Here is a 57671-nt window from a genome sequence, read left to right as displayed (position 1 = left end):
ACGCCGGTCCTGGTGCGCGCCCTCCGTACCGCCGACGCCATGGGTGATGCCCTCGTCGCGCGCGGTGTCGACGATGATGACGAGTGAGCTTCTCGCCGCCCGGATAGCGCGGCATTCCGACCGTCTCGGAGTAGCCGTCGTCGACGCGTCCGGGGAGATCACCTACCGTGAATTCTGGGATCGGGTGACCTGCACTGCGACCGCAGTGGCAGGGATGCGTCGCATCGCGGTATTGCCGACGTCGGATATCGGGTCGTTGGTGGTCGTCGTTGCGGCGATGCATGCCGGGGTGAGTGTCGTTCTGCTGCATCGACATCTGTTGGCTCACGAATTCGCCGATGTCACGGCGGTGTGTGAGCCCTCGCTGATCGTCGCGCATCCGCGTCAGCACGCACGAGTGCATCGTTGGGGTGCCGACACCGTGCTGGCACCCGAGGAGCTCACCACCGGCCGTGCCGCGGCGCTCGATCCGCCCGCACCGAATTCCGAACTGCTCGTGGGCATCACCTCGGGAACCACCGGCCCGCCCAAGTTGTTCGTCCGTGATCAGGCGTCGTGGGCGGCCACGCTCGATCGCTCCGATGCACTGTTCGATCTCGGGCCGGGCGATCGGGTGTCTGCATCCGGCACCCTCGATCACACGCACTTTCTCTACGGTGCGGTGCACGGGCTTACCCGCGGTGCGACGGTGGACCTACGCCCAGCGGCGATCGCTCTCGACGACGCTCCGACGCACCTGTATTCGGTACCGACCATCGCCTGGGACATCGCGCGTTCCGGAGCTCTGGCCCCGAGTGTCCGTGAGGTGCTCTCCTCTGCGGCGCGATGGCCGCAGTCGGGTCGAGCGGCACTGGCGACGGCGCTACCGAACGCAACCATGACGCACTTCTACGGTGCGTCCGAGCTCAGTTTCGTCTCCTACGACCGCATCGAAAGCAGCGGCACAGAGGTCAGCGGACGGCTGTTCGACGGGGTCGAGGTGGAGATTAGGAACGAGCTGCTGCATGTGCGCAGCGACATGCTGTTCGACGGCTATCTGGGTCGAGAAGGCAAGCAGGAGTCGGTAACTGCGGGGCCGGACACAAGCGGGTGGATGACCGTCGGCGATCGCGGAAGTGTCCACGAGGGTCGATTGATTCTGCACGGCCGTGGCAGCGAGACGATCGTTCGAGCCGGACTCAACGTCGAGTTGGCTCCGATCGAGGCGGCACTGTTGTCGATCCCCGGCATTCTCGATGCCGGAGTGCTCGGCCTGCCCGACGATCGAGCCGGTGAGGTTCCGGCGGCCGGAGTCGTTGTTGCGCAACATGATCCGCCATCCGCATCCAGTATTCGTCACCACCTCAGGGCGCTGCTGCCGGGTCCCGCCATGCCGGTGGTGATCGCCTTCCTGGATTCCCTACCCCGCACACCCCGCGGCAAGCTCGACCGTCACGCCTTGGGCGCAATCTTGGCCACGGTGCGGACCGTCGGCTCGCCCGATGCTCCGGTGACGACGAACCAGACGGTCAACACACCGCCGTCGTAGCGGTGGCGCAGAGTGACGCGTTCCCCCGCGAGCACCGGCGTCAGGTACTCGATGACGGCGCGGTGGGGTGCCGCGGCCAACGCGGGCACATCGACCAGCAACTCCTCGATCGCGTGCCAGTAGGCCGCATTGTTGAGGTGGTTGAACGGGTCGATATCGGTTGCGCGCAAAGGGAAGTGCAGGTCGGTAGGCGATTCGGCCGGCACCGGCTCGGTCAGCCAGGCCTTCCATCGCAACCGGTGTTGATCGGTGGTTCGCGCCAGCATTTCCAGAGCCCCGTCACTGATGCGGGTCGGCATTCCGGTGTCCTTGCTGATGTTGATCCAGAAGCCCTCGGTTTCGACGCGTCCGCCCTTCGGCGTCGTCAACGCCACCCGCATGTTGGACCATCGGGTCGACATCGAGGAACACCATCGGCGCATGTGCACGCGGTCCGGGAAGTGGATGGGCTCGAAGACGTCGATGACGGTGCGTCGCACGATCCACATCGGGTCCGTCTTACCGAGCGGAGTGGCGTCGAGGTTGTCGGTACCGATGTCCTGCAGGTAGCGGGCGACCCCGTCGAACCGCAGTCGGTTGCTCGGATCGATGTCCCCGGTCCGCACCGGCCAGCTGGTCTCGAAGCCCTCACCGGGCGGCGGCTCCGGTGCCAGATCGTCGTCGAAGCCGGCCGGTTCCACGCGTGCATTGGTCACGCTCGCACTGTACGCGGACAGCTACGAGTGCACCGTCAGACGATGTGACGTGCCCGCATGCCGTCGAACACCGGAGCCACCCGCACGACGTCTCCGGTGGTGGGAGCATGCACCATCTGGCCGTTGCCCATGTAGATCGCCACGTGACCCGGTCCGGCCGGTCCGAAGTTTCCGAACAGCAGATCGCCCGGTTGCGCGAGCTCCATGGGGATCTCGGTGCCCACGTTCCACTGAGTTTCCGAGGTGCGGGGCAGGGTCACTTTTCCGCCCGAGGCCTTGTAGAGGGCGTACGACGTCAGACCCGAGCAGTCGAAACCGCCGCCGGACGGTCCGTTGATGTTTCCGCCGCCCCACACGTACGGCAGTCCCAGGTAGTCCATCGCCAACTGAACCGATCGGCCGCCGATTCCGGTGAGGTCGAGTCCGGCGAACGGGGTGAGGATGGCGGCGAACTGCGCTTCGGTCGCCCGGATGCGGGACACGTACGGCTTGGTCTGCGTCTCGTAATCGAATGTGCCCGAGGGCATTCCGCCCGATCGTAGGACCGCTCCCGCGCCCGCGTTGTACCCGGCCAGGGTCAGATCCAAGGTGTCACCGGACACCTTGCCCTCGCGCTTCCAACCGTCGACCTGCCCGTAGATATCGCACAGCAGGGTGCCCGACGCCATCACCGAATCGCCGATGCTGTTGACGTCGGTGACGCCGTTGCCGTCGTAGTCCTTGCCGTACGTCGCCCATGTGCCGGGCATGAACTGCCCCGGACCTTGCGCGCCGGTGCTCGATACCGGCGCAGTGGGCCCGTGCCGAAAGCCGTTCTCGGCGGCATAGAGTGCGGCGATCGTGGTGGCCTTGACGCCGCCGCAGATGTTGCCTGCCTTCTGCAGCCACGGCACGAACGCGGTGATGGCTCCTACCGCACCCAGACCGATCGGGCCCACATTGATGCCGGTGAACGTGACCGGTAGACCGGGAAACAACGCACGCCGAATGGCCTCGGCCGACGCCATGAACGCCGTCTGGGTGGCGATATCGGCGGCGGTGTATGTCCGGCCGGCGAATTGGACGGCACCGGCGCCGAGTGCGGCTGCGGTGGTGGCCACAGCAGTGGACGCGAGAGCACTCGGCGAGAACACACTGAACGGCAGAGGGGCAGAGAGAGAACTGGCAGAAGCCACAGCTGCGGCGGGCAAGGCGGCCGCAGCCGGGTCGGTCGACAATGCAGCAATACCGGCTGCCGCGGCGTCGGCTGGATCTGCGTCGGCTGCATCTGGGTCGACCAGCGCTGGGTCGGCTGCCTCGATGTCTTCCACCGTCGGCAGGTCGGGAAGCATCGGTTCGGCGGCGGTGTGCAGGCCTTCGGCGGCGTCGGAGAGGGTGCGGTCGGCGATGTCGGCGGCCGGTTCGGGCATGGTGCCCAGGAGTTCTGTCCACTGATCGCTCATCGTCTTCGCCTGATCCTCGGCGGTGGCGGCAATCTCTGCCGCCTGATCCTGCACCGCCTGATCCGGAATCGGGGCCGGGGCGTCGGTTCCGGCGACTACGCCGGCGGCCGACACGATGACGGCAACGATGACTGCGAAGGGATCGCCTGCCATGTATCGACTCCTGTTACTCGAACGATCTTCCCCGAGCCAGGAGCTGTGATCAGTCTCACTCGGGTGCTGCATCCATCATGCACGGTGCAGACGTTCGACTCATGAGTTTTGCGAAACTGTCAGAGCAGGGACATTCAGAGCAGGGACATTCAGAGCAGGGACATTCAGAGAAAGGTTGCCCAGTAGTCCGAGAACCGGATTCCGATGAGCGCGACGACGATTGCGTACCACACGGCCAGCAGCGTCCAGCGCCATTCCAGGAAGAGGCGGCCGAGTGTGCCGGTGTTGCTCGGGTCGGTGTTGTTCGGGCCGGTGTTGTTCGAGCCGGTACTGATCAGTCGGCTCAGAGCCAGCACGAACAACGGCATCGTCACCGCCCACACGACCATGCAGTACGGGCACAACGCACCGATCTCGTAGAGGCTTTCGAAGATCAGCCAGTGTACGAACACTTCACCGAGCAGTAGGCCCGCGCTCAGCCCGAGCCAGAACCAATGTGGCAGTTCGACGCGGCCGAGTGCGAGGACTCCGGCGACGAGGGCGACGGAGAACGCGACGATGCCGAGGATGGGGTTCGGAAAACCGAACAGCGCAGCTTGTTTCGTCACCATGACCGACCCGCACGAGAGCACCGGATTCAGGCTGCACGACGGGACGTACGACGCGTCCTCGAGCAGTTTGAATCGCTCGATCGTCAGCGTGAGCGCGGCGAGCAACCCGAGAGCACTGAGGACGGTGAAGGCGGCTGGGCCGACAACTGTAGCACCTGCACGGATTCTCATGGATCGGTACCGGTGGCTGCTCAGTTACCGGCTGCTGCGGCGGCGGCGAGAATGTTCTCGGGCGTTGGGTTGGAGATGTCGGTGCCGTTGACGCGCACGTTCGGCGTTCCGTTGATGCCTTCGCCGATGACCGATTGCGTCTGAGTGGTGACCCAGTCGGTGTAGCTGCCGTCGGTGATGCACGACGCGGTGGCGGGGGAGTCGGCCCCTGCCGACGTGGCGATCTCGACGAGCTCGTCGTCGGTCAGCCCGGTGCCGTTCTCGGCGGGCTGCTGCGCGAACATCGCGGTATGCCAGTTCATCCAGCTGTCGCGATCGTTCTCGGCGACGCAGATCGCTGCGCTCGCCGAGCGGGTCGAGTACATGGTTCCGTTCGAGAACCGATCGAGAATGGAGATGGGACGGTAGTCGACGGCGACATTGCCTGCGTCTGCCAGTTGCTGCAGCGTCGATCCGCTGAGGGCTTCGAAGTTCTTGCACGCCGGGCACTGGAAGTCCTCGACGACGCTGATCACCGTGGAGGCGTCGGGGTTGCCGAAGCGGATCGCACCGTTTTCGGTGAGCGAGGTGGGGGTGAGCTGCGGTCCGGACGACGCACCGGAGTCGGCGGCAGATGCCGCATCGTCCGAGGAGGAATCCCGGTTGACGATGAACAGAGCGATCGCCGCCACGAGCGCGATCAGAACGACTGCCACGACTATCTGAACGAGAGTTCGACGATTCTTGTCGCCGTTTTGCATGGCCTTGATGTCTTTCGAGACGTTCTTGCTCGTGTTCACGCGGCCAGTCTAGGCAAGCAATCCTGAGCGTCCGATGAGAGCTGTATCAGACGAGAGTTGTATCAGACGAGAGAAGCGAGTCGTTCGATGGCGAACTTGTAGCCGTCGATCCCGAGTCCGGCGATCACCCCGCTGGCGATAGGGGAGACGTAGGAGTGGTGCCGAAACTCCTCGCGGGCGTGCACGTTGGAGATGTGCACCTCGATGATCGGAACCTCGGGGATGACGAGGGCGTCGCGCAGTGCCACGGAGGTATGGGTCAACCCGCCCGGGTTGATGACGATGCCCGACGCCACCCCGCGGGCCTCGTGGATCCAGTCGATGAGCTGTCCCTCGTGGTTGGACTGCTCGGCGCGGACGGTGAGTCCGTGGTCGGCGGCGGTCTTCTCGCACAGGGCGACGACGTCGGCGAGGGTGGCGTGGCCGTACACCTCGGGCTGCCTGGTTCCGAGCATGTTCAGATTCGGACCGTTGAGCACCAACAGCTGCTTGGCCACGACATCACTCCTTGTCCTGCTTCGACTACTGCCTGCTTCGGGTACTACCGAGTCCGATCATTTCACAGCGGGTTGACACAATCGTCCGGTGAAGGCAGTGACCGAGTGAGAACCGTGACCGAGTGAGAACAGTGTGGGTGGTGTGGGGCGTCGGCGTCTTCGCCTACATCGTCGGGGTGCTGCATCGAACGTCGTTCGGTGTTGCGGGCCTCGGTGCGGCCGATCGGTTCTCCGTATCGCCGTCCCTGCTGTCGTCGTTCGTGGTGCTGCAGGTGATCGTCTACGCGGGGATGCAGATCCCGGCCGGTGTGCTCCTGGACCGAATCGGTTCACGGAAGATGATCGCCGCGGGCGCGCTGATCATGGCGTCGGCGCAGATCACGTTGGCGCTCACCGAGTCGCTGCCGGTCGCGGTGGCGGCGCGCGCGTTCGTCGGGGTGGGCGACGCGCTCACCTTCATCTCGGTGCTGCGCCTGGTGCCGGTGTGGTTCACGCCGCGGCGGGTGCCGATCGTCTCGCAGCTGACGGGACTGCTCGGCCAGCTCGGCCAGGTGCTCTCGGCGGTCCCTTTCCTGATCCTGCTGAATGGACCCGGCTGGACGTTCGCGTTCGGTAGCGCTGCAGCGTTGGGGCTCCTCGCGCTCGTGTTGGTCGTGGCTCTGGTGCGCGATCGCCCCGACGCCGGAGCTGCCCCCGTGTTCGAACCCACGTCGCTGCGGCAGACCCTCGCCTCCATCGCGCAGGTGTGGCGACGCCCCGGTACCCGGCTGGGCTTCTTCTCGCACATGGGCACCCAGTTCTCGATCACGGTGTTCGCCTTGCTGTGGGGTGTGCCGTATCTGACGTCGGCGCAGGGCCTGTCGGCGTCGACGGCCGGAGCGTTGCTGACGATGTCGGTGCTGGCCGCGGTGGCGTCGGGCATCGTGCTCGGTCTGCTCACCGGGCGATATCCGATGCGACGGTCGTGGCTGGTGCTGGCCATCATGATCAGCAACGCGACGATGTGGGCGATCGTCCTGGCATTGCCGGGGCCTGCGCCGCTGTGGTTGCTGGTGCTGCTCGTGGTGGTGATCTCGATGGGTGGCCCGGGGTCGGTGATCGGTTTCGACCTCGCCCGTACGTTCAATCCGAGTGCCAATCTGGGGACGGCGCAGGGCATGGTCAACATCGGCGGGTTCCTCGCGTCGTTGTTGGTGATCGCGGCGATCGGGTGGATTCTCGACGCGATGGGTGGTTACACGTTCGACGGTTTCCGGGTGGCGTTGCTCGTGCAATTTCCCGTGTGGATCGTCGCGATCATCGGTGTCCTGTCGACGCGTCGCAAGACTCGCAAGGTCCTGGCGGCCGAGGGCATTCACCCGCACACGATGCGTGAGGTGCGCGACCGGATTCGCCGCAAATAAACCTTTGCTCGAACGGCTTTGTGAGCGCATGCTGGTGTCCCGAATATCGTTGCAGGACACAAGCAAACGCTACGTAAAGGTGCAGTCAAGAGATGGTAACCGAGCCTGAAGTGAAGCCCGCGACCGGCGAGTATTCGCATCGCGAGATCATGACCATCCTGTCCGGTCTGATGATGGGCATGTTCCTCGCTGCCCTCGACCAGACCATCGTCTCGACGTCCGTCCGCACCATCGCCGACGACCTCAACGGGTTCTCGGTTCTGGCCTGGGTGACGACCGCCTACCTCATCACCTCGACGGTCTCGACCCCGTTGTACGGCAAGCTGTCCGACCTGTACGGGCGCAAGCCGTTCTTCATGACGGCCATCTCGATCTTCGTCGTCGGATCGATGCTGTGCGGGATCGCGACGTCGATGTACGAGCTCGCCGCGTTCCGCGCCGTTCAAGGTCTCGGTGCAGGCGGTCTGATGTCGATGGCATTGGCGATCATCGGCGATATCGTCCCGCCGCGTGAACGAGCCAAGTATCAGGGCTACTTCTTGGCCGTCTTCGGTACGTCCAGTGTGCTCGGGCCGGTCATCGGTGGCCTGCTCGCCGGGCAGTCGACGATTCTCGGAATCACCGGCTGGCGTTGGGTCTTCTACATCAACGTTCCGCTCGGCATGATCGCGCTCGTGGTGGTGTGGCGAGTGCTGAACCTGCCGGTGTACCGCCGCGAGGCACGCGTCGACTGGTGGGGCGCAGTGCTTCTCAGTGTCGGCCTCGTGCCGCTGCTCATCATCGCCGAGCAGGGTCGGGTGTGGGGCTGGAGCTCGCCGCGGGCGCTGCTGTGCTTCGGAATCGGCATCGTCGGCGTCATCGCGTTCGTGCTGGCCGAGATCAAGATGGGCGACGACGCCCTGATCCCCATGCGATTCTTCCGAAACCCGTTGTTCTCGTTGTGTATTGCCGTCAGTGTCATCGCCGGCGCGGCCATGTTCGGTGGCATCTCGCTGCTGCCGCAGTACTTGCAGGTGGTCAAAGGCTCCTCGCCGACGCTGGCCGGCTATCAGACTCTGCCTCTCGTCGGAGCCCTGATGATCGCGTCGATCGTCTCGGGTCGGATGATCTCGAAGACGGGGCGCTACAAGATCTTTCCGATCGTCGGTACCGCACTGATGGCGATTGCGATGTTCGTCTTCCACTACGTGCACGCCGATACCCCGCTGTGGCAGACGATGGTCGTCATGGGCGTGTTCGGCCTCGGTCTCGGTTCGATGATGCAGCCGTTGACCCTGGCCATCCAGAACGCGATGCCGCCCAAGGACATGGGTGTATCGACCTCTGCCGCAACGTTCTTCCGGCAGATCGGTGCGACGGTGGGTGTGGCCGTGTTCCTGTCGATGCTGTTCACCCAGCTGACTCCGAAGACGGGCGACGCGTTGGTCGCCGCGAGTTCGACGCCTGCCTTCCAGCAGGCAGTGCAGAGCGCCGCTACCAGTTCCGACCCTCTGCAATCCGGCTTCGCCCAGGCCATCGCCTCGGGAGACGCCTCCGTGGCAGGCAGTGCGTTGCAGGACAGCTCGTTCATTCAGAAGCTCGAACCCGCACTGGCCGAGCCGTTCCGCGTCGGCTTCTCCGACGCCATGGATTACGTGTTCCTGGCCGTGTCGATTCTGATGCTCATCGGGTTCGTGCTGGTGCTGTTCCTGAAGGAGGTTCCGCTGCGGACCATGTCGGGCTTGGCTGCTGCGCAGCAGGAGCGCGACGAAGAACGAGCGAAGGAGTCGGGTACGGGTCTAGTTTGATGCTGTGAACACCGATGCTGTGAACACCGATGCTGTGAACACCGATGCTGTGGACACTGATGCTGTGGACACTGATGCCGTGAACACTGGAAACTGGGTCCAGCTGGGGCCGGTGCAAACTTGGTACGCCGAGTTCGGCGACGGCGATCCGGTGGTGTTTCTGCATCCCGGGGGTGTCGATGCGCGGGCGTTGGAGCCCACTGTCGCGGGACTGGCGTCGACGCTGCGGGTGTACACGCCCGAGCGTCGAGGTCACGGCCGCACGCCCGATGTCGAGGGGCCCGGGTTGTCCCCGGAGTTGACGTTCGCAGCCCTGACTTTTGCCGCCATGGCCGCCGATACCATCGCGTTCATCGAGCAGGTCGTCGGCGGACCGACGAGGCTGGCGGGGTGCAGTGACGGCGGAGTGGTGGCCCTGATGGTCGCGCTGCAGAGACCGGATCTGGTGGAACGTCTCGCCTGCGTTGCGAGCGTGTTCCACCGTGACGGCTGGGGCGGCGGGATGTCGGGCCAGACCGAGCGATCCGACTTCGTGCGCAGGCTCGATGATATGCACAGCGCAGATCCGGCACTGACGCCTGCGGATCTGGCCGAGCTGTCGGTACGCACGCTGGTGATGATCGGCGACGACGACGAGGTGAGCATCGAGCACGCCACCGAGTTCTATCGCAGCGTTCCGGTTGCCGAACTGGCCGTCGTGCCGGGAACGTCGCACGGGCTACTGGTCGAGAAGCCGGCGCTCTGCAATGCACTTCTGCTTGATTTCTTCACTCGAGACGCCGTCCAGACTTTTGCGCCCATTCGACGCGTCTGAGCTGGGATCTCGCGGGCCGAACTCAGGTGCTCGGGACGTGGCGCAGGCCGTCGAACAGGACGTCCAATCCGCGATCGAGTTCGTGGGCACCGTCGTATTCCGTGATGAGCGGGGGGATGACCGACATGATGGGGAACTCGTCGATCGGCAATCTCCGCAGCGCGAGGCTCAATCTGTCCACCGTCTCGTCCGGATGCTCTGTTGTCTCCTGGGTCTCGCTGAGCACGTGTCCACGTAGTAGGGACATCAGTAACCGGTAGGCCGAAAGTGCTTCGGGCACGGTGAAACCGGCAGTGGCCAGAAGGCTCAGGATGCCCTCGAGCGATACCAGCGACCTTGTGGTGCCCAGCCCCAGTGGCGTCGCCCGGGGGCGCGTCGCCAGCAGGACAGCCGCTCGTGGGTGTGCCAAGGCGAGTTCGCGGTAGTGCCGGCCGAAGATCGTGAGCTGACGTCTCCAGTTCGTGTCCGACCCGTCGACCGCTACGAGGTCTCCCAGGATCGAATCGGCTATTGCGTCGAGCAGGGCTTCCTTCGTCGGAACGTACCGGTACACCGTCATCGGATCTCGATCGATCGATGTTGCCAGGCTGCGAATCGTCAAACTGTCGAGTCCGGTGTTGTCGACGATGGACAGGGCCGCGGACACGACGTACTCGCGGTCGATCTTGTCGCGTGGAAGTTGATTGAAACGGTCCGAGGGCGTCATGAATGCGTCACCATTTTCGGTACAACACGGTAAGCGTCACGCCGATCGGCTTTCGCTCTTCAAACAAACTTGTTGTTCGTCAACGTTTTTCGCTTGACCCTTGACCTTACACATGGTCAGCTGTAGCTCTACACCGTAGAGATACGGGGAAACTCTTTCTTGCGAAGTGGGCACGAGCCTTCGCTGGTCTTCCACTCCTTTCGCTCGGTTGCAGACAGTCGGCCGGCGATCCACCGATCTACGGACTCTGCGAGACCTCGACGCCCCTGGTGAATTCCAGTGACAATCGTCGACCGTCGCGGAATTTCGCAATTGACTCTCGTCGGGGGATTCGATACCCATATTCGTTGTGCGACTGCATGTCTCACGCGAAACTCCTCCATGAGATCGGCACCCAACATGCACGCTCCGCAACACCGTCCTGCGCCGTCCACATCCCGACGGAAGGGCTCGGCGTTCGTTCCTCTCGTCGGCACTGTCGCGCTCGCAACCAGTGCGCTCATGCTGGTCAACGTCTCGACAGCCGACGCTCAACCTCAAGCTCCAGCCCCAGCCGTCGTGGTTCCCGAAGTCCTGCTCGGTGCCGCAGACCCTTACGCGATACTTGCCGGCTCCACCGTCACCGACGCGGGCACCTCCGTCATCTCCGGCTCTGTGGGTGTGAGCCCGGGAAATGGAGAGCCTTCCAGTGTCACCGGCCTGCTCCCGGAACAAATTACCAACGGTGTGATCGACGACAAGAACGAACGGGCTTTGAACGCGAAAGGCGCTCTGCAGACTGCATACACCGATGCTGCCGGCAGGTCGGGACCGGAACTGGTCCCAGTCGAGTTGGGGGGCACAACACGGAATGCCGGTTTGTACAGAGGTGGCACTCTCGGACTGACCGGAGACCTGCCTCTGGTACTCGACGCGCAAGGAAATGCAGATGCGGTCTTCATTTTCCAAGCAGGATCGACTCTCGTCACGGGCTCGGGCAGCAGTGTGTCGCTGATCAACGGTGCCAGCCCGTGCAACGTGTTCTGGCAGATCGGAAGTTCGGCCACTCTCGGCACCGACACCGATTTCGTCGGCACGGTCATGGCGCAGGCGTCGATCACCGCTGCGACGGGTGCCGATGTGCGGGGTCGCCTACTGGCTCTGACCGGCGCAGTCACCCTCGACTCCAACACGATCAGCAATGCTGAATGTGGGATCACGCCGCCGGATGACGACGGCGACACCCCGGGTGACGGTGGTGGCGGTACCCCGGGTGATGGTGGTACGCCGGGTACGCCGGGTGATGGTGGTACGCCGGGTACGCCGGGTGATGGTGGTGGAACGCCGGGTACGCCGGGTACGCCCGGTGATGGTGGCGGTACCCCGCCGATAGTCATCGAACTACCCCCGATCCCGGGTGTGCCTCCGGTGATCACCATCCCGCCGATCCCGGGCGTCCCGACGCCTGAACTGCCGAACACCCCGGGTGTCCCGAATGTGCCGGAGCAGCCGAACACACCGAATCAGCCGAACACACCTAATACCCCCAACACACCGAACCAGCCGAACACACCGAACACCCCCAACACACCGAACACCCCCAACACCCCTGATCAGCCCAATACTCCGGACCAGCCGCGCACTCCGAACCAGCCGAACACACCGAGCGGCCCGAATCAACCGGGTACGTACAACCCGGGTGGGCAGATCACGCAGATCCCGAACGGTGGCGTCGATACCGGTGACGGCAGTACCGTAAACCGTTCGAGTGGAGCGTCGTTCGTTCCGGTGTGGACGTTGCTGGCCGTGCTCGCGGTCGGTGCGGTCTCAGCCTTGACTCTGACTCGTCGTCGGAACTGATCGGTGAGATCTACCGTCGAGGTATCAGTACCTCTGGCTCGATTCGCTCGGACCACGACCCGTAATCGGGTCGTGGTCCGGGCGGTGGCGGCGGCGTTCCTGTTGCTGTTGTCGCTGGTTGCTGGGTGCGCAACACCCTCGGATCCCGGACCGCCGCAAAACGATTCGATGTCCTCGACTTCTTCTGCTCCTGCCTCCGTCGCCCCGTCGGGTGAGGTTGCAGAGCAGTCATCGTCGGCCCCCGGGTCACCGCCTGCGCGACTCGAGATCGGTGCGATCGGCGTCGAATCCGACGTGATGGGTCTGGGTCTGCAGCCGGACGGCTCGATGGAGGTTCCCCCGGGAGGATTCCCCGCCGGTTGGTATACCGGATCGCCGACTCCCGGGCAACTGGGACCGTCGATCGTTGCAGGACATGTGGATTGGGATGGTAGCCCCGGCGTTTTCTACCGGCTCCGTGAACTCGAACAGGGCGACGATGTCACCGTCGTCAGACAGGACGGCAACACCGTCCGCTTTGTGGTCAGCGCGGTGGAGCAATACCCGAAGGAGCCGTTCCCCACCGACAAAGTCTACGGAGACATCGACCATCCCGGCCTACGTTTGATCACTTGTGGCGGCCAATTCGACTCGGACATCTCGAGTTACGACGACAACATCGTCGTGTACGCCGATCGGGTCTGACGCCCGAACGCTCTCCCCTGAACTCGGTCAGAAGGGCGGTGGCTCGTCCTCGGGTGCCGAGGCGGGCATCGGGGTCGGTTGTGGTTTCGCCGTCTTCGGGGTCGGCGAATCACACCCAATTGCTGTCCCTTTCGGCTTCGGACCGACTTTCGGCAGGTGGTCGAAGTCTGCGAGTTGCGTTGTGCCGGGAACAGTGACTGCGCTGGTGCCGGCATCGGAGATCCAGAACTCGACATCATCGGCGAGCATGACAGGAGTCCACAGCCTCATGGTTTTGAGGCCGTGGTGATAGCGGCACAGGCAGTGCAGGTTGGTGTCGATGGTCCAGCCTCCCGTCGAGGGGTTGCGATGGAAATACGGGACGATGTGGTCGATCTCGCATTGCTGGGCCGGGACGTCGCAGCCCGGATGCCGACAGGTGCGATCGCGGTAGCGAATACGCTCCGCCAGTGCAGTAGTCGGCCGATAGGTGAGGGCTCCGGGTGGCGGCAGCAGAAGGCCGCCATGCCCGTCCGGATGCAGCGCGAGCCCGAGAGCGGGATCCGCTGCGATGGCCGCTTCGAGCTCGGCAACGAAGGTGTACGTGCCGCGATACGGCGTGGCGACACAACTGTTCCGCGGTGGACGCGGGGCATTCTGCGAGCGCGGCGCTCGAGGAACAGAACCGCCGACACGACGACGACCGCGTCCCAGTGGATGAAACACCACATGCGACCTGCTGCCCTCGGACCGGCTGTTCCTCGTGTTGCGTACTTTCGATCCTCTGGGCGTCTGTGGGCCACCTTTCGATCCGCTGTGGTTCGTCCTGCTGCCGCTGTCGGACCTGCCTTCGGCACCCGTGTCGTCAGTGTCGTCAGTGTCTGCGCCGTTCTCGGTGTCGGTGCTGAGGTCGAGGTCCATGAGCGATTCCAGGTCTTCGCCGTGGCCGAGTGACTCGGCGAGGTTGCGTGCCTCGGTGAGGAGGATCTGCCAGTGAGCGTTGTCGGCGAGTTCCCGGGCGTACTCGGCATCGATGGTGCCGTGCCCGGACAGGTGCGCAGGATTGGACAGCAGACCGGCGAGCGTGGCGAGGTCGACCGTGATCACCGTCAGCGGCGCGCGCCGGTCCGGGCGTGAGGTATCGGCCGTGCACGGGTTGTCGTCGGTGGGTTCGCACATGCAGGCCATCGACGACTCCTGATGCAGCAGAGCAACATACGCCGCCGCTCGCTTCTGCCCCCGGGTACGTGGATCTCGTCGACAGACGGTGGCGGCCATCTCGTTGATGAGTTGCCAGGCAGCGGCGGCGTCGGCTGCGGTGAGGTCGGCCTTCAGCGTCGACAGCACATCTTTGTCGGTGTACGTGACGTTGGTGTGCCGTTTCAAGTCCTTGCGTAAGGCGGCAGCTTCCTCGGGCGCGATGCGATACATGATCGACCAGATTTCCGTCGCCAGCGGACCCGGTGACAAGCGTCGGGCAGCGTGCAGAACCTCGCCCTGGACGGCCGTCGCTGCGCCCTGCGTCAGATTGTGGGTGCAGCGGTATATCGCGCGGACGCGAGGTAGATCGAGTTCGCCGGCCTCGAACGCGGCGGCGACGGCCGGAAGCCGAAGTCGAAGGTCCATTCCGACCTCGGCGTATGTGTTCGCAACGGTCTTGGAGCAACCCAGAACGTGCGCAATTTCGGAAGCCGCATAGTTGCCCGCGTCCTGAATGACATCACCGACGAGCACGTTCTGATGAATGCACGTGTCCCAGATGGCAGCGGCCAGAGCGACCTTGCGAGCGCACGCCTGATTCTCAAGGATCGCGACGTCACGGATCTCGCCCAGCACTGCGTTGTCGATGTACGGCTTCGATTGCGGCCCGAGATAGGCCGCGAACCTACTGCGCGTCGATCCAGATGTAGTCATCTCGAGTCGCCCCCCGGCGCTTGTTCAAGAAGAAGTAGAACGTGTGTTCGATGGTACCGAGGTGTGGGGCATTCGTCAACATCAATAGTGTTGCAGCAGAGCAGGATCGACGAGCAAGTGCCTATACACCTACCCACCGACACGATGTGTCGACCCCGGCCCCGACCCCGACGCCGTGTCAGGGCACGCGGTCACACGAGTGTGAACCGCTCCAGAACCACCTGGGTGTCGTCGTTCACGCTGAAGTGTGGATCGCCCAGTTCTTCGCGAACCTCGGCCGACTGCCAGAACCTCTCGTGCCCGGCGCGCCAGTGCGCGACATCGACGTATCCTTCACCCTCGTCGAGGGCGTGCTGGAGCGAAACATCGCACAGCGCAACGATTTCAACGCCCGTGGTCTCGATGACTGCGACCACGTCACCCGCCGAATCCACCACCGCGCCACGATTGCCGACTCTCGGCAGCTCCTCGTCGACGTACTGCACCAACAGGCTTGCTGTACTGGTCTTCTCGCCGATGAGAACGGCTGCAACCAGCATGTCCCGTAGTGGTCCGGGGAACGCGAATTCGACAATCGGAAGATCGGTCACCGACCCCACCGAATCCCCGTCGACCGGATCGCTGTTCTGATCACCCAGCATCACGAACGAGGCACCCTGTTCCAACCCGCCGCGCACGCCCTTGTCGTCGTAGAGGTAGTCCGCACCCGAGATGTAATCGGCACTCATCCGAATCTCGTCGTGATTGCGTTTGCCGTTGCGGTCCTCGGGACCATCGAAAGACGGGGGAGTGGGGTGCGACGCCAACACGTGCAGCGTCTTGCCGTTCACGTCGATCGGCACGTCCCAATGGGACTTGCTGGAGAGCCGCAGTGCGTCCGACACGTCGCCGTAGTAGTCGCGTGGCAGCAGCGAATCCGGCATGTCCTTCCACAGAAAATTCTGGAACGTACGTACCGATTCGGTCGCGATGGGAAACTTCGAGTACACGACCATCCCGTACTGACCTGGAAACTGTCCGAACCCCCAGGCGTCACCGGGCCCGCCGAGCGCGCCGTCCTTGTCCAGGTCCAATCCCGAATCGACGCCCGTGTTCACCGGCGCAGTGAAAGAATGCCGATACTGCCCATCGAGATAGTTGTCGTTGAACAACCTAACCGCATCGTCACCCGAGTAATCGAACTCGTTGACCAACAACACATCCGGTGAGTTCGCCGCGATCACATCGGCCACCGCGCGGGCCTGTGTGTTCTCGCCCTGCAGGTCGGTCACCAACTGCCCGGGGGCGGGCCGGTTCAGGCTGGCATTGAACGTCGCCACCCGGATGCTCGACGGTTCGTCGGGGGCCGGGTCCGCTGCGGTTGGATTCACAGAGGAGCAACCGGCAGCCATGAAGGTCAGGGTAACGGCGGCGGCCGCAAGTCTCGATATTCTCACGTTCGACACCGTAGAGACGGCAAGCGAACGCGAGGTAACGAATTAACAAGCAGGCGTGCTTGCTTTTTTCGCGCCCCTTTGTGAAGCTGAGCGCATGGCAGACCTCGACACACTCGTCGACGACCTCCGCGCCGAGGGCGACGACCTCGATGCCCTGGTGGCCGAGCTGACCCCGGAACGGTGGTCGGCACCGACGCCGGCCGAGGGTTGGACCGTCGCGCATCAGATCGGGCATCTCTCCTGGACCGATCACGTCGCGGAGCGAACCACGTCCGGCGCATCCGGCGATATCGAGGCCAAGGAGGAGTTCGCGCTCACTCTGAAGAAAGCGTGGGAGAACCCCGGCGGTTTCGTCGACGAAGCCGCCGAGGAGGAGTCGCGGGATCCCGACCTGCTGAGCATCTGGCGTACCCGTCGCCACGCCATGACCGATGCTCTCGTACGGGTTCCGCCCGGGACCAAGATCGACTGGTTCGGCCCCCCGATGAGTGCGGCGTCCATGGCCACAGCGCGATTGATGGAAACGTGGGCCCACGGTCAAGATGTCGCCGACGCACTGGGCGTCACCCGCGTCGCCACCGACAGAATCCGCGGCGTCGCGCACATCGGCGTGCGGACGCGGGATTTCGCCTACATGGTCAACCAGCAGACCCCTCCCACCGAACCGTTCCGAGTAGAGCTCATGGCACCGTCGGGTGAAGTGTGGACATGGGGACCCGAGGACGCCGCCCAACGCGTGAGCGGACCGGCTCTCGACTTCTGCCTTCTCGTCACCCAGCGCGCTCATCGCGACAACCTCGACATCCATGCCGAGGGACCCGACGCCGCGCACTGGCTCACCATCGCCCAAGCCTTCGCAGGCCCTCCGGGGGTCGGACGTACACAGTCAGGACTCGAGAAAGCATGACCGTACGTATCGGCAACTGCTCAGGCTTCTACGGAGACCGCCTCTCCGCCATGCGCGAGATGCTGGAGGGCGGCGAACTCGATTACCTCACGGGTGACTACCTCGCCGAGCTGACGATGCTCATCCTCGGCCGCGATCGGATGAAGGACGCGACCCGTGGGTACGCCAAAACCTTTCTGCGCCAAGCCGAGGACTGCCTTGGTCTGGCACTCGACAAGGGTGTCAAGATCGTCGCCAACGCCGGTGGTCTGAACCCACGTGGCTTGGCCGAAGCGCTGGAGAAGCTCGACTCCGGTGCGAAAATAGCGTACGTCGACGGCGACGACCTTCTCGGCAGAGCGGCCGAACTCGGCCTCGGTAACCCGCTGACCGCAAATGCTTACCTCGGCGCGTGGGGCATCGTGGAATGCCTGAACTCCGGTGCCGACGTCGTGGTCACCGGGCGCGTCACCGACGCCAGTGTGATCGTCGGTCCTGCGGCGGCCCACTTCGGTTGGACACCTACCGATTACGACGCTCTGGCCGGGGCCGTGGTCGCAGGGCACGTCATCGAATGCGGAACGCAGGCGACGGGTGGCAACTACTCCTTCTTCACCGAGATTGCCGATATGTCGCGCCCGGGCTTCCCGATCGCAGAGATTCACAACGACGGGTCGAGCGTCATTACCAAGCACGAGGGAACCGGGGGTGCCGTCAGCGTCGGTACCGTCACTGCTCAGTTGCTGTACGAAATCACCGGCGGGCGTTATGCGAATCCCGATGTGACAGCACGGATCGATTCAGCGATCCTGACGCAGGAATCCAGCGATCGAGTTTCCATCAGCGGCGTGACCGGCGAAGCTCCGCCGCCCACCTACAAGGTCTCGCTCAATGCACTCGGCGGCTTCCGCAACGAATTCACGATGGTGCTCACCGGCCTCGATATCGAGGCGAAAGCAGCACTGGCGCAACGTCAATTCGAGTCTTGGCTCCCCTCGCGACCCGCCGAGTTGAAGTGGACTCTCGTGCGTACCGACAAGCCGGACGCCGAGACGGAGGAGACGGCCAGCGCCTTGCTGCGCTGCGTGGCTCGCGACAGCAACCCCGACGCCGTCGGACGTCAGTTCTCGGCCGTGGCAGTCGAACTCGCACTGGCCAGCTACCCAGGATTCTCGGTGACTGCACCCCCGGGCAACGGCGCGCCGTACGGAGTGTTCACGGCAGGATTCGTCGACGCGGCCGAGGTGCCGCACCTTGCGCATCTCGCGGACGGCACCGAAAGCGCCATCGCACCGTCGACGGACACGCGGGCGTTGGAACCCCTCGATCAACCGACGCTCCCGCCACCGAGAGCAGACGAAGCGACCATCCGGCTACCACTGGGAACCATCGCCGCGGCCCGAAGCGGCGACAAGGGCGGCAATGCCAACGTCGGGGTGTGGGTACGTACCGATGACGAATTCGCCTGGCTGGTGCACGCATTGACGGTCGAGACCCTGAAGAAGATGCTGCCCGAGGCCGACAAACTCACTGTCACTCGGCATGTACTTCCCAACCTGCGGGCGGTGAACTTCGTCATCGAGGGCATCCTCGGCCAGGGCGTTGCATCGCAGGCCAGATTCGATCCACAGGCCAAGGGGCTCGGTGAGTGGCTGCGGTCGCGTCACATCGACATCCCCGAAACACTTGCCTACAAGGGAGCACTCGTATGAACATCTGGACGACGCCGGAGCGTCAGCAGCTGCGCAAGACCGTTCGCAGTTTCGTGGAGCAGGACATCGCGCCGCATATGAACCAGTGGGAAGCCGACGGCGAGATTCCGCGTGAGCTGCACAAGAAGGCGGCCGCTCTCGGCTTGCTCGGCGCGGGCTTCCCCGAGGAGGTCGGTGGCAGCGGCGGTGATCTGGCCGACGCCGTCGTGATCTGCGAGGAGATGCACCAGGCCGGCGCGTCGGGTGGACTGTTCGCATCTCTGTTCACCAGCGGAATTTCATTGCCGCACTTGATTGCCGCCCGAGACCCGCAGCAGATCGAGAAGTGGGTCGAGCCCACGCTCGCGGGGGAGAAGATCGGCTCGCTCGCCATCACCGAGCCGGGTGGCGGCTCCGACGTCGGCCACCTCAGGACGAAAGCCGTCAAAGATGGCGAGCACTACGTCGTCAACGGATCCAAGACGTACATCACCTCCGGATGCCGAGCCGATTTCATCGTCACCGCGGTCCGCACCGGCGGCGAGGGGGCTGCAGGCGTCTCCCTGCTCGTCATCGAGAAGGGCACACCCGGGTTCGAGGTCACCAGCAAGCTCGACAAGATGGGTTGGCGCGCATCCGATACCGCGGAGCTCTCGTTCGTCGACGCCCGAGTGCCGGTGAGCAACCTGATCGGTGCCGAGAACAGTGGCTTCGCACAGATCGCGCAGGCGTTCCTCACCGAGCGCATCGCCCTCGCCGCGCAGGCCTATGCCAGCGCACAGCGGTGCCTCGATCTCACGTTGCAGTGGGTCCGTGATCGCGAAACATTCGGAAAGCCGCTCATCGCACGGCAATCCGTACAGAACACCGTCACCGAGATGGCGCGCAAGATCGACATCGCCCGCGTCTACACCCGTTCGCTCGTCGAGCGGTCCATGCAGGAGAACCAAGACTTCATCGCCGAGGTCTGCTTCGCGAAGAACACGGCCGTCGAGTCCGGAGAGTGGGTCGCCAATCAGGCTGTCCAACTCTTCGGGGGACTCGGCTACATGCGCGAGAGCGAGGTCGAGCGGCAGTACCGCGACATGCGCATCCTCGGTATCGGCGGCGGCACCACCGAAATCCTCACCGGACTGGCAGCAAAACGATTGGGGTACCAGGCATGAGCGTGCTCAAGTCCACCCTCGACACGGCATCGGAGCAGTACGCCGGAAGCGTCGAAGCCATGAACACCAAGCTGAGCGAGATCGACGCCGAGCACTCGAAGGCTCTGCTCGGCGGAGGTCAGAAATACGTCGAGCGGCACAAGAAGCGCGGCAAGCTCCTGGCCCGCGAACGCATCGAGTTGCTGATCGACGAGGATTCCGCGTTTCTCGAGCTGTGCCCACTCGCGGCCTGGGGTAGCGACTTTCCCGTCGGAGCCAGCACCGTCATGGGTATCGGCGTCGTGTGCGGCGTCGAATGCCTCATCGTGGCCAACGACCCGACGGTCCGCGGCGGAGCGAGCAATCCGTGGACTCTGAAGAAGGGGTTCCGCGGCAACGACATCGCCACGCAGAACCGGCTTCCGGTGATCTCACTGGTCGAATCCGGTGGAGCCGATCTGCCGACGCAGAAGGAGGTGTTCATCCCCGGCGGTCGCATGTTCCGTGATCTGACGCAGCTCTCGGCGGCGGGCATCCCCACCATCGCCCTGGTGTTCGGCAACTCCACCGCCGGCGGCGCATACATCCCCGGTATGTCCGATCACGTCGTGATGGTCAAGGAACGATCCAAGGTCTTCCTCGCAGGGCCGCCACTCGTCAAGATGGCCACCGGTGAGGACTCCGACGACGAGTCGCTCGGTGGGGCCGAGATGCACGCTCGAAAGTCCGGCCTCGCAGACTATTTCGCCGTCGACGAGCAGGACGCCATCCGCATCGGACGCAGCATCGTCTCCCGGCTCAACTGGAAGAAGAAGGGCCCCGAGCCTCGCGTCGAGGTCATCGAGCCGCTCGCCGACCCCGAGGACTTGCTCGGCATCGTCCCCACCGATCTGAAGATCCCGTTCGATCCCCGCGAGGTCATCGCCCGCATCGTCGACGGCTCCGATTTCGACGAGTTCAAGCCGATGTACGGCGGATCGCTCGTCACCGGCTGGGCCGAGCTGCACGGCTATCCGATCGGCATTCTCGCCAATGCCCGCGGTGTGCTGTTCAGCGAGGAATCGCAGAAGGCGACGCAGTTCATCCAGCTCGCCAACCGGTCGAACACTCCACTTCTGTTCCTGCACAACACCACCGGCTACATGGTGGGTAAGGAATACGAAGAGGGCGGCATGATCAAACACGGTTCGATGATGATCAACGCCGTCTCCAACTCCACCGTCCCGCACATCTCGATTCTGCTCGGCGCCTCGTACGGAGCCGGCCACTACGGCATGTGCGGTCGCGCCTTCGATCCGCGTTTCCTGTTCGCCTGGCCGTCCAGCAAGTCCGCCGTCATGGGTGGCGCGCAGCTCGCCGGTGTCATCTCCATCGTCGGACGCGCCGCCGCCGAAGCTCGTGGACAAGCCTTCGACGCCGAAGCAGATGCCGGCATGCGCGCGATGATCGAAGGCCAGATCGAGGCCGAGTCGATGCCGATGTTCCTCTCCGGACGCCTCTACGACGACGGCGTCATCGACCCCCGTGATACCCGCACGGTGGTGGGAATGTGCCTGTCGGCCATCGCCACCGCCCCGATCGAAGGCACCGCCAACTTCGGTGTCTTCCGGATGTGAAGCCATGACCGTAACGTCCGTCCTCGTAGCCAACCGCGGCGAAATTGCCCGCCGCGTCTTCACTACCTGCCGCGCCGAAGGCATCGACACCGTCGCGGTCTTCTCCGACGCCGACGCGAACTCTCCGCACGTGCGTGAGGCCGATGCGGCAGTGCGGCTACCCGGAAACAGTTCGGCCGAGACGTACCTGCGCGGCGAGCTCGTCATCGCGGCAGCCGCGGCGGCCGGAGCCGACGCCGTGCATCCGGGATACGGATTCCTGTCCGAGAACGCCGATTTTGCGCAGCAGGTGCAGAACGCCGGCCTGACGTGGATCGGGCCGCCCGTCAAGGCCATCGAATTGATGGGCTCGAAGGTCGAGTCCAAGAAGATGATGGCCGACGCCGGAGTGCCGGTGCTGACCCAGCTCGATCCCGAGTCGGTCACCGAGAACGAACTTCCGGTGTTGATCAAGGCGTCCGCAGGCGGCGGCGGGCGCGGCATGCGTATCGTGCGCAACCTGGAGAACCTGGATTCGGAGCTGGAAGCGGCCGGGCGCGAGGCACTCTCGGCATTCGGCGACGGAACGGTGTTCGTCGAGCGGTACATCGAGACCGGCCGGCACATCGAAGTGCAGGTGATGGCAGACAGATTCGGCACCGTGTGGACGGTGGGCGAGCGTGAATGCTCTATTCAGCGTCGTCACCAGAAGGTCGTCGAGGAGGCTCCGTCGCCGCTCGTCGAACGCATCGACGGCATGCGCGAGAAGCTCTTCCATGCGGCGACACTGGCCACCGAGGCGATCGGCTACGAGGGTGCAGGCACGGTCGAATTCCTCGCCGACGAGAAGGGGAATTTCTTCTTCCTCGAGATGAACACCCGGCTGCAGGTGGAACACCCGGTCACCGAATGCACGACGGGACTCGATCTGGTAGCACTGCAGATTCGGGTGGCAGCGGGGGAGCGGTTGCCCGCCGAGCAGCCGGCAACTCGCGGACACTCCATCGAAGTTCGCCTCTACGCCGAGGATCCGGCCCAGGACTGGCAGCCACAGAGCGGTGCCGTGCACCGATTCGAGATTCCCGGTGCGCAGTTCGAGGTGTCGGACAAAGCTGGATACATCAGAGTGGACTCCGGCGTCGAGACCGGCAGTGTGGTGGGAACTCACTACGACCCGATGCTGGCGAAGGTCATCTCCTTCGCGCCGACGCGGGATCAGGCAGCGAACCTACTGGCCAAAGCGTTGCAGAAGGCCACCGTTCACGGCCTGAAGACCAACCGCGATCTGCTGGTCAACATTCTGCGGCACCCGGCGTTCGTGGCGGGGGATACCGATACGGCATTCTTCGACACGCACGGCCTCGACGTCCTGGCTCAGCCGATCGCGCACGGCCGAGGCGAGGAACTGTCCGCTCTCGCAGCTGCTCTGGCCGACGCGGCGAGCAACCTCCAACGAGCACGCGTGAATCGGGGACTGCCCGGCGGTTGGCGAAACCTGCGGTCGCAGCCGCAGCGCAAGACCTACAACGACATCACCGTCGAATATTCGATCGGACGCAGCGGGCTCACCTCCTCGGTGGAGGGTGTCGAACTGGTGGAGCACACGCCGACCTCGGTGACGTTGGACGACAACGGTATTCGACGTATCTTCACGGTCGGCAGCTACGGTTCGGCTGTCTTCGTGGATTCGGCGCTCGGTCCGGTTCGGTTGATCAGGGCCCCGCGGTTCACCGACCCCACCGACCAGGTCGCGGCTGGTTCACTTCTCGCTCCGATGCCGGGCAGCGTCATCAGAATCGCTGCCGCGCAGGGCGATACCGTCACCGCCGGTCAGCCCATCCTGTGGCTGGAGGCGATGAAGATGGAACACACGGTGACCGCACCTGCAGACGGTGTGCTCACGGAACTGAACGTTCAGCAGGGTCAACAAGTCGAGGTCGGTGCAGTTCTGGCCGTGGTATCAGAAGGAGCAGAGCAAGCATGAGTTTCATCGAAACCGAAGAGCAGAAGGGACTGCGCAACGCAGTCTCGTCACTGGGCAAGCGCTACAACTACATCGACTACGTGTTGCCCAAGGCGCGCAAGGGTGAGCCGCTGACCGAGCTGTGGAACGAGGCGGGCAAGCTCGGCTTCCTCGGCGTCAATCTGCCCGAGGAGTACGGCGGCGGCGGCGCAGGCATCTACGAACTCGCTCTCGTGCAGGAGGAGTTGGCTGCGCACGGTGCCGGTCTGCTGCTCGTGGTCGTCAGCCCTGCCATCTGCGGCACCATCATCGGCAAGTACGGCACGGGCGATCAGAAGCAGGAGTGGCTCACCGCCCTCGCCGACGGATCCAAGATCATGGTCTTCGGCATCACCGAGCCCGACGCCGGATCCAATTCGCATCAGATCACCACCACTGCGCGCCGTGACGGCGACGAGTGGGTCCTCAAGGGCAACAAGATCTACATCTCCGGTGTCGATCAGGCCGACGCTGTCTTGATCGTCGCGCGCACCGAGGACTCCAAGACCGGCAAGCTCAAGCCTGCCCTGTTCATCGTGCCCACGGACGCTCCGGGTCTGCAGAAGACGCAGATGGAGATGGACATCGTCGAACCCGATCACCAGTTCGTGCTGTTCCTCGACGACGTCCGGTTGCCCGCCGAGGCACTCGTCGGTGAGGCCGACGCTGCCCTGATGCAGCTGTTCGCGGGACTGAACCCCGAGCGCATCCTCGGTGCCGCGATGGCCATCGGAATGGGCCGGTACGCCATCGATGCCGCAGTGAAGTACGCCAAGGAGCGCACCGTCTGGAAGACGCCGATCGGGGCCCACCAAGGCTTGGCGCACCCGTTGGCGCAGTGCAAGATCGAGCTGGAGTTGGCGAAATTGATGATGCAGAAGGCTGCGGTGCTCTACGACTCCGGCGACGACTTCGGCGCTGCCGAGGCTGCGAACATGGCCAAATACGCTGCGGCCGAGGCCAGCATCAAGGCGCTCGATCAGGCGATCCAAACCCACGGTGGTGCCGGGTTGAGCAGTGAGTACGGCTTGGCTGCAATGCTCGGAGCGGCTCGTATCGCGCGCGTCGCACCGGTGAGTCGGGAGATGATTCTGAACTTCGTGAGCCAGCACTCGCTCGGACTGCCGAGAAGCTACTGATGGCCGTTCTCGCCGAGAACTCCACGAGCACGGCGTATTTGACGTTGGATTCGCCGGAGAACCGAAATGCGTTGTCCTCGGTGTTGGTCGAGGAACTGACGGCGGGCCTGATCGCTGCGGCGCACGACGACGACGTCAGAACGATCGTGCTCGGTCACACCGGCACGACGTTCTGCGCCGGTGCCGACCTCCGAGAGGCCGGTGCGTCCCCGGAGTTACGCACCCGGCAGATGCTCGATCTGATGCGGCTGATCATCGACACCCCGAAACCCGTCATCTGTCACATCGACGGACATGTGCGGGCCGGCGGCATGGGCCTGGTTGCGGCGTGTGACATCGCGATCGCCGGACCCGAGAGTTCGTTCGCACTGACCGAGGTGCGGCTCGGGCTCGCGGCATCGGTCATCTCGGTGGCCGTGCTGCCGCGGCTGACGTCCCGCGCGGCGAGTCACTACTTCCTCACCGGGGAGACGTTCGACGGGGCGACGGCCGAGGCGATCGGCCTGGTCACCGCGGCCGACGCCGTTCCCGCGGCCGCGGTGGCCGACTACATGATCATGTTTCGGAAGTGCTCGCCGCAGGGCCTGGCCGAGTCGAAACAGCTCACCACGGCAGCGATCCGACGCGAGATCGACGAACGCGGAACGGCCGTCGCCGAGCAATCGGCCAGGTTGTTTGCATCGGACGAGGCCCGAGAGGGGATGATGTCTTTTCTGGAGAAGAGGCCGCCGTCCTGGGTGGTCGAAAAGTAGGTCGGCAGAGCGTCGGTAGCAGTAGGGAGTATGGCGATGGTGATGGCGCGCGAACCCAAGCAGGACCGCAGCAGGGTCACGCGTCAGCGACTGCTCGAGGCGACGATCGATTCACTCGCCGAGCAGGGGTGGAGCGCCACGACCGTGGGCGTCGTCGCCGAACGCGCCGGCGTCTCTCGCGGCGCGACCCAGCACCATTTCCCGACGCGTGAGGACCTGATCACCGGAGCCCTCGAGTACATGTTCGACACTCGAATGGACCACGCACGCCGCGAGGCCCAGGAGATCCCGCCGGGTCCCGGCCGGACGAAACTCGTGGTCGAGCGGCTCGTCGAGTACTACACCGGCCCGATGTTCAAAGCCGCACTGCAGGTCTGGACGGCAGCGTCGGCCGACCCCGAGTTGCGCGATCGCATCGTGCCGCTCGAGGAACGGTTCGGCCGTCGTGCCCACCAGATGGCCGTCGAGAACCTCGGTGTCGACGACAACGATCCCGTCACCCACCGTCTGGTGCAGGCAACCCTCGACCTCGCTAGAGGACTGGGTCTCGCCGATGTGCTCACCGACGATGCGCGACGCCGTGCCGAGGTCGTCAGATCGTGGGCCGAGGTACTGGATACATCGTTGAACTCGCGGCTGTCCGCAGCGTCGGTGGGAGCTCGCTAGAACCCACACGGTCTGCAGCGCCGACCGACCTGTGCTTGAGTCTGGCGGGTGACTTCCGATACCGCACGCGTGCACCGCGGCCACATCTTTCACGTCGCCGGATCGCCCACGGTGCTCGACGCTGCCGCGTCGTTGGTGTCGATTCCCGACGGTGCGCTGGTGGTGTCCGGCGAGGGCACGATCGAGTTCTGTGGCGAGTTCGATTCTCTGCCAACGCACTACGCGCACCGGGAGATCGCTGATCATCGTCCCGGGTTTCTGCTGCCGGGATTCGTGGACACCCACATTCACTTTCCGCAGACCTATGCGGGTGATTCCTACGGCGGCGGGCAACTACTCGAATGGCTGAACACGTGCATCTTCCCGTCCGAGTCTCGCTTCGCCGATCCCGAGTTCGCCGCCGCGGCGGCCAGAGATTTCTGCGCCGCGCGAATCCGGGCCGGAACGACGCAGGCGATGGTGTTCGGATCGGCGTTCCCGCACGCGCAGGATTCGCTGTTCGCCGAGACGCTGGAGCACGGGCTGCGCATCGTCAGTGGACGCGGAGTTCAGACCACCGGCCCGGCGTCGGCGCAGGCGTTGATCACCGGTGAGGACGAGGCCATCCGACTGGTGTCCGAGGAGATCGAGAAGTGGCACGCGGCAGATACCGGCGACGTCGACACGGCGATGTTGCATGTGGCCGTCGTACCGCGGTTCTCGCTCTCGGTGACAACCGAGACGCTGAAGAATCTCGGCGAGCTCTACGATTCCGTCCGCGCCCGAGGTGTCTACTTCCACACGCACCTGAACGAGAACAACCGGCCGGGTACCGGCGAGATCGACGCCACCAAGAACGCCTACGGGGTGGACACCTACCTCGACACCTACGACGGCAAGTTTCTGCCGGGATCGCAGGTGGGCGGCAAGAGCTTCCTGGGTCGGCGCACCATCCTGGCCCACGCGGTGCACTGCCAGGACATCGAACTCGAGCGGTTGGCCGAAACCGGCACCTCCATTGCGCACTGTCCTACCTCGCAGCAGTTCCTGGGCTCGGGCACCATGCCGTGGAAGCGAACCGTCGCCGCGGGGGTGAACATCGCCATCGGTTCGGACTTCGGCGGAGGTGACGAATGGCTGCTGCCGCAGGTCCTCGCCGATGCGTTCAAGGTGCACATCTCCGAGGCCGGCGACGCCGGACTGTCGCTGCACCCGGCGGAGTTGCTGTTCACCGGAACCCTCGCGGGGGCCCGCGCGCTGGACATGGAGAGCCGAATCGGCAACTTCGACGCAGGCAAAGAAGCCGACTTCGTCGTCGTCGATCCGTCCGCGTGGCCGCAGCTCGCGACGGCGATCGACCACGGCGTCCGCGCCGACGATCCCGAACTCGCCCGCGACCAGACCCTGTTCGCGCTACTGATGGCGATGCGCGAGCCGGCCATCGTCGGCGTCTATGTCCGGGGACGCGCACTGCACGGCACATGACTGAGGTGCCGTCCGATTGATAGGTTCAGTGCGACGTCGAACTGCAGCATCGAACAGGCGAAGGACGGCATGAAGCGAGTGGCACTGGTGATCGCCGCGGTCGCCGCGCTGGTTGCGGGTTGCGCCGGTGCCGAGGACGCTGCCGGCTCAGAGGAGGCGTCGACGACAGCCACCTCCGCATACGAGCCCGGCCCCTTCTTCGGCGAATGCGGATCGATCACCGACGCCGAGGTGCAATCCGCGTTCGGGGCGGGCCCGTTCGGGCAGATCACCCGCAACTCCGTCGGCTGCCAGTGGGAGACGGTCGGCTTCGGCGGACCCGGCGTCAGCTTCTCCTGGTACCGCGGTAGCCCGATCGGCCGGGAACGGGCCGGTTCGGAGTTGATCGGCCGTCCGGCGAAGGACATCGAGATCGACGGCAACCCCGGCTTCGAGGCCGAGCGGGGCACACTGTGCGAGATCGGCGTTCAGTTCGGCGACGACTTCTTCCACTGGTCCATCACGTACTCCGACCAACCTGCGGCGCGCCCACCCTGTGATGTCGGAAACGAACTCGCACAGCTGACCGTGGAGCGCAAGCAATGACAACGCAAGCAATGAGAACGAGACGCGTCCTCGCCGCCACAGCGACCCTGCTACTCGCCGCCGGCTGCTCCCAGACCGTCGAGGGGACCGCGCGACCGGCGAGCTTCGGTGGCTCGGGTGGCGAAGAATTCACCGACTTGTTGACCGAGTGCGACGCCGTGTCCGACGACCAGATCACCGACACTGTCGGTGCCGACCTCATCGCTCAGGGTTTCCTCGGGGCCATCTGTCGGTGGGATCTCGTCGGCTCCGCGGGCACGGTGAAGGTGACGTTCAACTGGTTCGAGTCCGGCACTCTCGCAGCTGAGCGGGCCGCCAACGAGAAGTTGATGTACACCGTCACCGACACAACGGTCCAGGGACGCAAGGCAATCCAGGCCCAGCGCCCGAACGACCCCGACTCGTGCGGGGTCTCCGCCGGTGCGGATCGGGCGGGCATTTTCGGGTGGTGGGTGCAGTACCAGCCGGACGTCGCGCATCCCGATCCCTGTCAGGCCGCCGCCAAGCTCGCCGACCTCACGCTGAACCTCAGTCGATAGCCCGCGAACCCACACGAGGGGTGTTTTGACCCGAGGCGACGCTGCCGGGTATCGTTATGGGTCGTGTCCGGCCTGGCCGGACCGTTTGTGTGCCTATGCGAGGTACAGCCGTGCGCACGTTCGCTCGAAGAGCGCGCAACCGGCTGGACGTGTGGGGGTATGCGACACACCCGACCGCGGGGTGCAAGAGACCCGCGATAGCAGTACTGGAGCAGCAGCAGTACCGGGTGAGGAGCAGTGTTCTCTTGCTCCAACTGCTAGATCCCTGTTTATCGACACGAAGAAAGCCGGTTTATGCCAACGATCAACCAGCTGGTCCGCAAGGGTCGCACCGACAAGGTCGCGAAACTGAAGACCGCTGCCCTCAAGGGCAGTCCACAGCGCCGTGGCGTGTGCACTCGCGTGTACACCACCACCCCCAAGAAGCCGAACTCCGCTCTCCGTAAGGTCGCGCGTGTTCGCCTGACCTCCTCGGTCGAGGTCACCGCATACATCCCCGGTGAGGGTCACAACCTGCAGGAGCACTCGATGGTGCTCGTTCGCGGTGGTCGTGTGAAGGACCTCCCGGGTGTGCGTTACAAGATCATCCGCGGCTCGCTCGACACCCAGGGTGTCAAGAACCGCAAGCAGGCTCGTAGCCGCTACGGAGCCAAGAAGGAGAAGAGCTGATATGCCACGCAAGGGCCCAGCACCCAAGCGGCCGCTGATCAACGACCCGGTCTACGGATCGCCGTTGGTCACGCAGCTCGTCAACAAGATCCTTCTCGACGGTAAGAAGTCGACCGCAGAGCGCATCGTCTACCAGGCGCTCGAGCAGGCTCGCGAGAAGACCGGCACCGACCCCGTCGTCACGCTCAAGCGTGCACTCGACAACGTCAAGCCGGCCCTCGAGGTTCGCAGCCGTCGCGTCGGTGGTGCCACCTACCAGGTGCCCGTCGAGGTTCGTCCCGGCCGCTCCACCACGCTGGCACTGCGCTGGCTGGTCACCTTCTCGCGCGCTCGTCGTGAGAAGACCATGGTCGAGCGTCTGGCGAACGAGTTGCTCGACGCCAGCAACGGCCTCGGTGCCGCTGTGAAGCGTCGCGAGGACACTCACAAGATGGCCGAAGCCAACAAGGCGTTCGCCCACTACCGCTGGTGATCTCCTCGCTCGGGCGGTATTCGGAACTATCCGATGCCGCCGGAGCGTTGATCAGCTCAGGCAATACCTCTTCCAACACCAAGGCGGGTTAACTCGTGGCACAGGACGTGCTGACCGACCTACTCAAGGTCCGCAACATCGGCATCATGGCTCACATCGATGCCGGCAAGACCACCACTACCGAACGCATCCTCTTCTACACCGGTATCTCCTACAAGATCGGTGAAGTTCACGATGGCGCAGCCACGATGGACTGGATGGAGCAGGAGCAGGAACGTGGCATCACGATCACCTCTGCTGCCACGACGTGCTTCTGGAACGAAAACCAGATCAACATCATCGACACCCCCGGGCACGTCGACTTTACCGTCGAGGTGGAGCGTTCGCTCCGCGTGCTCGACGGCGCTGTCGCAGTGTTCGACGGCAAAGAAGGTGTCGAGCCGCAGTCCGAGCAGGTGTGGCGCCAGGCCGACAAGTACGACGTGCCGCGTATCTGCTTCGTCAACAAGATGGACAAGCTCGGTGCGGATTTCTACTACACCGTGCAGACCATCATCGATCGCCTCGGTGCCAAGCCGCTGGTCATCCAGCTGCCGATCGGCTCCGAGAGTGACTTCGAAGGCATCGTCGACCTCGTCGAGATGAACGCGAAGATCTGGCGCGGCGAAACCAAGCTGGGCGAGACCTACGAAACCATCGAGATCCCCGAAGATCTCAAGGAGCGCGCAGCCGAGTACCGCGAAATGCTGCTCGAGACCGTGGCCGAGTCCGACGAGGCGCTTCTGGAGAAGCACTTCAGCGGCGAAGAGCTCACGATCGACGAGATCAAGGCTGCCATCCGCAAGATGACGGTCAACAGCGAGCTGTACCCGATCCTGTGTGGATCCGCGTTCAAGAACAAGGGCGTTCAGCCCATGCTCGACGCGGTCATCGACTACCTCCCGTCTCCCCTCGACGTTGCCGAGACCATCGGACACGCCGTCGGCGACGAGGAGAAGGAGATCACTCGCAAGCCGTCCGCAGACGAGCCGTTCGCAGCTCTCGCGTTCAAGATCGCTACGCACCCCTTCTTCGGCAAGCTGACCTACGTCCGGGTGTACTCGGGCAAGGTCGACTCCGGCGCTCAGGTCGTCAACTCGACCAAGGGCAAGAAGGAGCGTCTGGGCAAGCTCTTCCAGATGCACTCCAACAAGGAGAACGCGATCGCGACCGCATCTGCCGGTCACATCTACGCGGTCATCGGCCTCAAGGACACCACGACGGGTGACACGCTCTGCGATCCGCAGAACCAGATCATCCTCGAGTCCATGAGCTTCCCGGACCCGGTCATCCAGGTCTCGATCGAGCCGAAGACCAAGTCCGACCAGGAGAAGCTGGGAACAGCCATCCAGAAGCTCGCCGAAGAGGATCCCACCTTCTCGGTGAAGCTGGACGAGGACACCGGCCAGACCGTCATCGGCGGCATGGGCGAGCTGCACCTCGACATCCTCGTCGACCGTATGCGTCGCGAGTTCAAGGTCGAGGCCAACGTCGGCAAGCCGCAGGTCGCGTACCGCGAGACCATCCGCAAGACGGTCGACAAGCACGACTACACGCACAAGAAGCAGACCGGTGGCTCCGGCCAGTTCGCGAAGGTCATCATCAAGCTCGAGCCTTTCGAGGGCGAAGACGGCGCGACCTACGAGTTCGAGAACAAGGTCAGCGGTGGTCGTGTGCCGAGGGAGTACATCCCCTCGGTCGACGCAGGTGCTCAGGACGCCATGCAGTACGGTGTTCTCGCCGGATACCCCCTGGTCAACGTCAAGGTCACACTGCTCGACGGTGCGTACCACGACGTCGACTCGTCGGAAATGGCCTTCAAGGTCGCCGGCTCACAAGCGTTCAAGGAAGCCGCTCGCAAGGCCAGCCCCGTCATTCTCGAACCCGTCATGGCCGTCGAGGTCATCACGCCCGAGGATTACATGGGTGAGGTCATCGGCGACCTGAACTCCCGCCGTGGTCAGATCCAGGCCATGGAGGAACGCAGCGGTGCCCGTATCGTCAAGGCACTGGTTCCGCTGTCGGAGATGTTCGGCTACATCGGAGACCTTCGGTCGAAGACGCAGGGCCGCGCAAACTACTCCATGGTCTTCGATTCGTACGCAGAAGTTCCCGCGAACGTAGCGAAGGAAATCATTGCGAAGGTGAATGGAGAGTAATTCTCTTCGTTTGCTGGACCACGCTCGACCTGTAATAAGAAACAACACATACGCGTGCTTGCCCCGCAGGGGCTCGCACAGATCAGTCCAGGAGGACACACAGTGGCGAAGGCGAAGTTCGATCGGACGAAGCCGCACGTCAACATCGGCACCATCGGTCACGTTGACCACGGTAAGACGACGCTGACGGCTGCAATCACCAAGGTTCTGCACGACAAGTTCCCGGACCTGAACGAGGCCTCGGCTTTCGATCAGATCGACAAGGCTCCGGAGGAGAAGGCTCGTGGTATCACGATCAACATCTCCCACGTCGAGTACCAGACCGAGAAGCGCCACTACGCGCACGTCGATGCACCGGGTCACGCCGACTACATCAAGAACATGATCACCGGCGCGGCTCAGATGGACGGCGCAATCCTGGTCGTGGCAGCAACCGACGGCCCGATGCCGCAGACCCGCGAGCACGTGCTGCTCGCCCGCCAGGTCGGTGTTCCGTACATCCTGGTCGCACTGAACAAGGCCGACATGGTCGACGACGACGAGATCATCGAGCTCGTCGAGATGGAGGTCCGCGAGCTCCTCGCATCGCAGGAGTTCGACGAGGACGCACCGGTCATCAAGGTCTCCGCACTCAAGGCACTCGAGGGTGACGAGAAGTGGGGCGAGTCGGTCATGGAGCTCATGCAGGCCGTCGACGATTCGGTTCCGGACCCCGTCCGTGAGACCGACAAGCCGTTCCTCATGCCCGTCGAGGACGTCTTCACCATCACCGGCCGTGGCACCGTGGTCACCGGACGTATCGAGCGCGGCTCGGTCAACGTCAACGAAGAGGTCGAGATCGTCGGCATCCGCCCCGGCTCGACCAAGACCACCGTCACCGGAATCGAAATGTTCCGCAAGCTGCTCGACTCGGGTCAGGCAGGCGACAACGTCGGCCTCCTCGTTCGTGGCATCAAGCGCGAAGACGTCGAGCGTGGACAGGTCATCATCAAGCCGGGCACCACGACTCCCCACACGGAGTTCGAGGGCAACGCATACATCCTGTCCAAGGACGAGGGCGGCCGCCACACGCCGTTCTTCAACAACTACCGCCCGCAGTTCTACTTCCGTACCACGGACGTTACGGGCGTTGTGACCCTTCCCGAGGGCACCGAGATGGTCATGCCCGGTGACAACACCGAGATGTCCGTCACGCTGATCCAGCCGGTCGCCATGGATGTCGGCCTCCGTTTCGCCATCCGTGAGGGCGGTCGTACCGTCGGAGCCGGTCGCGTCACGAAGATCGTCAAGTGATCTAGTTTCACCCTGCTCTACGAAAGCGGCACTCACCTTCGGGTGGGTGCCGCTTTTGCGTGCGGTCGGCTCCGCCGCCCGCGTCAATGGACCCTTGCACCGCTCAGACGTATGCAACGGTCCATTCACGCGGTCCGGAGATGGCCACCCACAGGTGGGTGAATGGACCCTTGCACCGCCCAGACGTATGCAGTGGTCCATTCACGCGGCCGATTTGAGCGCGGGCACCCCAAAAAATGGGACGCATCGGGCTCGGCTGTCCCGTAACGTCGCTGCGGTGCTACTGACCGTGACTGCAAATGCCACAACCGATTTCCCGGACGCCTCGGACATCGGGTATCTGTTGCACAAGCACCCCGATCGTGTGCAGAGCTGGAACCTGCCGATGGGTGCCACCACGGTGCTGTATCCCGAGGTCTCGGCTGAGTGCACCACCGTCGCTGTTCTCGCCGATGCCGACGCCGCGTCCGCATTGGCGGTAGCGCTGTCGCGACTGTTCAAGCAAACGCTGGCCGGTGTGTGCACCGGAAAGCCTGAATTGGCCTCTGCAGCACTCGATCTGACCATGTCGATGCCTGCCGCGCCGTCGCGGGGCGGAACCGATCTCGCGGATCGGCTCTTCGGTCCCCTCGGATGGACGGTAGACGCGACACCCATTGCCCTCGATCCGACGCAGCCGGAATGGGGCGACTCCGAATACGTCGATCTCGTTCTCACCGGCACGTTCACGCTGTCGGCTGCGCTGCGGCACCTGTACGTTCTTCTCCCGGTTCTCGACGACGCCAAGCACTATTGGGTGGGCGAGGACGAGGCCGACAAACTGGTTCGCGCAGCAGGGGATTGGCTGGGAGATCACCCGGAGTCAGCGCTCATCGCATCCCGCTACCTGGCGCACCGTCGCGAACTCGTGGCGTCGGCGCTGGACCGACTCGTGCCCGACGCCCCGCAGGACGACGTTGCCCCGCGGGATCCGACGTTGGCCGAGCAGCGGGTACGCGCCGTACTGGCGGCGCTGACAGGCGTCGGCGCGAAGTCGGTGATCGACCTGGGCTGCGGTGAGGGTCGTCTACTGCGAGAGTTGCTCGCGGACAACTCTTTCGACCGTATTCTCGGCGCCGATGTGAGTGATCGTGCACTCGTGAAGGCACACCGCCGGTTGCGTCTGGACGACCTGTCCGATCGGCAGAGAACTCGGATCGAACTGGTCCAGTCCTCGGCCACCTACCGCGACGTTCGGTTGCAGGGATTCGATGCGATGGTGCTCATGGAGGTGATCGAGCACGTCGACCTCGATCGACTGCCGGCATTGGTGCGCTCGGTCTTCGGCGAGGCGCGTCCGCGAACGGTTCTCGTCACCACACCCAACTCCGAGTACAACGTGCTGTATCCCGGCCTCGAACCAGGAACCTTCCGTCACGTCGATCACCGATTCGAGTTCACCCGCGCCGAATTCGAGCAGTGGGCATCATCGGTGGCCGACGGTCACGCCTACTCGGTTCGTTTCGACCGCATCGGCCCGGTCGACGACGTGCACGGAACCCCGACCCAGATGGCCGTCTTCACCCGAGAGGAGCAGTCCCAGTGAGTACGTTCGACATTCCGGATCTGTCCCTCGTCGTCCTGATCGGTATCAGTGGGTCCGGCAAGTCGTCGTTCGCGGCGCAGCACTTCGGCCCGTACGAGACCGTGTCCAGCGATGCCTGCCGAGGGATGGTGAGCAACGACCCCAATCTGCAGAGCGCAACCAAGGACGCGTTCGCGCTGCTGGAGTTCCTCGTCGCGACCAGGCTGCGGGCCGGTCTGCTCACCGTCGTCGACGCCACCAATGTGCAACCGGCGGCGCGCAAGGCGCTGATCGCGCTGGCTCGTGAACACGATGTGCTCCCGGTCGCCGTCGTACTCGATGTGCCGGAATCGGTGTGCGCACAGCGCAACGCAGAACGGACCGACAGAGCGTTCGGCCGAGACGTACTGCGCCGCCAGCAGTCTCAGATGCAGCGTTCGATGCGTGGTCTGTCCAAGGAAGGATTTCGCTCGGTCCATGTACTCGACGGTGTCGAGGCGGTGGCGTCGGCGCAGTTCGTTCGGACGCCGCTGCGCAGCGATCGCCGTGGGCTGACGGGGCCGTTCGACGTCATCGGGGACATCCACGGCTGCCTCAACGAACTCCAAAGCCTGCTCGAAGCACTGGGTTACACGATCGAGCGCGACGAGGTCGGCCGTGCGGTCGGCGCGACGCCACCGCCCGGTCGTACCGCGGTGTTCGTCGGCGACTACGTCGATCGCGGGCCGGAGTCGGTCGGCGTGCTGCGGCTGGTGATGGGGATGGTCGGTGCAGGCGCGGCATTGGCAGTGCCGGGCAACCACGAGAACAAGCTCGTCAAGGCGCTGCGGGGGCGGAAGGTGACTACCTCGCACGGCCTTGCCGAGACTCTCGAGCAGCTCGACGCCGAATCTCCAGACTTCCGCAGGGAGGTCCTCGAATTCTGCGACGGACTCGTCGCGCACCTCGTGCTCGACGGCGGAAAGCTCGTCGTTGCGCACGCCGGTCTGATCGAGAAGTACCACAACAGGGCGTCGGGCAGGGTTCGAAGCTTTGCCCTGTACGGTGACACCACGGGTGAGACCGACGAATTCGGGCTGCCGGTGCGGTACCCGTGGGCGCAGGACTATCGCGGTTCGGCGACGGTGCTCTACGGGCACACGCCGGTGCCGGAAGTGCAGTGGGAGAACAACACTGCGTGTCTCGACACGGGGTGTGTCTTCGGTGGGAAGCTCACGGCATTGCGCTATCCGGAGCGTGAGATCGTCCCGGTTCCGGCCGAGAAGGTCTGGTACGAGCCGGCGCGTCCGATGGGCGCGTTCACCCGTGATGCCGCGTCTCTCGATCTGTCCGATGTGATCGGGCCGACGGGCGTCGAGACGTCGCTGCGTGGTCGCGTGTCGATACGGTCCGAGAATGCCGCGGGCGCTTTGGAAGTGATGAGTCGGTTCGCATTGGCTCCGCAGTGGTTGCACTATCTTCCGCCGACCATGGCACCGAGCCGAACCTCGGACCGGGAGGGCTATCTCGAGTATCCGACAGAGGCGTTCGACGGGTATCGGGCGGTCGGTGCGTCGACGGTGATCTGCGAGGAGAAGCACATGGGCTCGCGGGTGGTCGTGGTGGTGTGTCGAGATGCAGCTACCGCTCGGAAGAAGTTCGATGCGCCGGAGGGAGTGCTCGGCACCGCGTACACGCGGACGGGTCGTCCGGTGTTCGACGAGTCGCTCACCGGCGAGCTGATCTCCGGGGTGTCCGACGCGATCGAGAAGGCCGGTGTGTGGGACGAATTGGCCTCGAGCTGGCTGATTCTCGACTGCGAACTGATGCCGTGGTCTGCCAAGGCGGAGGGCCTGATCAAGACCGAGTACGCCGCGGTCGCTGCGGTGTCTCGGGCGAACATCGAGGCCGAGGCGGCGGTGTTGGCATCGGCCGGATCGCGCGGTCTGAATGTGCAGGAGTTGCAGGAACGGAACACCGTTCGGCAGGGCAACCTGGGTGAGTTCACCGCCGCGTATCGGCGGTACGTCTGGCCGACGGACGGGCTCGACGGAGTTCGGATCGCGCCGTTCCAGGTGCTGGCGTCGAATGTCGAGACGTATGCGGATCGACCGCACACGTGGCACCTCGACGTCGCCGACCGGCTGGTGGCAGCTGCTCCCGAGGTGTTCGCCACCACCCGTCGAATCGAGGTCGATCTGTCGTCCGCGGATTCGGTTGCTGCAGGGGAGAAGTGGTGGGAGGAGTTGACGGCACAGGGCGGTGAGGGCATGGTGGTCAAGCCTGCGGCGAACGCTCCACGCGGGAAGATGCAGCCCGGCATGAAAGTTCGCGGCCGGGAGTACCTGCGGCTGATCTACGGTGCCGACTACACCGATCCGGATCGACTGACTGCACTGCGTAATCGAAACGTGGGACACAAGCAGTCGATGGCCCTACGCGAGTACGCACTGGGAATGGAAGCGCTGGATCGTTCGGTGCGCGGTGCGCCGCTCTTTTCGATCCACCAGGCCGTGTTCGCCGTCCTGGCACTGGAATCCGAGCCGGTGGACCCGCGACTGTAGGTGCCGTGGGCAGTGGTGTGATCATGTGCCCCGGGTGGCACATGAGCACACCACTGCCGCAGGCACTAGAACGGACTGATGCCGGCGCTGATCGGAGCCGCGATTGCCGCAGCCACCGCGATCGATGCCCAGAACACCGGCGAGTCCAGCATCAGGCCGCCCGCGAGACCACACACGGCGACGACGCCGCCGCAGCCCACCAGCAGTGCGGATCCGACTGCGGCGTGAGCGAGGTGGTCTCGTGTCGTGTCACGTCGGGCTTTGAGCCACAACACCGTTCCCGAGGTGACGAAAGCCAGAGGAGCGAAGAAGAAGAGCGAGCTGCCACCGAGCTCGGACGAGACGATGGCAATCACCAGCACCACTCCGAATGCCACCGGGACCGCGAGAGGCATCCCACCGGACCATCGCTCGAACCTACTGCGCGTCGATGCAACCATGGCCCTACCGTACCGCCCGGACTGTTACCGCCGCTTGTCGACGTGCAGCTGAATACGGGTAGCGACGTGCGAACCGGCGAGTGATTCGGCTACGAAAGCGGCTCGTGATTCGGCCTGGGCGGTGAAGGCGACGACGTCGAAATCGGCTGCAGCATAGACCGACACGGCGACGGTCGGCATTCCTCGATCGTCGATCGCAGTACCGCGGGCGCGTCGAACACCAGGGAACTCGGCCAACTCCGCCGCCACGCCCGATGCGATGGAGCTCAGGTCCACATGCGCCGAGAAATGCGGCTCCTCGATGACACTTGCCGTTCCGGTCGTGCGCGGCGAGATGTTGCCGATCAACAGGAGTAGTGCCATGACCACCGCGCTGCACCCGACCACTGCCAACGTCGGCACCCACCAGCCCTGTTCGGGCAGTTCGGCGATCCGCACACGATCGAAGCGAGAGAGCATCTCTCGCGCCCATGGGGCGTCGTGGTGCCAGGCAAGAGCGAAGCCACCACCGGCGAGGAGCACAAGCCCGGCGACAACGGCGAGAAGCCGGTCCACCCCGGCGACGAACGTCTTCATCACGTGACCCTCGTCGGCGGCGCAGACGTGTGTTTCACCGTCGATCGCCGCCCATCCGCGGCAACCGACAGCACCGGAGCGAGCGCTTCGCGGACCGCAGAGTCGATGCCGTCGACCTCGAAACCAGGATCGCGCTCCACCCGCACGTCGATCTTCCTGCGCGTGACGACGGTGTGCGCGTCCACGACCCCGCGGGTGGACTGTGCTGCAGCACTGCACAATCGAGCGATGTCGGTGGGCGTGGCCCAGACGGTCGACGCCGACCCACCGAGACCGGAATGTGTCTTCGTTCGCGGCTTGACGCCGATGAGCACGAGGAGCAATCCGACGACGGCGCTGCCGATCGCGGCGGCGATCATCCAACCCTGCCAGTGCAATCCGGCGACCCAGCCGATCGCGTCGGCGATCCACGGACTGCCGCCGATGGTTCCTTGCGCGATCAGGAACTCCCGGCCGGCGACGAAGGCCACGCCCAGGAGAACGAACCCGAACAGCAGGGCCACCGGCATCGCGGCCGGGCTTGCGGTGGGAGGTCGGGGGGAAACAGTCTGCGAAGCATCGGGATTCGACACAGGTGCTGGACCGCTGGCGAGGGTGGTGTCGGATACCAGCACGTTCACCCGATGCACGTGCAGACCCGTCATCGTCGCCAGCGCGTCTTCGACCTCCGCGTGCACCGCCTCGGTGACCTCGGTGATCTGCGACGGCCATGTCACGCCGATGTAGAGGTTGACGGCGATCGTGTCCTCGCCCAGGGTGACGTCGGCGCGGGGGAGTTCTCGACCGGTCAGCCGCGACATTCCGCCGGTGGTTCGGGTGACCCGGGGGTCCTTCAAGGCCGCCGTGATGGCAGTTCGGGAGATCGCCCGATTCTTGATCTCGAGGCTGCCACGCATCTCGAGATCGTCGCTGACCTCGTCGGATCCAGCATGCGTCATCACCGAGAATCCTTTGCACCTGTCGCGGCTCGCTGTGGTGCGGCACGCGCTCCACAACTGTAGTGACGACCGGTGGTGGATGACGTCGCGAGAGTAATTGTTCCTGGCATACTGCGACCGTGTCGGAAATTGTGCGGGTGACCGCGTCGGATATCTCCTCGGCCGAGGAGCTGCTGGAGCCGGTCATGCGCCGGACGCCGGTGGTAGCCTCGCGAATTCTGTCGGACCTCACCGGCCACGAGGTGCGTCTCAAGTGCGAGAACCTGCAGCGCACCGGATCGTTCAAGCCCCGCGGAGCGTACAACCGCATCGCCAGGCTCGACGCCGAGCAGCGCGCACGCGGGGTCGTCGCGGCCAGCGCAGGCAATCATGCTCAAGGTGTCGCCTGGGCGGCGTCGCAGGTGGGGATCGCCTCCACGGTGTTCATGCCGGTAGGGGCGTCGCTGCCGAAGCTGGTGGCCACCAAGGCATACGGAGCGACGGTCCATCTGGTGGGCAACACCGTCGACGAGGCGCTGAAGTCGGCCAGAGAATTCGCCGAACGCACCGGTGCCACCCTCATCCATCCGTTCGACCACCTCGACATCGTCGCGGGGCAGGCGACACTCGGGACCGAGCTGCTTCAGCAGATGCCGGACGTCGGCACCATCGTGATTCCCACCGGCGGCGGGGGACTGTTGGCCGGTGTCGCCGCGGCGGTCAAGCTGACCAAGCCCGATATCAGGGTCGTCGGCGTCCAGGCCGAGGGCGCCGCCGCGTGGCCGGCGTCGCTGAAGGCGGGGCATCCGATCGCGTTGACATCGATGTCGACGATGGCCGACGGCATCGCGGTCGGTCTGCCCGGATCGGTGCCGTTCGATCACGTGCAGGGCTGGGTCGACGACGTCGTCACCGTCAGTGAAGACGCGCTGTCGAGGGCTCTGGTGCTGTGCATCGAGCGCGCCAAACTCATCGTCGAACCAGCGGGTGCCGCTGCCGTGGCGGCGCTGATGATGCACTCGGCCGAGGAGCTCGGATTGACCGGCTCGGTGTGTGCCGTTCTCTCCGGCGGGAACATCGACCCACTACTGCTCACGCACGTCATCACCCACGGTCTCCGTGCCGGTGGACGCTATCTTGCTGTACGCGTGACGATTTCGGACAAGCCGGGCGGACTCACCGGCGTGCTCGGTGTGGTTCGCGACGCCGGGGCCAGTGTGGTCGACGTCGTCCACTCCCGTACCGGCGGACGCCTGGGCCTCGAGGAGGTCGACGTGATGTTGACCGTCGAGACTCGCGGACCCGACCATCGCGGTTCGGTACTCGATGCCTTGGGTGCGGCCGGGTATGCGGTGCACGTGGAGAACTGATCTCCCGGGCCGCACAGGTGGCACTGGTACTTTGAGCAGCGACTTGAACCAGGACATCGGTGGGAGATATTTGCATGGCTCGGCTCGTCGCGATCGTCTCCGCTGTCCTGGGAATTCTGCTGACGATCGCGATACCGCTGTTGCCGATCGAGCAGCAGCAGTCCTCCCTGACGTGGCCACAGTCGGACACGATCGGCAATGTCGAGGCTCCACTCGTCGGCTACACCCCGATCAGCGTCGACGCGACGGTCCCGTGTGTCGCCGCGAACAGGCTCCCCGACGGCGGGCTGCTGCTGTCGACCTCGCCCGAAGGATCGCCCGACGCCTATCGATACGGCCTGGTCGCAGAAGTGACGGGCAGTGGAGTGACGGGCGCAGAGGCGTCGCAGTTGAAGGTGACGCTGCGTGATTCGGTTCTCCTCGAGAAGCCGGTCACGGAACTGAGCCCATCGACTGCGGGTGATTGCTCGTTGACGATCACCTCGAACGGCACCACGACCACTGTCGGACTGGCCGGTGAAGACACCGTGACGCGCGAGGGGGACCTTCGGCCACAGCTGGTCGGAGTGTTCAGCGATCTTCAGGGCAACATTCCCGGTCTGCAGCTGCAGGCCGAGCTGGACAGTAGGTTCTCGTCGACCCCGAGCGCGCTGAAGTGGTTCGCGATGATCGTCGGCGTACTCGCCACGGGCATCTCTCTGGTGGCACTGCACCGCCTCGACCTGTCCGACGGCCGACGTGCCCGACGCTTCCTCCCGCGTCGATGGTGGACCTTCGGCGCTGCCGATGCCGTGGTGATCGGGACGCTGCTGGTGTGGCATCTCATCGGCGCGAACACCTCCGACGACGGTTACCAATTGGGCATGGCGCGCACGGCGGACAGCGCCGGGTACATGGCCAACTACTTCCGCTATTTCGGTGTGCCCGAGACACCGTTCGGCACACCGCTCTACGACATGTTCGGACTCATGGCGCACGTCTCGACGGCCAGTGTCTGGATGCGCCTACCGACGCTGATCTGCGCGGTCGTCGCGTGGCTCGTCATCAGTCGCGAGGTGATACCTCGGTTCGGTGCCGCCGCTCGCGCTTCGAAAACCGCGCTGTGGACGGGCGGGCTGGTGCTGCTCGCGTTCTGGCTGCCGTACAACAACGGCCTGCGCCCGGAACCGTTCGTGGCCCTCGGAGTGTTGCTGACGTGGTGCTCGGTGGAGCGATCCATCGCAACGCGCAGGTTGCTGCCTGCGGCCGCGGCGATTCTCATCGCGGCGTTGACGGTCACCCACGGACCCTCCGGTTTCATCTGCTTCGCTCCGCTCATAGCTGGAGCCAGGCCGGTGCTGCAGATCGTCGTCGCCCGCGCTCGCGAGTTCGGCAGTACAACACTGGGCGCGGCGACGCTGCTCGCCCCGTTGGTGGCGTCGGGCACGGTGGTGCTGGTGTTCGCGTTCGGCAACCAGACCGTGGCCGGCATGCTCGAGATGCAGCGGGTGCACACCGCGGTCGGGCCGAGCCAGGCCTGGTTCGACGAGTATCTGCGCTACCAGTGGCTGATGAACATGGACATCGACGGCTCGCTCGCGCGCCGCTTCGGAGTGTTCGTGATGATCGTCTCGCTGATCGCGGTGGTCGTCGCCATGCTGCGCAAGGGCGGCAAGATTCCCGGCACCGCAACGGGTCCGGGACGGCGCATCGTCGGCATCACCGTCGGGGCGATGGCCTTGATGATGATCACCCCGACCAAGTGGACACATCATTTCGGCGTATTCGCCGGCCTCGCGGCATCGGTGGCGGTACTGGCAGCCGTGGCGACCGGCGCGGCAGTGCTGCGATCACGGCGCAATCGACTGTTGTTCGCCGCCGCCGTGTCGTTCCTGATGGCCGTCGCGTTCACCGGGACCAACGGATACTGGTACGTCTCGGCGTGGGGAGTTCCGTTCTGGGACAAGCCGATCCTCGTTGCCGGTCTCGGTATCTCGACCATGTTCCTCGGCCTGACCCTGCTGCTGTTGCTCGCAGCCGTCTGGTTCCATCTGCGCGCGCCGTACGTGCGCACCGACAAGCCCTTGGCGCGCTGGTGGTCGGTACCGCCTGTCGCTGTCGCGGCCGCTCTGATGGTGCTGGTGGCCGTCGCGTCGATGGCCAAGGGTGCTGTGGCGCAATGGCCGTCGTACTCGGTCGCCAAATCGAACCTGTCGGCGCTGGCCGGCAACACGTGCGGTCTGGCGAACGACGTGTTGCTCGAGACGAACCCCAATGCCGATGTGCTGCAACCGGTCAGCGGGGACGCCTTCGCCGCCCTGGGTGCCGACAACGACGGGTTCACCCCCGATGGCGTGGCGGGCGACCTCACCGCGGACAAGGAGTCCTCGGCGTCGGGCACCTCGAACACCGTCGATACCGACGAACAACAGCAGCCGACGTCGACCACCGGAGCCGGAACCGGCGGCAGCGCACTGCCGTACGGCCTCGATCCCGCAGCCGTTCCGGTGCTCGGCTCGTTCGGATCCGACACCCCCGCCACGCTGACGACCGGCTGGTACGCGCTGCCGTCCGATCCGGGCGACCTGATCTCCATCGCCGCCGCCGGACGCATCCGCTCGGTCGACTCCGACGGTATCGTCACCTACGGGCAGAGCCTCGAACTCGAGTACGGAGTCGACGGCCGGGCGCAGGGTCGCGTGACACCCATCGATATCGGCCCGACGCCGTCGTGGCGCAACCTGCGCGTGCCCATGGATCGGATTCCGTCCGGCATCAACACTGTTCGGCTCGTGCTCACCGACGACCATCGTGATCCCGACCAGTGGTTGGCGGTCACCCCGCCGCGGGTTCCGCGCACCCAGACGTTGAACGAAGTCGTCGGCCGTGACGCTCCGGTGCTGCTGGACTGGGAGGTCGGTTTCAATTTCCCGTGCCAGCGTCCGTTCGAGCACCGCCTCGGGGTCGCCGAAGTTCCGCAGTATCGGGTGTTGCCGGATCGCAGCGGTGCCGTCATCACCAACGCGTGGCAGGACCATTTCGGCGGTGGTCCACTCGGGTGGATCGACATCGTGGCCTCAGCCCGCACCATCCCGTCGTATCTGTCCGGCGACTGGGACCGCGACTGGGGGTCGATCGAGCAGTACAGCCCGTACGACGAGTCGGCGCAAGCGGCACAGATCACAGCGGAAGAGATCCAGCGTTCGGGTCTGTGGACGCCCGGTCCGATCAAGACCGGTTAATCTCTACGCGTTCGGAAGTCCTTACACCGACCAGGAGAGAAACGGGGACAGGGCAATGGCGAACGCTATAGAAGTAGAGGATCTCGTACTTCGGTACGGAAAGAACGTCGCGCTCGACGGGATCGATTTCACCGTTCCCGAGGGCACGGTGTTGGGTGTGCTCGGCCCCAACGGTGCAGGAAAGACCACAGCAGTCCGGATTCTCGCCACCCTGTTGCAGGCGACATCGGGCTCGGCCAAAATCTTCGGGCTCGACGTCGCGACTCAGGCCAACGAGGTGCGCAGCACGATCGGACTGACCGGCCAGTTCGCGGCCGTGGACGAGTATCTGACCGGATACGAGAATCTCGAGATGGTCGGCAGGCTGTTCGGACTGCGCAAAGCGGAGGCCAAGAAGCGAGCAGGGGAACTGCTCGAGCGATTCGATCTGGAATACGCACGCGATCGCACGGCCAAGCAGTACTCGGGCGGTATGCGTCGGCGACTCGACATCGCGGCCAGCCTGATCGGTCGGCCGCGGGTGGTGTTCCTGGACGAACCCACCACGGGACTCGATCCGCGCAGTCGAATCACCATGTGGGAGTTCATCGCAGACCTCGTGCGCGACGGCACGACCATCCTGTTGACCACCCAGTACCTCGAGGAGGCCGACCGGTTGGCCGATTCGATCATCGTGCTCAACAAGGGCAAGATCATCGCCCGCGGTACGGCGGACGAGCTCAAGGCTCAAACCGGCGGTGAGCGAGTCGAATTCGTGCTCACCGATCGATCTCAGGTAGATCGAGCGATGCAGATCCTGGCCCCGATCGGCGTCGAGCCACCCACTTTCGACGAACAGGTGGGCCGGATCGTCATGCCGGTCAACGGAGGCTCGAAAGACCTGTCCACTGCCCTGGCTCAACTCGACGCGGCGGGCATCGGCGTGGTCGACGTCGGACTGCGACGGCCCAACCTCGACGATGTGTTCCTGAGCTTGACCGGTCAGACCACCGGCGAGCCCGAGACGGCGGAGGAAGAGAAATGAGCAACGTTTTCCTGGACTCCGCGATCATCACCAAGCGAAACCTGATCAAGCTCAAGCGAGTTCCCGATCTGCTGTTCTTCGCGATGCTGTCACCGATCATGTTCGTGCTGCTCTTCGCCTACGTCTTCGGCAGTGCCATCGACGTACCCGGCATCGACTACAAGAGCTTCCTGATGGGCGGCATCTTCGTGCAGACGATGATCTTCGGGGCCTCCCTCACCGGGTCGTCACTGGCCGAGGATCTGCAGAAGGGCGTCATGGACCGGTTCCGGTCGCTGCCGATGGCGCGGTCGGCCGTCGTCATCGGGCGCACCGCGGCCGATGTGGGCAACAACCTCGTCACCATCACGATCATGTCGATCACCGGACTCATCGTGGGCTGGCGCATCACGTCCTCGTTCTTCGACGCATTGCTCGGCTACGTGTTGCTCCTGCTGTTCGCGTACTCGATCTCGTGGGTGATGGCGCTGGTGGGACTCACGGTGCGTTCCCCGGAGATCTTCAACAACGCGTCGTTCATCGTGATCTTCCCGTTGACGTTCATCGCCAACACCTTCGTCCCGATCGACAATTTTCCGAGCGTGCTCAAGACCATCGCGGAATGGAACCCGATCTCGTCGGTGACGTTGGCGGTGCGCGAGCAGTTCGGCAACACCAACCCGATGGCACCGCCGCCGGAGGTGTGGCCACTGCAGAACCCTGTGCTCTACACGCTGATCTGGGTCGTGTTGATGCTCGTGGTGTTCGTGCCGCTCTCGGTACGCAAGTACCAGAAGACGATGACCGCCTGACAGCATTCGGACAGAAGAGCACCCCCGGTCGCTCGGCGGCCGGGGGTGCTTTTGCGTCCTCTGTGCGAAGGCTTACGTGTGGTACGGCTCCGCACTGACGAGCGTGACCTTCATGGTCTTGCCGTTGGGCAGCGTGTACTCGCGGGTGTCGCCGACCTTGGCGTCGATGAGCGATCCGCCCAGCGGTGACGCGGGGGAGTACACCTCGAGCTTGTTGTCGCGGGCACCCTCTTCGCGGGTGGCGATCAGGAACGTCTCGGTGTCGGACTCGTCGCCGTCGTAGTAGACCTTGACGACGGACCCGGGCAGGGCGACGCCGGACTGAGTGGGTGCCTCGCCGACCTTCGCATTGTTGAGCAGCTCCTGCAGCTGGCGGATACGTGCTTCCTGCTGGCCCTGCTCCTCGCGCGCCGCGTGGTAGCCGCCGTTCTCCTTCAGATCGCCCTCTTCGCGACGCTCGTTGATCTCGGCGGCGATGACGGGGCGATTGGAAATGAGCTGGTCGAGTTCGCTCTTGAGCCTGTCGTGTGATTCCTGGGTAAGCCAGGTCACCTGGGTCTCGGTCATCTCGATCACTCCCTCGTAGTCGGAATCTCGAGTTCGGATTCCGGTCTCTGAGCAGGTAGGGCACGCAACGAACAGGGGACTCCAATGGTTGGATCCCCTTGGTCGGCCCACATCCTGGAGCCGTCGTCATCGTTCGCAGGTGAACCCTGCCCGCAATGCAGCAATACACGGCACCTACTGCGGTGGCCGTGTATGACCTGACCTTACCACGAACAGGCAGTTCGCCTATCGGGCTCGTAAATATTCGGGAACATCGAGGCTGCAGCCGTAGACGTCGCCGACGGCAGGGGCAGCCGACGTCGTCACCTCGGTGGTCAGCTCCACGGTGGTGGACCTGGGCTCCGGTGGGATGTACAGCTCACGCCTGCCGGTCTCGGAGCCGTCGCGTGAGCGAACACGGACGATGCACACGGCCGGTTGTTCGGGGTCCTGTCGGGTGACGCTGAAACGGATCGACATCGTGGAGTCGTCGACGATGTCGAACGAAAGTTGACTGCCCTCGATCGGTTTGACCGAGAACTTGCTGTACGCGTAGTAGGCCACGCCCACCCCGACCAGCAGGACCAAGGCCACCAATGCGATCTTCGTCGCACGTTTCGGGGCCTGCCGAATACCGCTGGGGCCGGAACCCGACGGGTATCTACCTGCGGGAAGTGCGTTGGTCATGGCCGCTCTCGGGATCGATTCGGGGGTGCCGCTGGGGGCCTGTCGGCGTCAGGTGGAACTATAGGGGCAGGCAAGAATCAGGCGAATCCGAGGTGAGGAAGAACGTGTCCGGACTGCGGCTCATGGCAGTACATGCCCATCCCGACGACGAATCCAGCAAAGGCGCTGCGACAACGGCTCGCTACGCGGCCGAAGGACACGATGTTCTGGTCGTGACCCTCACCGGTGGCGAGCGGGGAGACATCCTCAATCCGGCGATGGACATTCCCGGCGTGCACGAGCGCATCCGGGATGTTCGACGCGAGGAAATGGCCGAGGCTGCCCGCATCCTCGGCGTGCAGCAGACCTGGCTCGGCTTCGAGGACTCCGGATTGCCCGAGGGCGACCCGATGCCACCGCTACCCGACGGCTGCTTCGCCTTGGTTCCGTTGGAGGTCTCGACCGAGGCCCTGGTGAAGGTCGTTCGCGAGTTCAAGCCCCACGTCATCACCACCTACGACGAGCGCGGCGGTTACCCCCACCCCGACCACATTCGGTGCCACGAGGTCTCGATGGCGGCGTGGGAAGCAGCAGGAGACGCCGAGCGTTTCCCCGATGCGGGTGCGCCCTGGACTCCGCTCAAGCTCTACTACTCGCACGGGTTCATCCGTAAGCGCATGCAGCTCTTCCACGATTGGTTCATCGACCGCGGTGAAGAAAGCCCGTTCGTCGACTGGCTGAAGCGGTGGGACGGTCAGCGCGACGAGATCATGGGTCGTATCACGACGCAGGTCACCGTCGGTGATCACTTCGATCAGCGCGACGATGCCCTGCGGGCGCATGCAACGCAGATCGATCCCAACGGATCCTTCTTCGCCGTGCCGCTGGACGTGCAGCGCAAGTTGTGGCCCACCGAGGAGTTCGAACTGGCACGCACTCGGGTCACGACGTCGCTGCCCGAGACGGACCTGTTCGCCGGAATAGAAGAGACCGACAAATGATCGTTTCGATCCTCGCCCAGCAGCCCACCGGCCCCGAGTTCGGCAAGTCCTCGCCGATCGGTCTGGTGATACTGGTGGCACTGCTGGTCGGAACGGCACTGTTGATCTGGTCGATGAACAAGAAGATCAAGCGTCTGCCTGCCACGTTCGAGCAGGAGGATCCGACGCTGGATCAGGCTCTCGACGAGGGCACCGATCGTGGCGGTATAGCGGATGCGGCCCCATCGGAACGGAATCGACCCAAACCCGCCGTCCCCGACGAGACCTGATGCTCGACGCCAATGCCCTGGGTGAGTCCACCAGCCCGTATCTGCGGCAGCACGCGGACAACCCGGTGCACTGGCAGCAGTGGGGCCCGCAGGCTCTGCAGTCCGCCCGCGATCGCGATGTTCCGATTCTGCTGTCGATCGGATACTCGGCGTGTCATTGGTGCCACGTCATGGCACACGAATCGTTCGAGGACGAGGCAACCGCGGCGCTGATGAACGAGCACTTCGTGTGCATCAAGGTCGATCGTGAGGAAAGACCGGACCTCGACTCGGTGTACATGAACGCCACCGTCGCGATGACCGGTCAGGGTGGGTGGCCGATGACGTGCTTCCTCACCCCCGACACCGAACCGTTCTACTGCGGTACGTACTGTCCGCCTGCCCCGCGGCAGGGAATGCCGTCGTTTCAGCAGTTGCTCACCGCGATCGCCGACACCTGGGCGACGCGGCGACAGGAGGTGTTCGACGCCTCCGCCGACATCGTGACCGAACTGCGCAAGCACAGCACAGGCGTGCCCGCCGGCGGACGACCGATCGACGCCGACGCATTGGCGGCCTCGGTCTCTGCGATCTGCGCCGACGAGGACACCACCTACGGCGGCTTCGGCCGGGCACCGAAGTTCCCACCCGGCGCGTTGCTCGAGGGTCTGCTCCGGCACTACGAGCGCACCGGCGACGACGAGGTACTCGGCGTCGTTCGTCGCACCGCGTCGGCCATGGCGCGCGGGGGCATCTACGACCAGCTCGGCGGTGGATTCGCGCGCTACTCCGTCGACGCGGAATGGGTCGTCCCGCATTTCGAGAAGATGCTCTACGACAACGCTTTGCTGCTGCGGTTCTACGCCCACGCAGCTCGGGTCGACGACGATCCGCTCGCCCGGCGGGTGGCGTCGGACACTGCGGAGTTCATGCTCCGCGAACTACGCACGGCCGACGGCTGTTTCGCATCGGCACTCGATGCCGACACCGAAGGTATCGAGGGTCTGACCTACGCGTGGACTCCGGCGCAGCTGATCGAGACCCTCGGCTTCGAGGACGGCGTCTGGGCCGCCGGCTTGTTCGCGGTGAATTCCGCAGGCACGTTCGAGGCCGGCATGTCGGTTCTGCAGCTGCCTGCCGAACCCGAGGACTACGACCGGTTCGCCCGGGTGCGCAGCACGCTGTCGGCCGCCCGCGCAACGCGGCCGCAACCGGGCCGGGACGACAAGGTGGTCACCGCGTGGAACGGCTTGGCGATCACTGCACTGGTCGAGGCAGGCACCGGGCTGGGGCACCCGAGGTGGGTCGACGCGGCGGTCGAATGCGGCGAGCAACTCTTCGCCCGTCACGTCGAGGCGGGTCGGATTCGTCGGGCTTCACTCGGCAGCGCAGTCGGCGAGGCCACCGGCGTGCTCGAGGACTACGCGTGTCTCGCGGTCGCCGCGGCAGCGCTGTTCCAGGCCACCGGAGACGCAGTGTGGATCGAGCGCATGACGTCGGTCATCGATGCTGCGATCGAGCACTTCGCGGACCCCGACGATGCCGGCGGGTGGTTCGACACCGCCGACGACGCCGAGACCCTCGTGACCAGGCCGCGTGACCCGATCGACGGGGCCACGCCGTCGGGTGCTTCCACGATGGCCGAGGCGCTGCTCACTGCAGCTGCGTTGGTCGATCACACGTCCTCGGCGCGCTACGGCGAGCTGGCGGGTGCGTCGCTGGCACGATCGGCGTCGATTCTCGAACGCGCGCCCAGGTCCGGCGGACACTGGCTGGCCGTCGCCGAAGCATCCGTTCGCGGTCCGATTCAGGTTGCGGTGTCCACGGCACCGGGCGGGGACCTGCTTTCCGCCGTCCGGGCATCGGTTCCGGGTGGTTCCGTGGTGGTCGCCGGGGTGACGAACTCGTCCGTGTTGTTGATGGATCGTCCGCCCGTCGACGGCCTGGAAACGGCGTACGTGTGTCGGGGCTTCGTGTGCGACCGTCCCGTGACCTCAGCCGAGGATGTGTCGTTCGCGCTGCAGAGATGACCGCGCTCGTCGATGTACCGAGACGAGGCGTACAGAACCAGCTGATGGGTGCCTAGAACAGCACGAGCCACACGGCGACCAGATGGCAGATCGCCGCCAAGACCGTTGCCGCGTGGAAGAACTCGTGATGGCCGAATGTCGTCGGCCACGGGTTGGGCCACTTGGTGGCATACAGCACCGCCCCGACGCTGTAGAAGATCCCACCCACGAGCAGCAGGAGAAACGGTGCGTACCCGACCTGCTCGATGAGCGTCGGAGCCACCGGGACGATGGCCCAGCCCAGAATCAGGTACAGCGGTACCCCGACCCATCGGGGAGCGGTGGGCCACAACATCTTCAGAGCCACCCCGGCCAGGGCTCCGACCCATACGACGATCAGGAGCGTGCGTCCGGTCGAGGCGGGCAGACCCAGCACGGCGAACGGGGTGTAGCTACCAGCGATGAACAGGAAGATCATCGAATGATCGGCGCGTTTCATCCAGATCTGCGACGCCGTGGTCTTCCAGTGCACACGGTGATAGGTGGCACTGACCCCGAACACGCCGCAGACGGTGATGGAATACACGCTCACGGCCACACCCGCACTGACCGAGACCATGCTGAACGCGAGCGTGACGAGAGTGATCGCGCACACCACTGCCACGCCGAACGCGTACAGGTGAATCCAGCCGCGCATGCGAGGTTTGACCGGTATCTCGTCCAGTCCGAACATCGTCATGAAAGATTGCCTCCCGTGCCGTCCGCTGAACCTACGCAACCGTAGGTTCCGACGCTACTGTACCGGCGACCGGCTCGCAGACGTCGGCGTAAGGTGATCCTTCGTGGTGATGAGAGCAGCGGTGACGAAGCAGTGGTGATCATTCCGCAGAAGGTCCGCGGCGTTCTCTACAACGTGTACGAGCGGCGTCTGCTGAGCCAGCTCGAAGGAGTTCAGCACCCGCGTCACGTAGCAGTGATGTGCGACGGCAATCGCCGCTGGGCGCGGGAGAACGGGTTCACCGACGTCGCGCACGGGCACCGCATGGGGGCCCTGAAGATCGCCGAGATGCTCGGCTGGTGCGACGCCGCCGGGATCGAGATGGCCACCATCTACCTGCTCTCCACCGAGAATCTCCGCCGCGACGCCGACGAATTGGATTCGTTGCTCGACATCATCACCGACGTCGTAGAGGAGATCTGCGGGCCCGAGATGAACTGGGGCGTCAAACTCGTCGGCACCCTCGATCTGCTGCCCGCGTCGACCTCGCGGCGACTCAAGGAAGCAGCTGCGCTCACCGAGGGTCGGTCGGGAACGCACGTCAACGTCGCCGTCGGATACGGCGGTCGGCAGGAAATCGCCGACGCCGTGCAGTCACTGGTGAGCGAGAAGATCGCCGAGGGCGTCAGCGGCGAGGAGCTGGTGGCCTCCATCAACGTCGACGAAATCGGCAGCCACCTCTACACCTCCGGCCAACCCGATCCGGATCTCGTCATCCGCACCTCGGGCGAGCAGCGACTCTCCGGCTTCCTGCTGTGGCAGAGCGCGTACTCGGAAATCTGGTTCACCGAGGCCTACTGGCCCGAATTCCGTCGCGTCGACTTCTTGCGCGCACTGCGCGACTTCGCCGCCAGACACCGACGCTTCGGCATCTGACGTGCACGGCTGGACTGTCTGGTCATTCCGCAGGCTGCACTCCAGCTCGTAGCCTGCTACGAATTTCCGCTCACGACCTGGATCTACAACTTTCGAAGCCGCAGCCGGTTGATCGCGTGGTCGGTGTCCTTGCGCAGCACCATCGTCGCCCGCGGTCGCGTCGGCAGGATGTTCTCCACGAGGTTGGGCAGGTTGATCGAATGCCACAGATCCTCGGCCGCGATCTGCGCGTGATCGTCGGATAGGCCGGCGTAGTGATGGAAGTGCGAGGACGGATCGGTGAACGACGTCTTGCGTAGCGCCAGGAAGCGTTTGACGTACCAACTCTCGATGTCCTCGATCCGAGCGTCGACGTAGATCGAGAAGTCGAACAGATCCGAGACCATCAACCGCGGTCCGGTCTGTAATACGTTGAGCCCCTCCACGATCAGGATGTCGGGCTGCCGGACCATGTGATACTGACCCTTGACGATGTCGTACGAGACGTGCGAGTAGACGGGAGCGCCCACCTCTTCGGCCCCGGACTTGACCTCGGTGACGAATCTGAGCAGCTTGCGCCTGTCGTAACTCTCGGGAAATCCCTTGCGATGCAGGATGCCTCGACGCATGAGCTCGGCCGTCGGATACAGGAATCCGTCGGTGGTGACCAGATCGACCCGCGGATGATGGTCCCACCGAGCCAGGAGTGCCTGCAGCACACGGGCCGTCGTCGACTTTCCGACGGCGACGCTCCCCGCGACACCGATGACGAACGGGACCTGACGGTCGGGATGCTTCTCGCCGAGGAACGTCGCGGTCGCGGCGAACAGTCGTTGCCGGGCGGCGACCTGGAGGTGGATCAATCGTGCGAGCGGCAGGTAGACCTCGGCCACCTCGTCCAGATCGATTTGTTCACCGAGACCGCGCAGGCCGACGAGTTCTTCCTCGGTCAGCACCAGGGGCGTCGATTGGCGCAGCGTGCGCCACTGCACACGGTCGAACTCGACGTACGGACTGGACTCGCTCACGCACGGCTCCAACTGGTCGGAGCTGCAGAGGAATCGGCTGAGCTCCTGTCGAGCGCGAGTCGCATGGTTCCCGATTGTGCTCGGTGCCGGTCCGTCACGCACGGGCGGGGTCGTTCGCCGTACTAGGGTTCGGATATGGATGCTGCTTCCCTCGTTCGTGAATACCTGCTGCTGGGCCTGAGTTTCGACCGGCTCGAAGACGGATTCGTCGACGCGTACACCGGCGATCCCGAGTTGCGTCGCACCACCGAGAACGCCCCCGCGCCCGAGCCGCGTGAGCTGATCCGTCGAGCACAGACACTGCGCGCCGAGCTCGGCAACGTCGACCTGACACCCGAGCGCACGACGTTCCTCGATGTTCACCTGCGCGCTCTCGAATGCTCGGCGCGCAAGTTCGCAGGCGAGGACATCGGCTTCGTCGACGAGGTGTACTCCTACTTCGACGTCCGCATCGCTCCGGGCGATCAGGACCAGTACCTGCAGGCTCATCGCAAGATGGACGAGGTCCTCGCCGGTCCCGGTTCGCTCGGTGAACGGTTGATCGCGCATCGCCGCGCCGACGTGATTCCGGCCGACCGACTGCAGGACTGCGTCGAGGCGTTCTCGTCCGCATTGCGCGACCGCGTCCGCGCCGAATACTCGTTGCCCGAGAACGAGAAGGTGACGTATGAGGTAGTCGGCGACAAGCCGTGGTCCGGCTTCAACTACTACCTCGGCAACTTCCAGTCCACCGTCGCGATCAACTCCGACATCGAACAGCAGATGGCCAACCTGCCCCACCTGATCGCGCACGAGTCCTATCCCGGACACCACACCGAGCACTGCCGCAAGGAGACCGGGTTGGTCGGCGCAGGCCAACTCGAGCAGACGCTGTTCCTGGTCAACACCCCGCAGTGTCTGATGGCCGAGGGGCTGGCCGATCACGCGCTCGGAGCCGTCGTCGGCGAAGGCTGGGGACTGTGGGCGCAGGAGATCTACGCCGATCTGGGGCTGCGATTCGACGGCGAGAAGGCCGAGCGTCTCGCGGCCGCGTCGAGCCAGCTGTTGGGGGTTCGGCAGGATGCCGCGCTGCTGCTGCACGATCAGCACAAGAGCGAGGACGACGTGGCTGCGTACCTCGAGAGATGGTCACTGGCATCACCCCAGCGGGCCCGGCACAGCCTGCGGTTTCTGTCCTCCCCGCTCTGGCGCGCCTACATCAGCACCTACGTCGAGGGCTACAAGCTGCTCGCCGGCTGGCTCGACCGTGGTGAGACGGCCAGTGCGCGCGCGCAACTGTTCGGCAGGCTGCTCGACGAGCCACTGACACCCGGTGCACTGCGCGTCTCGTAAACTGGCATAGCCCCTTACTCTGCTGTCCCTTGGAGACTCCTGTTATGACTGACGTCAACAACCTGTCACTGGCCGAACTCGATCCCGAGGTCGCCGAGGCGATGGCCGGTGAACTGGGACGTCAGCGCGACACTCTCGAGATGATCGCGTCGGAGAACTTCGTCCCCCGCGCGGTGCTACAGGCCCAGGGCAGCGTCCTGACCAACAAGTACGCCGAGGGCTACCCCGGCCGCCGCTACTACGGCGGTTGCGAACACGTCGACATCGTCGAGGATCTCGCGCGCAACCGCGCCAACAAACTCTTCGGTGCCGAGTTCGCCAACGTGCAACCGCACGCAGGCGCACAGGCCAACGCGGCCGTGCTGATGGCGCTGATCAACCCGGGCGACAAGATCATGGGCCTCGACCTGGCACACGGCGGCCACCTCACCCACGGCATGAAGCTCAACTTCTCGGGCAAGCTCTACGAGGTCGAGTCCTACGGCGTCAGCAAAGAAGACCACCGCATCGACATGGACGAGGTGCGCAAGCAGGCCATCGCCGCCAAGCCGCAGGTGCTCATCGCCGGATGGTCGGCCTACCCGCGCCACCAGGACTTCGCTGCGTTCCGCTCTATCGCCGACGAAGTGGGCGCCCTGCTGTGGGTCGACATGGCGCACTTCGCCGGACTCGTCGCCGCAGGCGTGCACCCCTCGCCCGTGCCGTACGCAGACGTCGTCTCCTCCACCGTGCACAAGACCCTCGGCGGACCCCGCTCCGGCATCATCCTGGCCAAGAAGGAATGGGCCAAGAAGCTCAACTCGGCAGTGTTCCCCGGCCAGCAGGGCGGGCCGTTGATGCACGCCATCGCAGCCAAGGCCGTCGCCTTCAAGATCGCCGCGACGCCCGAGTTCAAGGAACGTCAGGAGCGCACCCTCCTCGGTGCCTCGCTGCTCGCCGAGCGCCTCACCGCATCCGACGTCGCCGACAAGGGCGTCTCGGTCCTCACCGGCGGCACCGACGTGCACCTCGCTCTCGTCGACCTGCGCAACTCGGAGATGAACGGGCAGCAGGCCGAGGACCTCCTGCACGAGGTCGGCATCACCGTCAACCGCAACGCAGTGCCCTTCGACCCGCGCCCGCCGATGGTCACCTCCGGCCTGCGCATCGGCACCGGTGCACTGGCCACCCGCGGATTCGGCGAGGCCGAGTTCACCGAGGTCGCCGACATCATCGGTACGGCCCTGGCCACCGGCGAGGCCAGCGATTCCCTGAAGGATCGCGTCGTGAAACTGGCACAGAGCACGCCGCTGTACGAGGGCCTCGAAGACTGGGGATTGCTGGGCTGACCCTGGCTCTCGCCCACCCTCACCCGCCCCGGTTCGCGTCAAGGGACCACTGCAGCGCTCAGACGTATGTAGTGGTCCATTCACCCAGCACGCTGGTCTGCGTCAATGGACCGTTGCAGCGCTCAGACGTATGCAGTGGTCCATTGACGCGTCCGGGGAGGGCGCGTTCGGCACCGGTTGGCTGCCGACCTGGGGCGATGTCGACGTAACGCGTTGTTCACCGACACGCCAGACTTCCAGCGAGCCCCCACGCGATTTCGGCGGTACCGTCGGCAGTAACAGGCAGCGGGGAAGCTACCTGTGCGGGAGGTTCTGATACGTGACTGAGCTAGTGAGCGCGAGAGGGCCGGTACCCGGTCCTCGTGTCACCTGACACATCGGACCCGACCGGCCGAGCGACAGAGTTTGCGCGGTACCGCGCAGACGTAGGAGCCCCACGTGACCACTTCACGCTCCGTTTCCGCCCCTCTTCGGACATTCGTGCTCGATACCTCGGTCCTGCTCTCGGATCCCTGGGCAGTTATTCGGTTCGCCGAGCACAATGTGGTACTTCCGTTGATCGTGATCAGCGAGTTGGAGGGCAAACGCCACCATCACGAATTGGGATGGTTCGCGCGGGAATCCTTGCGCATGCTCGACGACCTTCGCGTCGAGTTCGGTCGACTCGACCAGCCGGTTCCCATCGGAACGTCCGGTGGCACACTGCAAGTCGAGCTCAACCACACCGATCCCTCGGTTCTTCCCGTCGGATTCCGGACCGACTCCAACGACTCCAGAATCCTCGCGTGCGCCCTGAATCTGGCGGCCGAGGGCAAAGATGTGGTGTTGGTCAGCAAGGACATCCCGCTGCGCGTCAAGGCCGGTGCTGTCGGGCTTCCCGCCGACGAGTACCACGCACACGACGTCGTCCCGTCCGGGTGGACGGGCATGACCGAGCTCGACGTGCAGCCCGACGCCGTGGACACACTGTTCAACGACGGTGTCATCGACCTGGCCGAGGCGCGAGACCTGCCGTGCCACACCGGAGTTCGACTGCTTGCCGGACGGCAGAGTGCGCTGGGTCGCGTCACGCCCGACAAGCAGATTCAGCTCGTGCGCGGTGAGCGTGAGGCATTCGGCCTGCACGGTCGATCGGCAGAACAGCGAGTGGCGCTGGATCTTTTGCTCGACGAGAGCATCGGCATCGTCTCGCTCGGTGGAAAAGCCGGTACAGGCAAGTCCGCTCTGGCGCTGACTGCCGGGCTGGAGGCCGTCCTCGAACGTCGCTCACATCGGAAAGTCGTTGTCTTCCGGCCTCTTTACGCCGTCGGCGGCCAGGAGCTCGGCTATCTCCCCGGTAGCGAGAGCGAGAAGATGGGTCCGTGGGGTCAGGCGGTCTTCGACACCCTCGAAGGGCTCGCGAGCCCGGAGGTGATGGAGGAGGTCATCGCCCGCGGAATGCTGGAAGTGTTGCCGCTGACGCACATTCGCGGTCGCTCGCTGCACGATTCCTTCGTCATCGTCGACGAGGCACAGTCACTCGAGCGCAACGTCCTGCTGACGGTTCTGTCCCGGCTGGGTTCGGGCTCACGCGTCGTACTCACCCACGACGTGGCGCAGCGTGACAACCTGCGAGTCGGACGACACGACGGCGTTGCTGCAGTGATCGAAAAGCTCAAGGGCCACCCACTTTTCGCGCACATCACCCTCACCCGCAGCGAGCGTTCACCGATCGCGGCACTGGTGACGGAAATGCTCGAAGAGTTCGGGCCTTCGGGCGCATAGGCGCTGCGCGCATGTGAGCGGAACTTCGTGACGGGTTCACGTGGTCGTCGCAACGAGCAGTCGTTTGTTGTACTCCTCGAGGGGAGTATCCCATCCCAGGGTTTTTCTGGGGCGGTTGTTCAGTAGCGCGGCGACC

Annotated in this window: 50 protein-coding genes (1 of these 50 running past the window's edge); 35 read left to right on the top strand and 15 right to left on the bottom strand. The window is 64.6% G+C overall.

Translation table 11 applies throughout. The annotated features are described in order from the left end of the window. Positions 1-87: the final stretch of an energy-coupling factor transporter transmembrane protein EcfT gene (locus tag MTX34_RS21030; RefSeq protein ID WP_243610688.1), read on the top strand. 522 nt of this gene lie to the left of the window's left edge; only the last 87 of its 609 coding nucleotides appear in the window; its start codon lies off the left edge, out of view; its stop codon occupies positions 85-87. Continuing rightward, positions 74-1528 (top strand): AMP-binding protein, encoded by a 1455-nt coding sequence (locus tag MTX34_RS21025; protein WP_243610687.1) that lies wholly within the window; start codon positions 74-76, stop codon positions 1526-1528. The genes MTX34_RS21030 and MTX34_RS21025 overlap by 14 nt, the downstream gene beginning before the upstream one ends. Here the strand turns inward: MTX34_RS21025 and MTX34_RS21020 are convergent. The 5 genes from MTX34_RS21020 to aroQ all read right to left on the bottom strand — a co-directional run bounded on the left by MTX34_RS21020 (position 1432) and on the right by aroQ (position 5876). After that, positions 1432-2223: an acyl-[acyl-carrier-protein] thioesterase gene (locus tag MTX34_RS21020; protein WP_374640186.1), complete on the bottom strand. Its 792-nt coding sequence runs from the start codon at positions 2221-2223 to the stop codon at positions 1432-1434. The genes MTX34_RS21025 and MTX34_RS21020 overlap by 97 nt on opposite strands. Before the next feature lie 35 nt (positions 2224-2258). Continuing rightward, entirely contained in the window at positions 2259-3818 is a 1560-nt protein-coding gene (locus MTX34_RS21015; RefSeq protein ID WP_243610686.1) for a bifunctional lytic transglycosylase/C40 family peptidase, read from the bottom strand. A 164-nt stretch (positions 3819-3982) separates the two neighbouring features. Then, the gene (locus MTX34_RS21010) at positions 3983-4600 is read right to left on the bottom strand and encodes a vitamin K epoxide reductase family protein (protein ID WP_243610685.1); all 618 of its coding nucleotides are present in this window, start codon (positions 4598-4600) and stop codon (positions 3983-3985) included. Between the two features lie 20 nt (positions 4601-4620). Beyond that, on the bottom strand, positions 4621-5379 hold the full coding sequence (locus MTX34_RS21005; RefSeq protein ID WP_243610684.1) for a thioredoxin domain-containing protein: 759 nt from the start codon (positions 5377-5379) through the stop codon (positions 4621-4623). Positions 5380-5441: 62 nt separating this feature from the next. Beyond that, positions 5442-5876, bottom strand: coding sequence for a type II 3-dehydroquinate dehydratase (gene aroQ, locus MTX34_RS21000; RefSeq protein ID WP_308198553.1), 435 nt, complete (start codon positions 5874-5876; stop codon positions 5442-5444). A gap of 122 nt (positions 5877-5998) precedes the next feature. Between aroQ and MTX34_RS20995 the strand changes: the two genes are divergently transcribed. The 3 genes from MTX34_RS20995 (at position 5999) to MTX34_RS20985 (ending at position 9880) form a co-directional block, all read left to right on the top strand. Next, positions 5999-7279, top strand: coding sequence for a nitrate/nitrite transporter (locus MTX34_RS20995; protein ID WP_243610683.1), 1281 nt, complete (start codon positions 5999-6001; stop codon positions 7277-7279). Positions 7280-7371: 92 nt separating this feature from the next. Then, entirely contained in the window at positions 7372-9066 is a 1695-nt protein-coding gene (locus MTX34_RS20990; protein ID WP_243610682.1) for an MDR family MFS transporter, read from the top strand. 79 nt (positions 9067-9145) lie between these two features. Then, positions 9146-9880, top strand: a complete 735-nt coding sequence (locus MTX34_RS20985; RefSeq protein ID WP_243610681.1) for an alpha/beta fold hydrolase — start codon at positions 9146-9148, stop codon at positions 9878-9880. A gap of 22 nt (positions 9881-9902) precedes the next feature. Here the strand turns inward: MTX34_RS20985 and MTX34_RS20980 are convergent, their stop codons facing one another. Continuing rightward, positions 9903-10586 (bottom strand): TetR/AcrR family transcriptional regulator C-terminal domain-containing protein, encoded by a 684-nt coding sequence (locus tag MTX34_RS20980; protein WP_243610680.1) that lies wholly within the window; start codon positions 10584-10586, stop codon positions 9903-9905. Positions 10587-10967: 381 nt separating this feature from the next. Between MTX34_RS20980 and MTX34_RS20975 the strand changes: the two genes are divergently transcribed. Next, positions 10968-12425, top strand: coding sequence for an ice-binding family protein (locus MTX34_RS20975; protein ID WP_243610679.1), 1458 nt, complete (start codon positions 10968-10970; stop codon positions 12423-12425). Between the two features lie 168 nt (positions 12426-12593). After that, positions 12594-13109 (top strand): class F sortase, encoded by a 516-nt coding sequence (locus tag MTX34_RS20970; RefSeq protein WP_243610678.1) that lies wholly within the window; start codon positions 12594-12596, stop codon positions 13107-13109. A 27-nt stretch (positions 13110-13136) separates the two neighbouring features. Here the strand turns inward: MTX34_RS20970 and MTX34_RS20965 are convergent, their stop codons facing one another. Continuing rightward, the gene (locus MTX34_RS20965; protein ID WP_243610677.1) at positions 13137-15002 is read right to left on the bottom strand and encodes an HNH endonuclease signature motif containing protein; all 1866 of its coding nucleotides are present in this window, start codon (positions 15000-15002) and stop codon (positions 13137-13139) included. A gap of 191 nt (positions 15003-15193) precedes the next feature. Then, a complete protein-coding gene (locus tag MTX34_RS20960; RefSeq protein ID WP_243610676.1) occupies positions 15194-16438 on the bottom strand; it encodes an endonuclease/exonuclease/phosphatase family protein in 1245 nt (414 codons plus the stop codon). A gap of 94 nt (positions 16439-16532) precedes the next feature. Between MTX34_RS20960 and MTX34_RS20955 the strand changes: the two genes are divergently transcribed. The 17 genes from MTX34_RS20955 (at position 16533) to MTX34_RS20875 (ending at position 37641) form a co-directional block, all read left to right on the top strand. After that, positions 16533-17345 carry a TIGR03084 family metal-binding protein gene (locus MTX34_RS20955; RefSeq protein ID WP_243596030.1) on the top strand — a complete coding sequence of 271 codons (813 nt, stop codon included), beginning with the start codon at positions 16533-16535 and terminating at the stop codon, positions 17343-17345. Beyond that, positions 17342-19036 (top strand): acyclic terpene utilization AtuA family protein, encoded by a 1695-nt coding sequence (locus MTX34_RS20950; RefSeq protein ID WP_243610675.1) that lies wholly within the window; start codon positions 17342-17344, stop codon positions 19034-19036. The genes MTX34_RS20955 and MTX34_RS20950 overlap by 4 nt, the downstream gene beginning before the upstream one ends. Further along, positions 19033-20181: an acyl-CoA dehydrogenase family protein gene (locus MTX34_RS20945; protein ID WP_243596028.1), complete on the top strand. Its 1149-nt coding sequence runs from the start codon at positions 19033-19035 to the stop codon at positions 20179-20181. Before MTX34_RS20950 ends, MTX34_RS20945 begins: the two co-directional genes overlap by 4 nt. Next, positions 20178-21776, top strand: coding sequence for an acyl-CoA carboxylase subunit beta (locus MTX34_RS20940; protein ID WP_243596027.1), 1599 nt, complete (start codon positions 20178-20180; stop codon positions 21774-21776). Before MTX34_RS20945 ends, MTX34_RS20940 begins: the two co-directional genes overlap by 4 nt. A gap of 4 nt (positions 21777-21780) precedes the next feature. Further along, a complete protein-coding gene (locus tag MTX34_RS20935) occupies positions 21781-23739 on the top strand; it encodes a biotin carboxylase N-terminal domain-containing protein (RefSeq protein WP_243596026.1) in 1959 nt (652 codons plus the stop codon). After that, a complete protein-coding gene (locus MTX34_RS20930) occupies positions 23736-24896 on the top strand; it encodes an acyl-CoA dehydrogenase family protein (protein WP_243596025.1) in 1161 nt (386 codons plus the stop codon). The genes MTX34_RS20935 and MTX34_RS20930 overlap by 4 nt, the downstream gene beginning before the upstream one ends. Next, a complete protein-coding gene (locus MTX34_RS20925; protein ID WP_243596024.1) occupies positions 24896-25648 on the top strand; it encodes an enoyl-CoA hydratase family protein in 753 nt (250 codons plus the stop codon). The genes MTX34_RS20930 and MTX34_RS20925 overlap by 1 nt, the downstream gene beginning before the upstream one ends. A gap of 42 nt (positions 25649-25690) precedes the next feature. Beyond that, entirely contained in the window at positions 25691-26314 is a 624-nt protein-coding gene (locus tag MTX34_RS20920; protein ID WP_243596081.1) for a TetR/AcrR family transcriptional regulator, read from the top strand. Positions 26315-26362: 48 nt separating this feature from the next. Beyond that, on the top strand, positions 26363-27778 hold the full coding sequence (locus MTX34_RS20915) for an amidohydrolase family protein (protein ID WP_243610674.1): 1416 nt from the start codon (positions 26363-26365) through the stop codon (positions 27776-27778). 69 nt (positions 27779-27847) lie between these two features. After that, on the top strand, positions 27848-28363 hold the full coding sequence (locus MTX34_RS20910) for a DUF3558 domain-containing protein (protein ID WP_243610673.1): 516 nt from the start codon (positions 27848-27850) through the stop codon (positions 28361-28363). Positions 28364-28374: 11 nt separating this feature from the next. Beyond that, complete coding sequence (locus MTX34_RS20905) at positions 28375-28902, top strand: DUF3558 domain-containing protein (protein ID WP_243610672.1); 528 nt, start codon at positions 28375-28377, stop codon at positions 28900-28902. Positions 28903-29196: 294 nt separating this feature from the next. Beyond that, positions 29197-29571, top strand: coding sequence for a 30S ribosomal protein S12 (rpsL, locus tag MTX34_RS20900; RefSeq protein ID WP_008714048.1), 375 nt, complete (start codon positions 29197-29199; stop codon positions 29569-29571). Position 29572: 1 nt separating this feature from the next. Then, positions 29573-30043: a 30S ribosomal protein S7 gene (gene rpsG / locus MTX34_RS20895; protein WP_003941856.1), complete on the top strand. Its 471-nt coding sequence runs from the start codon at positions 29573-29575 to the stop codon at positions 30041-30043. Between the two features lie 95 nt (positions 30044-30138). Beyond that, positions 30139-32241 carry an elongation factor G gene (gene fusA / locus MTX34_RS20890; protein WP_243596019.1) on the top strand — a complete coding sequence of 701 codons (2103 nt, stop codon included), beginning with the start codon at positions 30139-30141 and terminating at the stop codon, positions 32239-32241. Positions 32242-32343: 102 nt separating this feature from the next. Continuing rightward, complete coding sequence (gene tuf, locus MTX34_RS20885; RefSeq protein WP_068052772.1) at positions 32344-33534, top strand: elongation factor Tu; 1191 nt, start codon at positions 32344-32346, stop codon at positions 33532-33534. A gap of 289 nt (positions 33535-33823) precedes the next feature. Continuing rightward, a complete protein-coding gene (locus MTX34_RS20880; protein ID WP_243610671.1) occupies positions 33824-35119 on the top strand; it encodes a 3' terminal RNA ribose 2'-O-methyltransferase Hen1 in 1296 nt (431 codons plus the stop codon). Then, positions 35116-37641 (top strand): polynucleotide kinase-phosphatase, encoded by a 2526-nt coding sequence (locus MTX34_RS20875; RefSeq protein WP_243610670.1) that lies wholly within the window; start codon positions 35116-35118, stop codon positions 37639-37641. Before MTX34_RS20880 ends, MTX34_RS20875 begins: the two co-directional genes overlap by 4 nt. 65 nt (positions 37642-37706) lie before the next feature. Here the strand turns inward: MTX34_RS20875 and MTX34_RS20870 are convergent, their stop codons facing one another. From MTX34_RS20870 to MTX34_RS20860, 3 genes are read right to left on the bottom strand one after another with little or no spacing between them, the layout of a single operon-like run. After that, positions 37707-38081: a hypothetical protein gene (locus MTX34_RS20870; protein ID WP_243610669.1), complete on the bottom strand. Its 375-nt coding sequence runs from the start codon at positions 38079-38081 to the stop codon at positions 37707-37709. Positions 38082-38105: 24 nt separating this feature from the next. Continuing rightward, positions 38106-38657, bottom strand: coding sequence for an alkaline shock response membrane anchor protein AmaP (locus MTX34_RS20865; RefSeq protein ID WP_243610668.1), 552 nt, complete (start codon positions 38655-38657; stop codon positions 38106-38108). Then, a complete protein-coding gene (locus tag MTX34_RS20860) occupies positions 38657-39595 on the bottom strand; it encodes a DUF6286 domain-containing Asp23/Gls24 family envelope stress response protein (protein WP_243610710.1) in 939 nt (312 codons plus the stop codon). The genes MTX34_RS20865 and MTX34_RS20860 overlap by 1 nt, the downstream gene beginning before the upstream one ends. Positions 39596-39780: 185 nt before the next feature. Here MTX34_RS20860 and ilvA point away from each other — a divergent pair, with 185 nt between their 5' ends. The 4 genes from ilvA (at position 39781) to MTX34_RS20840 (ending at position 45980) form a co-directional block, all read left to right on the top strand. Continuing rightward, entirely contained in the window at positions 39781-40944 is a 1164-nt protein-coding gene (gene ilvA / locus MTX34_RS20855; protein WP_279393560.1) for a threonine ammonia-lyase, read from the top strand. Between the two features lie 74 nt (positions 40945-41018). Next, complete coding sequence (locus tag MTX34_RS20850) at positions 41019-44165, top strand: arabinosyltransferase domain-containing protein (RefSeq protein ID WP_243610667.1); 3147 nt, start codon at positions 41019-41021, stop codon at positions 44163-44165. 55 nt (positions 44166-44220) lie between these two features. Further along, positions 44221-45189 carry an ATP-binding cassette domain-containing protein gene (locus MTX34_RS20845; RefSeq protein WP_243610666.1) on the top strand — a complete coding sequence of 323 codons (969 nt, stop codon included), beginning with the start codon at positions 44221-44223 and terminating at the stop codon, positions 45187-45189. Next, complete coding sequence (locus tag MTX34_RS20840) at positions 45186-45980, top strand: ABC transporter permease (RefSeq protein ID WP_121873348.1); 795 nt, start codon at positions 45186-45188, stop codon at positions 45978-45980. Before MTX34_RS20845 ends, MTX34_RS20840 begins: the two co-directional genes overlap by 4 nt. Positions 45981-46052: 72 nt before the next feature. On the opposite strand, the gene greA is transcribed toward MTX34_RS20840, so the two are convergent. Then, positions 46053-46547 (bottom strand): transcription elongation factor GreA, encoded by a 495-nt coding sequence (gene greA, locus MTX34_RS20835; protein WP_032394210.1) that lies wholly within the window; start codon positions 46545-46547, stop codon positions 46053-46055. A gap of 225 nt (positions 46548-46772) precedes the next feature. Then, positions 46773-47213, bottom strand: coding sequence for a DUF4307 domain-containing protein (locus MTX34_RS20830; protein ID WP_243610665.1), 441 nt, complete (start codon positions 47211-47213; stop codon positions 46773-46775). A gap of 104 nt (positions 47214-47317) precedes the next feature. Here MTX34_RS20830 and mca point away from each other — a divergent pair, with 104 nt between their 5' ends. Genes mca through MTX34_RS20815 form a run of 3 tightly spaced genes read left to right on the top strand, consistent with a single transcriptional unit; the run spans position 47318 to position 50471 of the window. Then, a complete protein-coding gene (gene mca, locus MTX34_RS20825) occupies positions 47318-48193 on the top strand; it encodes a mycothiol conjugate amidase Mca (protein ID WP_243610664.1) in 876 nt (291 codons plus the stop codon). After that, positions 48190-48462 carry a hypothetical protein gene (locus tag MTX34_RS20820; RefSeq protein ID WP_243596008.1) on the top strand — a complete coding sequence of 91 codons (273 nt, stop codon included), beginning with the start codon at positions 48190-48192 and terminating at the stop codon, positions 48460-48462. Before mca ends, MTX34_RS20820 begins: the two co-directional genes overlap by 4 nt. Beyond that, positions 48462-50471: a thioredoxin domain-containing protein gene (locus MTX34_RS20815; RefSeq protein WP_243610663.1), complete on the top strand. Its 2010-nt coding sequence runs from the start codon at positions 48462-48464 to the stop codon at positions 50469-50471. The genes MTX34_RS20820 and MTX34_RS20815 overlap by 1 nt, the downstream gene beginning before the upstream one ends. Before the next feature lie 52 nt (positions 50472-50523). Here MTX34_RS20815 and MTX34_RS20810 read toward each other — a convergent pair whose 3' ends face one another. Beyond that, complete coding sequence (locus tag MTX34_RS20810) at positions 50524-51189, bottom strand: hemolysin III family protein (protein WP_243610662.1); 666 nt, start codon at positions 51187-51189, stop codon at positions 50524-50526. A gap of 132 nt (positions 51190-51321) precedes the next feature. On the opposite strand from MTX34_RS20810, the gene MTX34_RS20805 reads away from it, so the two are divergent. Continuing rightward, on the top strand, positions 51322-52104 hold the full coding sequence (locus MTX34_RS20805) for an isoprenyl transferase (protein WP_243610708.1): 783 nt from the start codon (positions 51322-51324) through the stop codon (positions 52102-52104). Positions 52105-52187: 83 nt separating this feature from the next. On the opposite strand, the gene coaA is transcribed toward MTX34_RS20805, so the two are convergent. After that, entirely contained in the window at positions 52188-53123 is a 936-nt protein-coding gene (gene coaA, locus MTX34_RS20800) for a type I pantothenate kinase (RefSeq protein WP_243596079.1), read from the bottom strand. 123 nt (positions 53124-53246) lie between these two features. Between coaA and MTX34_RS20795 the strand changes: the two genes are divergently transcribed. The 3 genes from MTX34_RS20795 to MTX34_RS20785 all read left to right on the top strand — a co-directional run bounded on the left by MTX34_RS20795 (position 53247) and on the right by MTX34_RS20785 (position 57535). Beyond that, positions 53247-54443: a DUF885 domain-containing protein gene (locus tag MTX34_RS20795; protein WP_243610661.1), complete on the top strand. Its 1197-nt coding sequence runs from the start codon at positions 53247-53249 to the stop codon at positions 54441-54443. Positions 54444-54487: 44 nt separating this feature from the next. Further along, a complete protein-coding gene (gene glyA / locus MTX34_RS20790) occupies positions 54488-55771 on the top strand; it encodes a serine hydroxymethyltransferase (RefSeq protein WP_243610660.1) in 1284 nt (427 codons plus the stop codon). A gap of 438 nt (positions 55772-56209) precedes the next feature. Continuing rightward, positions 56210-57535 (top strand): PhoH family protein, encoded by a 1326-nt coding sequence (locus tag MTX34_RS20785; protein WP_243596003.1) that lies wholly within the window; start codon positions 56210-56212, stop codon positions 57533-57535. Positions 57536-57671 lie beyond the last annotated feature (136 nt).

This window comes from Rhodococcus sp. ARC_M5, assembly GCF_022810405.1.
GTDB lineage: Bacteria > Actinomycetota > Actinomycetes > Mycobacteriales > Mycobacteriaceae > Rhodococcoides > Rhodococcoides navarretei.
The sequence above is the reverse complement of the archived record's forward strand: the minus strand, read 5'-3'. Positions and strand labels throughout refer to the sequence as shown.

Coding starts and splice junctions, on each gene's coding strand:
- MTX34_RS21025 (WP_243610687.1), top strand. CDS start 74: ATGATGACGAGTGAGCTTCTCGCCGCCCGGATAGCGCGGCATTCCGAC.
- MTX34_RS21015 (WP_243610686.1), bottom strand. CDS start 3,818: ATGGCAGGCGATCCCTTCGCAGTCATCGTTGCCGTCATCGTGTCGGCC.
- MTX34_RS21010 (WP_243610685.1), bottom strand. CDS start 4,600: ATGAGAATCCGTGCAGGTGCTACAGTTGTCGGCCCAGCCGCCTTCACC.
- MTX34_RS20990 (WP_243610682.1), top strand. CDS start 7,372: ATGGTAACCGAGCCTGAAGTGAAGCCCGCGACCGGCGAGTATTCGCAT.
- MTX34_RS20980 (WP_243610680.1), bottom strand. CDS start 10,586: ATGACGCCCTCGGACCGTTTCAATCAACTTCCACGCGACAAGATCGAC.
- MTX34_RS20975 (WP_243610679.1), top strand. CDS start 10,968: ATGAGATCGGCACCCAACATGCACGCTCCGCAACACCGTCCTGCGCCG.
- MTX34_RS20970 (WP_243610678.1), top strand. CDS start 12,594: ATGTCCTCGACTTCTTCTGCTCCTGCCTCCGTCGCCCCGTCGGGTGAG.
- MTX34_RS20965 (WP_243610677.1), bottom strand. CDS start 15,002: ATGACTACATCTGGATCGACGCGCAGTAGGTTCGCGGCCTATCTCGGG.
- MTX34_RS20955 (WP_243596030.1), top strand. CDS start 16,533: ATGGCAGACCTCGACACACTCGTCGACGACCTCCGCGCCGAGGGCGAC.
- MTX34_RS20950 (WP_243610675.1), top strand. CDS start 17,342: ATGACCGTACGTATCGGCAACTGCTCAGGCTTCTACGGAGACCGCCTC.
- MTX34_RS20945 (WP_243596028.1), top strand. CDS start 19,033: ATGAACATCTGGACGACGCCGGAGCGTCAGCAGCTGCGCAAGACCGTT.
- MTX34_RS20940 (WP_243596027.1), top strand. CDS start 20,178: ATGAGCGTGCTCAAGTCCACCCTCGACACGGCATCGGAGCAGTACGCC.
- MTX34_RS20935 (WP_243596026.1), top strand. CDS start 21,781: ATGACCGTAACGTCCGTCCTCGTAGCCAACCGCGGCGAAATTGCCCGC.
- MTX34_RS20930 (WP_243596025.1), top strand. CDS start 23,736: ATGAGTTTCATCGAAACCGAAGAGCAGAAGGGACTGCGCAACGCAGTC.
- MTX34_RS20925 (WP_243596024.1), top strand. CDS start 24,896: ATGGCCGTTCTCGCCGAGAACTCCACGAGCACGGCGTATTTGACGTTG.
- MTX34_RS20920 (WP_243596081.1), top strand. CDS start 25,691: ATGGCGCGCGAACCCAAGCAGGACCGCAGCAGGGTCACGCGTCAGCGA.
- MTX34_RS20910 (WP_243610673.1), top strand. CDS start 27,848: ATGAAGCGAGTGGCACTGGTGATCGCCGCGGTCGCCGCGCTGGTTGCG.
- MTX34_RS20905 (WP_243610672.1), top strand. CDS start 28,375: ATGAGAACGAGACGCGTCCTCGCCGCCACAGCGACCCTGCTACTCGCC.
- rpsL (WP_008714048.1), top strand. CDS start 29,197: ATGCCAACGATCAACCAGCTGGTCCGCAAGGGTCGCACCGACAAGGTC.
- rpsG (WP_003941856.1), top strand. CDS start 29,573: ATGCCACGCAAGGGCCCAGCACCCAAGCGGCCGCTGATCAACGACCCG.
- MTX34_RS20870 (WP_243610669.1), bottom strand. CDS start 38,081: ATGGTTGCATCGACGCGCAGTAGGTTCGAGCGATGGTCCGGTGGGATG.
- MTX34_RS20865 (WP_243610668.1), bottom strand. CDS start 38,657: ATGAAGACGTTCGTCGCCGGGGTGGACCGGCTTCTCGCCGTTGTCGCC.
- MTX34_RS20860 (WP_243610710.1), bottom strand. CDS start 39,595: ATGACGCATGCTGGATCCGACGAGGTCAGCGACGATCTCGAGATGCGT.
- ilvA (WP_279393560.1), top strand. CDS start 39,781: ATGCGCCGGACGCCGGTGGTAGCCTCGCGAATTCTGTCGGACCTCACC.
- MTX34_RS20850 (WP_243610667.1), top strand. CDS start 41,019: ATGGCTCGGCTCGTCGCGATCGTCTCCGCTGTCCTGGGAATTCTGCTG.
- MTX34_RS20845 (WP_243610666.1), top strand. CDS start 44,221: ATGGCGAACGCTATAGAAGTAGAGGATCTCGTACTTCGGTACGGAAAG.
- MTX34_RS20840 (WP_121873348.1), top strand. CDS start 45,186: ATGAGCAACGTTTTCCTGGACTCCGCGATCATCACCAAGCGAAACCTG.
- greA (WP_032394210.1), bottom strand. CDS start 46,547: ATGACCGAGACCCAGGTGACCTGGCTTACCCAGGAATCACACGACAGG.
- MTX34_RS20830 (WP_243610665.1), bottom strand. CDS start 47,213: ATGACCAACGCACTTCCCGCAGGTAGATACCCGTCGGGTTCCGGCCCC.
- MTX34_RS20820 (WP_243596008.1), top strand. CDS start 48,190: ATGATCGTTTCGATCCTCGCCCAGCAGCCCACCGGCCCCGAGTTCGGC.
- MTX34_RS20815 (WP_243610663.1), top strand. CDS start 48,462: ATGCTCGACGCCAATGCCCTGGGTGAGTCCACCAGCCCGTATCTGCGG.
- MTX34_RS20810 (WP_243610662.1), bottom strand. CDS start 51,189: ATGACGATGTTCGGACTGGACGAGATACCGGTCAAACCTCGCATGCGC.
- MTX34_RS20795 (WP_243610661.1), top strand. CDS start 53,247: ATGGATGCTGCTTCCCTCGTTCGTGAATACCTGCTGCTGGGCCTGAGT.
- glyA (WP_243610660.1), top strand. CDS start 54,488: ATGACTGACGTCAACAACCTGTCACTGGCCGAACTCGATCCCGAGGTC.